This window comes from Xanthomonas sp. NCPPB 901, assembly GCF_056725085.1.
In genome coordinates this window covers 1,376,026-1,433,696 of sequence record NZ_CM161511.1, presented here as the reverse complement: position 1 = coordinate 1,433,696, position 57,671 = coordinate 1,376,026, and the positions used below count along the sequence as shown (strand labels likewise).

The 57,671-nt window shown below is 71.0% G+C and carries 44 protein-coding genes (2 of these 44 only partly in view); 25 read left to right on the top strand and 19 right to left on the bottom strand.

Translation table 11 applies throughout. From position 1 onward, the window contains the following. From AC1PME_RS05885 to AC1PME_RS05855, 7 genes are all read left to right on the top strand, one after another. Positions 1-719, top strand: partial view of a TonB-dependent receptor family protein gene (locus AC1PME_RS05885; protein WP_481097598.1) — the end only. It extends 1,411 nt beyond the left edge of the window; 719 of the gene's 2,130 nt are visible here — the last part of the coding sequence; its start codon lies beyond the left edge, outside the window; its stop codon occupies positions 717-719. Positions 720-969: 250 nt separating this feature from the next. Next, positions 970-2,196 carry a siderophore biosynthesis protein PvsA gene (locus AC1PME_RS05880; RefSeq protein ID WP_481097597.1) on the top strand — a complete coding sequence of 409 codons (1,227 nt, stop codon included), beginning with the start codon at positions 970-972 and terminating at the stop codon, positions 2,194-2,196. After that, complete coding sequence (locus AC1PME_RS05875) at positions 2,193-3,989, top strand: IucA/IucC family protein (RefSeq protein WP_481097596.1); 1,797 nt, start codon at positions 2,193-2,195, stop codon at positions 3,987-3,989. Before AC1PME_RS05880 ends, AC1PME_RS05875 begins: the two co-directional genes overlap by 4 nt. Continuing rightward, entirely contained in the window at positions 3,986-5,158 is a 1,173-nt protein-coding gene (locus AC1PME_RS05870) for an MFS transporter (RefSeq protein WP_481097595.1), read from the top strand. Before AC1PME_RS05875 ends, AC1PME_RS05870 begins: the two co-directional genes overlap by 4 nt. After that, the gene (locus AC1PME_RS05865; RefSeq protein ID WP_481097594.1) at positions 5,136-6,893 is read left to right on the top strand and encodes an IucA/IucC family protein; all 1,758 of its coding nucleotides are present in this window, start codon (positions 5,136-5,138) and stop codon (positions 6,891-6,893) included. Before AC1PME_RS05870 ends, AC1PME_RS05865 begins: the two co-directional genes overlap by 23 nt. Beyond that, positions 6,890-8,143: a type III PLP-dependent enzyme gene (locus tag AC1PME_RS05860; RefSeq protein WP_481097593.1), complete on the top strand. Its 1,254-nt coding sequence runs from the start codon at positions 6,890-6,892 to the stop codon at positions 8,141-8,143. Before AC1PME_RS05865 ends, AC1PME_RS05860 begins: the two co-directional genes overlap by 4 nt. Before the next feature lie 54 nt (positions 8,144-8,197). Beyond that, positions 8,198-8,512: a PsiF family protein gene (locus AC1PME_RS05855; RefSeq protein ID WP_307549176.1), complete on the top strand. Its 315-nt coding sequence runs from the start codon at positions 8,198-8,200 to the stop codon at positions 8,510-8,512. Positions 8,513-8,742: 230 nt separating this feature from the next. On the opposite strand, the gene AC1PME_RS05850 is transcribed toward AC1PME_RS05855, so the two are convergent. Together AC1PME_RS05850 and AC1PME_RS05845 are read right to left on the bottom strand one after the other, a co-directional pair. Further along, positions 8,743-9,828: a sterol desaturase family protein gene (locus AC1PME_RS05850; RefSeq protein WP_307549174.1), complete on the bottom strand. Its 1,086-nt coding sequence runs from the start codon at positions 9,826-9,828 to the stop codon at positions 8,743-8,745. Positions 9,829-9,930: 102 nt separating this feature from the next. After that, on the bottom strand, positions 9,931-11,181 hold the full coding sequence (locus tag AC1PME_RS05845; protein ID WP_481097592.1) for an MFS transporter: 1,251 nt from the start codon (positions 11,179-11,181) through the stop codon (positions 9,931-9,933). A gap of 29 nt (positions 11,182-11,210) precedes the next feature. On the opposite strand from AC1PME_RS05845, the gene AC1PME_RS05840 reads away from it, so the two are divergent. Next, positions 11,211-12,041, top strand: a complete 831-nt coding sequence (locus AC1PME_RS05840) for an AraC family transcriptional regulator (RefSeq protein WP_481097591.1) — start codon at positions 11,211-11,213, stop codon at positions 12,039-12,041. A 65-nt stretch (positions 12,042-12,106) separates the two neighbouring features. Continuing rightward, entirely contained in the window at positions 12,107-12,355 is a 249-nt protein-coding gene (locus AC1PME_RS05835; protein WP_481098077.1) for an SDR family oxidoreductase, read from the top strand. Position 12,356: 1 nt separating this feature from the next. Here AC1PME_RS05835 and AC1PME_RS05830 read toward each other — a convergent pair whose 3' ends face one another. Beyond that, entirely contained in the window at positions 12,357-14,393 is a 2,037-nt protein-coding gene (locus AC1PME_RS05830) for an FUSC family protein (protein WP_481097590.1), read from the bottom strand. A 95-nt stretch (positions 14,394-14,488) separates the two neighbouring features. Here AC1PME_RS05830 and AC1PME_RS05825 point away from each other — a divergent pair, with 95 nt between their 5' ends. Then, on the top strand, positions 14,489-15,391 hold the full coding sequence (locus tag AC1PME_RS05825; protein ID WP_481097589.1) for a LysR family transcriptional regulator: 903 nt from the start codon (positions 14,489-14,491) through the stop codon (positions 15,389-15,391). Between the two features lie 207 nt (positions 15,392-15,598). Here AC1PME_RS05825 and AC1PME_RS05820 read toward each other — a convergent pair whose 3' ends face one another. The 3 genes from AC1PME_RS05820 to clpB all read right to left on the bottom strand — a co-directional run bounded on the left by AC1PME_RS05820 (position 15,599) and on the right by clpB (position 20,257). Continuing rightward, on the bottom strand, positions 15,599-16,885 hold the full coding sequence (locus AC1PME_RS05820) for an O-acetylhomoserine aminocarboxypropyltransferase/cysteine synthase family protein (protein WP_481097588.1): 1,287 nt from the start codon (positions 16,883-16,885) through the stop codon (positions 15,599-15,601). A 127-nt stretch (positions 16,886-17,012) separates the two neighbouring features. Beyond that, complete coding sequence (locus AC1PME_RS05815; RefSeq protein WP_481097587.1) at positions 17,013-17,672, bottom strand: HAD-IA family hydrolase; 660 nt, start codon at positions 17,670-17,672, stop codon at positions 17,013-17,015. Further along, the gene (gene clpB / locus AC1PME_RS05810) at positions 17,672-20,257 is read right to left on the bottom strand and encodes an ATP-dependent chaperone ClpB (protein WP_481097586.1); all 2,586 of its coding nucleotides are present in this window, start codon (positions 20,255-20,257) and stop codon (positions 17,672-17,674) included. Before clpB ends, AC1PME_RS05815 begins: the two co-directional genes overlap by 1 nt. A 220-nt stretch (positions 20,258-20,477) precedes the next feature. Here clpB and AC1PME_RS05805 point away from each other — a divergent pair, with 220 nt between their 5' ends. Further along, positions 20,478-21,182 (top strand): glutathione S-transferase, encoded by a 705-nt coding sequence (locus AC1PME_RS05805; RefSeq protein ID WP_481097585.1) that lies wholly within the window; start codon positions 20,478-20,480, stop codon positions 21,180-21,182. 295 nt (positions 21,183-21,477) lie between these two features. On the opposite strand, the gene AC1PME_RS05800 is transcribed toward AC1PME_RS05805, so the two are convergent. The 4 genes from AC1PME_RS05800 to AC1PME_RS05785 form a co-directional block, all read right to left on the bottom strand. Further along, positions 21,478-22,311 (bottom strand): DUF3014 domain-containing protein, encoded by an 834-nt coding sequence (locus AC1PME_RS05800; RefSeq protein WP_481097584.1) that lies wholly within the window; start codon positions 22,309-22,311, stop codon positions 21,478-21,480. Positions 22,312-22,631: 320 nt separating this feature from the next. Further along, the gene (locus tag AC1PME_RS05795; RefSeq protein ID WP_481097583.1) at positions 22,632-24,230 is read right to left on the bottom strand and encodes a hypothetical protein; all 1,599 of its coding nucleotides are present in this window, start codon (positions 24,228-24,230) and stop codon (positions 22,632-22,634) included. A 113-nt stretch (positions 24,231-24,343) separates the two neighbouring features. Further along, positions 24,344-24,796: a GNAT family N-acetyltransferase gene (locus AC1PME_RS05790; protein WP_481097582.1), complete on the bottom strand. Its 453-nt coding sequence runs from the start codon at positions 24,794-24,796 to the stop codon at positions 24,344-24,346. Between the two features lie 93 nt (positions 24,797-24,889). Beyond that, positions 24,890-25,369 carry a DUF3574 domain-containing protein gene (locus tag AC1PME_RS05785; protein ID WP_481097581.1) on the bottom strand — a complete coding sequence of 160 codons (480 nt, stop codon included), beginning with the start codon at positions 25,367-25,369 and terminating at the stop codon, positions 24,890-24,892. Between the two features lie 245 nt (positions 25,370-25,614). On the opposite strand from AC1PME_RS05785, the gene AC1PME_RS05780 reads away from it, so the two are divergent. The 6 genes from AC1PME_RS05780 to AC1PME_RS05755 all read left to right on the top strand — a co-directional run bounded on the left by AC1PME_RS05780 (position 25,615) and on the right by AC1PME_RS05755 (position 37,129). Next, positions 25,615-28,053 (top strand): TonB-dependent receptor plug domain-containing protein, encoded by a 2,439-nt coding sequence (locus tag AC1PME_RS05780; protein WP_307549149.1) that lies wholly within the window; start codon positions 25,615-25,617, stop codon positions 28,051-28,053. A gap of 163 nt (positions 28,054-28,216) precedes the next feature. Continuing rightward, positions 28,217-28,969, top strand: a complete 753-nt coding sequence (otsB, locus tag AC1PME_RS05775) for a trehalose-phosphatase (protein ID WP_307549147.1) — start codon at positions 28,217-28,219, stop codon at positions 28,967-28,969. Positions 28,970-29,045: 76 nt separating this feature from the next. Beyond that, entirely contained in the window at positions 29,046-30,827 is a 1,782-nt protein-coding gene (locus tag AC1PME_RS05770; RefSeq protein WP_254460705.1) for a glycoside hydrolase family 15 protein, read from the top strand. After that, on the top strand, positions 30,824-32,194 hold the full coding sequence (gene otsA / locus AC1PME_RS05765) for an alpha,alpha-trehalose-phosphate synthase (UDP-forming) (RefSeq protein ID WP_307549145.1): 1,371 nt from the start codon (positions 30,824-30,826) through the stop codon (positions 32,192-32,194). Before AC1PME_RS05770 ends, otsA begins: the two co-directional genes overlap by 4 nt. Positions 32,195-32,493: 299 nt before the next feature. Next, complete coding sequence (locus AC1PME_RS05760) at positions 32,494-34,965, top strand: membrane-bound PQQ-dependent dehydrogenase, glucose/quinate/shikimate family (RefSeq protein WP_481097580.1); 2,472 nt, start codon at positions 32,494-32,496, stop codon at positions 34,963-34,965. A 307-nt stretch (positions 34,966-35,272) separates the two neighbouring features. Then, the gene (locus tag AC1PME_RS05755; RefSeq protein ID WP_481097579.1) at positions 35,273-37,129 is read left to right on the top strand and encodes a methyl-accepting chemotaxis protein; all 1,857 of its coding nucleotides are present in this window, start codon (positions 35,273-35,275) and stop codon (positions 37,127-37,129) included. 19 nt (positions 37,130-37,148) lie between these two features. On the opposite strand, the gene AC1PME_RS05750 is transcribed toward AC1PME_RS05755, so the two are convergent. From AC1PME_RS05750 to rluD, 4 genes are all read right to left on the bottom strand, one after another. Next, positions 37,149-37,592, bottom strand: a complete 444-nt coding sequence (locus tag AC1PME_RS05750) for a thiol-disulfide oxidoreductase DCC family protein (protein WP_254460702.1) — start codon at positions 37,590-37,592, stop codon at positions 37,149-37,151. After that, positions 37,579-38,121 carry a DUF4166 domain-containing protein gene (locus tag AC1PME_RS05745; protein WP_254460701.1) on the bottom strand — a complete coding sequence of 181 codons (543 nt, stop codon included), beginning with the start codon at positions 38,119-38,121 and terminating at the stop codon, positions 37,579-37,581. Before AC1PME_RS05745 ends, AC1PME_RS05750 begins: the two co-directional genes overlap by 14 nt. Next, the gene (pgeF, locus tag AC1PME_RS05740; RefSeq protein WP_481097578.1) at positions 38,106-38,879 is read right to left on the bottom strand and encodes a peptidoglycan editing factor PgeF; all 774 of its coding nucleotides are present in this window, start codon (positions 38,877-38,879) and stop codon (positions 38,106-38,108) included. The genes AC1PME_RS05745 and pgeF overlap by 16 nt, the downstream gene beginning before the upstream one ends. Before the next feature lie 82 nt (positions 38,880-38,961). Next, positions 38,962-39,969: a 23S rRNA pseudouridine(1911/1915/1917) synthase RluD gene (gene rluD / locus AC1PME_RS05735; protein WP_254460699.1), complete on the bottom strand. Its 1,008-nt coding sequence runs from the start codon at positions 39,967-39,969 to the stop codon at positions 38,962-38,964. A gap of 115 nt (positions 39,970-40,084) precedes the next feature. On the opposite strand from rluD, the gene AC1PME_RS05730 reads away from it, so the two are divergent. The 4 genes from AC1PME_RS05730 to AC1PME_RS05715 all read left to right on the top strand — a co-directional run bounded on the left by AC1PME_RS05730 (position 40,085) and on the right by AC1PME_RS05715 (position 44,451). Continuing rightward, positions 40,085-40,960, top strand: coding sequence for an outer membrane protein assembly factor BamD (locus AC1PME_RS05730; protein ID WP_481097577.1), 876 nt, complete (start codon positions 40,085-40,087; stop codon positions 40,958-40,960). 260 nt (positions 40,961-41,220) lie between these two features. Next, positions 41,221-42,162, top strand: a complete 942-nt coding sequence (locus AC1PME_RS05725; RefSeq protein ID WP_481097576.1) for a hypothetical protein — start codon at positions 41,221-41,223, stop codon at positions 42,160-42,162. A gap of 52 nt (positions 42,163-42,214) precedes the next feature. Beyond that, complete coding sequence (locus AC1PME_RS05720) at positions 42,215-42,952, top strand: ATP-binding cassette domain-containing protein (RefSeq protein WP_307552874.1); 738 nt, start codon at positions 42,215-42,217, stop codon at positions 42,950-42,952. Between the two features lie 32 nt (positions 42,953-42,984). Then, on the top strand, positions 42,985-44,451 hold the full coding sequence (locus AC1PME_RS05715) for an ABC transporter permease/substrate-binding protein (protein WP_481098076.1): 1,467 nt from the start codon (positions 42,985-42,987) through the stop codon (positions 44,449-44,451). Between the two features lie 407 nt (positions 44,452-44,858). Here the strand turns inward: AC1PME_RS05715 and AC1PME_RS05710 are convergent, their stop codons facing one another. Continuing rightward, positions 44,859-46,067 (bottom strand): aminotransferase class V-fold PLP-dependent enzyme, encoded by a 1,209-nt coding sequence (locus AC1PME_RS05710; protein ID WP_481097575.1) that lies wholly within the window; start codon positions 46,065-46,067, stop codon positions 44,859-44,861. A gap of 70 nt (positions 46,068-46,137) precedes the next feature. Here AC1PME_RS05710 and egtB point away from each other — a divergent pair, with 70 nt between their 5' ends. Together egtB and egtD are read left to right on the top strand one after the other, a co-directional pair. Further along, positions 46,138-47,427 (top strand): ergothioneine biosynthesis protein EgtB, encoded by a 1,290-nt coding sequence (gene egtB / locus AC1PME_RS05705; RefSeq protein WP_481097574.1) that lies wholly within the window; start codon positions 46,138-46,140, stop codon positions 47,425-47,427. Then, complete coding sequence (egtD, locus tag AC1PME_RS05700) at positions 47,424-48,443, top strand: L-histidine N(alpha)-methyltransferase (RefSeq protein WP_254460694.1); 1,020 nt, start codon at positions 47,424-47,426, stop codon at positions 48,441-48,443. The genes egtB and egtD overlap by 4 nt, the downstream gene beginning before the upstream one ends. A gap of 197 nt (positions 48,444-48,640) precedes the next feature. On the opposite strand, the gene AC1PME_RS05695 is transcribed toward egtD, so the two are convergent. Both AC1PME_RS05695 and AC1PME_RS05690 read right to left on the bottom strand, forming a co-directional pair. After that, positions 48,641-50,278, bottom strand: coding sequence for an NAD+ synthase (locus AC1PME_RS05695; RefSeq protein ID WP_254460693.1), 1,638 nt, complete (start codon positions 50,276-50,278; stop codon positions 48,641-48,643). 693 nt (positions 50,279-50,971) lie between these two features. Then, positions 50,972-53,023 (bottom strand): pyrroloquinoline quinone-dependent dehydrogenase, encoded by a 2,052-nt coding sequence (locus AC1PME_RS05690; RefSeq protein ID WP_481097573.1) that lies wholly within the window; start codon positions 53,021-53,023, stop codon positions 50,972-50,974. A gap of 296 nt (positions 53,024-53,319) precedes the next feature. Between AC1PME_RS05690 and AC1PME_RS05685 the strand changes: the two genes are divergently transcribed. Then, positions 53,320-54,597 carry a DUF2254 domain-containing protein gene (locus AC1PME_RS05685; RefSeq protein ID WP_481097572.1) on the top strand — a complete coding sequence of 426 codons (1,278 nt, stop codon included), beginning with the start codon at positions 53,320-53,322 and terminating at the stop codon, positions 54,595-54,597. 200 nt (positions 54,598-54,797) lie between these two features. Here AC1PME_RS05685 and sucD read toward each other — a convergent pair whose 3' ends face one another. Then, on the bottom strand, positions 54,798-55,673 hold the full coding sequence (gene sucD / locus AC1PME_RS05680; protein WP_010342226.1) for a succinate--CoA ligase subunit alpha: 876 nt from the start codon (positions 55,671-55,673) through the stop codon (positions 54,798-54,800). A gap of 22 nt (positions 55,674-55,695) precedes the next feature. Then, positions 55,696-56,865, bottom strand: a complete 1,170-nt coding sequence (sucC, locus tag AC1PME_RS05675) for an ADP-forming succinate--CoA ligase subunit beta (protein ID WP_010342227.1) — start codon at positions 56,863-56,865, stop codon at positions 55,696-55,698. Between the two features lie 381 nt (positions 56,866-57,246). Here sucC and AC1PME_RS05670 point away from each other — a divergent pair, with 381 nt between their 5' ends. Beyond that, on the top strand, positions 57,247-57,671 hold the start of the coding sequence (locus tag AC1PME_RS05670) for a sensor histidine kinase (RefSeq protein ID WP_307549120.1). It continues 1,189 nt past the right edge of the window; only the first 425 of its 1,614 coding nucleotides appear in the window; the start codon lies at positions 57,247-57,249; its stop codon lies off the right edge, out of view.

Sequence of the window (57,671 nt, the reverse complement as noted above, 5' to 3'; positions counted from 1 at the left end):
TCCAGGCCAGTCCGCAGTGGTACCTGTACGCCGACGGGCAGCGCTCGCTGCGCGCGCCGCAGGTCACCCAGATCATCTTCGGCGACAACCTCGACGCCGAACTGGCCTGGAACTACGAGGCCGGCGCGCGCTACCAGCCCAACGAACGCACCCGCGTGCAATTCGGCGGCTACCTGATCGACTTCGACCAGCAGATCCAGCTCGACAACACCACCCGCACCTACCGCAACCTCGGCAAGACCCGCCACCAGGGCGGCGAAGTGGAACTGCAGTGGAGCCCGGCGCAACTGCGCGCGCTGACCCTCAACGCCGGCTACGCCTACCTGGACGCGCGGCAGAAATCGGGCGTGTACGACGGCCTGCGCGTGCCCTACACCTCGCGCAACCAGCTCACCCTCGGCGCCGCGTACCGGCCCGAATCCGGTCACACCACCGTCGCCGTTTCCAGCTATTACTTCAGCCGTGCCTTCAGCGATGCGGCCAACACCGTGCAGGAAAACGCGATCGCCTCGGTCGGCGAACTGCCCTCCTACTGGGTGTGGAACGCGCAGCTGAGCCAGGTGCTCAGCGAAGGCGCCGGCGGCAAGCTCAGCGCGTCGCTGGCGGTCAACAACCTGTTCGATCGCAAGTACTGGTACCGCGGCATCGACACCAGCCCCTGGGGCCGGCAGCCGGCGCCGGGCCGCAGCGTCACCGTCGGCCTCGAGTACACCTTCTGATCCACGCCGGCGTCGGACGACGCCGCCGGCAGCCGCACCACCGCGCGCCAGCACGGCGCGCCGCCGCCCGCGGGAGACGCGGGCACATGCCACGGACGCAGCCGCGTCCTTTCCCCCACCCAGCGCGCGCCCGATGCGCCGCGCCAGGCAACCACACGACCTGCCGCAGCCGCGGCGCATGCCTCCCGTGTCCGCGCCCGCGCGGCCGCGCCGGCGGCGTGCGTGCGCCTGCGCCCGACGAGACCCGCACATGATCCCGCACGACGCTCCCCTGCTGATCCTCAGCCACGTCTGCCACCCGGCGGTAACCGATGGCTTCCTCCCCGCCGCACAGCGTTTGGGCGTGCCGGTGCTGCTGCTGACCGACCATCGCCACGCCCACCTCGACCACTTCCGCCGGCATCCGCCGGCCGCGCCGGTGCAGGTGCTGGAGTGCGACGTGTTCAATCCGCTGGGCGTGCTCGACCTGCTCGGCAGCCTGCCGCAGCCGCCGCGCGCGGTGTTCAGCAACAGCGACCACCTGCAGACCAGCGCCGCCGTGGTCGCCGCCGCGCTCGGCGTGCCGGGCAAGGACTGGCAGGTCTGCTACGCGGCCAAGAACAAGGCGGCGATGCGCCAGCGCCTGCGCGCGCTCGGCCTGCCGGCGCCGTGGTTCTGCAGCCTGACGCCGGGCGCGCTGCCGCCGGCGCAGGCGCCCTGGCCGCTGATCGCCAAGCCGCGCGAAGGCGTGGCCAGCCTGGACGTGCGCCACTGCGCCGACGCGGCGGCGCTGCAGGCCTACCTGGACGACTTCTGGCAACGTCACCCGCAGCGCAGCGTGTTGCTGGAGAGCGTGCTGGAGGGACCGCTGTTCACCCTGGAAACGCTCGGCGATGGGCGCACCCTGCTGCCGATCGGCGGCTTCGACGTGCAACTGTCGGCACCACCGCACTTCGTCGAGTGCGAGGCGCGCTGGCGCGGCGCCACCGACACGCCGGTACTGCAGCAGGCGCTGGCGCAACTGCAGGCGTTCGGCATCGGCTTCGGCGTGTGCCACAGCGAATTCATCCTCACCGCCGACGGGCCGGTGCTGGTGGAGATCAACTACCGCAGCATCGGCGACGGCCGCGAATTCCTGCTCCATCGCCTGTTCGGCGGGCACTGGTTCGACAGCGTGCTCGGCCTGCACCTGGACCGGCCGCTGCCGGCGCTGCAGGCGCGCCGCGCGCAGGCGCTGGTGCGCTACTACGTGGCCGAGCACGACGGCACGCTGGCGGTGGCCAGCGCCGACCACGGCAGCAGAGACGCCGGCTGGGAAGCGCGCTACCGGCGCCTGCGGCAACCTGGCGACGCCATCCGCCTGAGCCATTCCAACAAGGATTACCTGGGCGTGCTGGACGTGCTCGCCGACACCGAGTCGGACCTGCAGCAGGCGCTGGCCAGCGCCGAGGCATCGCTGCGCTGGCGCATCGACACCGCCACCGGAGCGGCCGCATGAACCGGGACGCCGACCGCCGCTACATCGACCTGCGCGTGATCGACGCCTGCCTGCGCGAGGACCTGCACGGCATCGTCAGCCGCGGCGCTGCCACCACCCCACCGCCGGCGGTGCTCGCCGCCTGGGCGCAGGCGCCGCTGCCGGCGGACGCCACCTGGTGGCGCATCGGGCATCTGCCCGATGGCGAACTGTGGCTGCCGCTGCGCCGCGCCGGTTATCTGCAGACCGTCAGTGCCTGCAGCGACGGCTGGGTCCTGCACACTTCGCAGCGCAGTGCGTTCGAATCCGGCGCGGCGCAGTGGCTGGCGCGGCTGAGCGCCGGGCTCGACGCGCAGACCCAGGCCCTGCACCGCGCCTATGTCGAGGAAGCCGAGTGCGCGGTGCGCCAGCGCGCGCTGGCGCGGCAGGCCTACGCGCAGCAACGGCCGCTGCTGGCCGGCGCGCTGGATGCCGCCGACGCATACGAACGCGCCTATCGCTGCGAACAGCTGGCCAGCCACCGCGACCATCCGTTCTATCCCAGCGCACGCGCCAAGCTCGGCCTCGACGACGCCGACCTGCCGCGCTACGCGCCGGAGTTCGGCCCCAGCTTCGCGCTGCGCTGGCTGGCGCTGCCGGCCGCGCAGGTCACCCAGACCACGCCGCCGCCGGCGTTCTGGCCGCGCCCGAGCATGCTCGGCCTGGACCCGGCGCTGGACGCCGACCATGTCGCCTGGCCACTGCACCCGCTGGTCTTCGCGCGCCTGGGCGAGGACGGCTTCGCCCTGCCGGACGGCGCGATCGCCGCGCCGCAGCCATGGCTGCAGGTGCGCCCGTCGCTGTCGCTGCGCACGGTGATCCCGCTGGCGTTTCCCGATCATCACCTGAAGCTGCCGGTGCCGATGCGCACCCTCGGCGCGCTCAACCTGCGCCTGATCAAGCCGTCCACGCTGTACGACGGGCACTGGTTCGAACGCGTGCTGCGCGACCTCGCCGCGCACGATCCGGCGCTGGGCGAACGCTACCTGCACGTGGACGAGGCGCATGCCGGCCATGTCGGCGAGACCCGGCATCTGTCCTACCTGCTGCGCCGCTATCCGGCGCTGCCGGAGGCGACCCTGGTGCCGGTGGCCGGCCTGTGCGCGGCGTTGCCGGATGGACGGCCACTGGCGGTGCATCTGGCCGAGCGTTTCCATGGTGGCGACCTCAGCGCCTGGTGGGACGGCTACCTGGCGCTGATGTGCCAGGTGCACCTGCGGCTGTGGCTGCGCTACGGCATCGCGCTAGAGGCCAACCAGCAGAACAGCGTGCTGATCTATGCCGCCGGCCGCGCGCCGCGGCTGCTGCTCAAGGACAACGACGCGGCGCGGGTGCTGCTGTCGCGGCTGCACGCGCAACGGCCGGCGCTGGCCGCGCTGGGCGCGCCGCGCGATGCGCGCATCCCGGTGCAGGACGACGCCGCGCTGGCGCGGATGTTCTGCACCATCATCCTGCAGTTGGACCTGCAGGCGGTGCTGGAAGGGCTGGCGGAATGGCAGCCGGGGCTGCGCGCGCCGCTGTACGCGCTGCTGCGCGCGCGCCTGCACGGCACCCTGCGCGCGCTGCGCGAGGACGGCATCGACACCGCGCCGGCTTCGGTGCTGCTGGACGCACCGAAGCTGCCGGTGAAGTACCTGCTCAGCGCCGGCAGCCTGCTCGGCAAGCAGATCACCGGCGCGGCGGACATCAACAAGTTCTACGGCGACAGCGCGCCCAACCTGCTGCGCGAGGACGCGCTGGCGGCGCGTGCGCTCGCGGCCGGGACGGCGCGATGAAGCGCCTGCTCGGCCCGGTGCTGGCCGCGCACTACCTGGCCGCCTTCACCGCACTGGGCATGCCGCTGTTCCTGCCGCAGGTGCTGCAGCAGCTGGCGCCGGGCGCGGCGATCGGCTGGAGCGGCGTGCTGTACGTGCTGCCGACGCTGTGCACCGCGCTCACCGCCGGCGCCTGGGGGCGGCTGGCGGACCGCTACGGACGCAAGCGCTCGCTGCTGCGCGCGCAGCTCGGCCTGGCGCTGGGCTTCGCCATGGCCGGCTTCGCCCCGAACCTGGGCTGGCTGGTCGCCGGTCTGATCGTGCAGGGCGCCTGCGGCGGCTCGCTGGCCGCGACCAACGCGTATCTCAGCAGCCAGGCACAGAGCGGCTCGCTGGCACGGGCGCTGGACTGGACCCAGTTCTCGGCGCGGCTGGCGATGGTCACCGCCCCGGCGCTGCTCGGCCTGGCCACCGCGCTGGGGCCGGCACAGTCGCTGTACCGCTATCTGGCGCTGCTGCCGCTGCTCGCCTTCGCGCTCAGCTGGCGGTTGCCGGCCGATCCGCCGCGCGCGCCGGCGACACCCGCGTCCACGCCCGCCGTGCCGCACGTGGACGCGGCGCAGCGCCGCCAGCGCTGGGCGCTGTGGACCGCGCAGTTCCTGTTCTGCTTCGCGATGGTGGTGACGTTTCCGTACTTCCTGCCGTATGCGCAAGCGCACGGCATCGGCAGCAGCGCGGTCGCCGGCCTGCTGTACAGCCTGCCGCACCTGGTCTACCTGGTGCTGATGCCGTGCTGGCGCGGCCGCGACCACCGCGCGTCGCCGCTGCCCGTGGGCCTGGCGCTGTTCGCACTGGCCTGCCTGCTGCAGATGGCGCCGGCCACGCCCGGCTGGCTGATCGCGGCGCGGCTGCTGTTCGGCCTGGGCATGTGGATGGCGCTGCGCGGCCTCAACCGCAGCCTCGCCGAGATCGCCGGCGGCCGCGGCGCGGGCCAGTTGTTCGGCCGATTCGATGCCGCCGGCAAGTACGCCGGCGTCGCCGGCGGCGCCCTCGCCGGCGCCCTGGTGCAAGGCCATGGTCTGGCCGTGCCGTTCCTCGCCGCCGCCGCGGCCGCCCTGCTGGCGCTGCTGCCGGCCCTGATGCTCACGTCCGTTCGGAGAACCATCCATGTCCCCGTTGCCGATGCATGACCCGTGGTACGACAGCCTGGCGCAAGCGCAGGCGATCACTTGCTGGCTCAACTGCTACCTGCGCGAAGTCGCGCTCGGTCGCGGCTTGGCCGAATTCGACTACCGTGGCCGGGACCGGCCCGGCGTGGCCGCCGCCGGCGAACGCTGGCTGCGCCTGCGCCTGCCCTCCGGTGCGAGGCTGTGCGTACGCCTGGCGCATGCCGACCGCCTGGGCCGCTGCCGCTTCGCCTCGGCGCCCTACCTCAAGGCCGACGGCCATCCCTGGCACTGCCTGGATGCAGAGGCACTGGTGCGCCTGCTGCTGCAGGAGCTGAGCGAGGGCGAACAGGCGCCCAACCTGGAACTGCTGGCGCAGAGCGCCAACAGCATCGCCATCACCGCGCAGTTGCTGCGCCAGGCCGAGACTGCGCCGCCCACCGGCGAGGCGCTGATCGATGCCGAGCAGTCGATGCTGTGGGGACATGCCTTCCATCCCACGCCCAAGAGCCGCGAGGGCGTGCCGCTGGAACAGGTGCTGGCGTGCTCGCCGGAAGCGCGCAGCGCCTTCCCGCTGTTCTGGTTCCGCATCGATCCGCGCCTGTACCGCGCGCAGGGCCAGGACGTGCGCGCGACCCTGGCGCAGGCCGGCGGCGGCGCCGGCCTGTACCCGTGCCATCCGTGGGAAGCCGAACGCGTGCTGGCGCACCCGCTCCTGCGCCAGGCGCAGGCGCGTGGCTGGATCGAACCGCTGGGCGAGCGCGGTCTGGCGCTGCGTCCGACCTCGTCGGTGCGCACGCTGTACCACGCCGACCTCGACTATTTCCTCAAGCTGTCGGTGCATGTGCGCCTGACCAACTGCGTGCGCAAGAACGCCTGGTACGAACTGGAAAGCGCGGTGGCGCTGACCCGCCTGCTGGCACCGGACTGGCAGGCGCTGGCGCAGCGCGTGCCCGGCTTCCACGTGCTGCTGGAGCCGGCCGCCACCGACCTGGACTTCTCCGCGCTGGACGCCGACGCCCAGGCCTGCCGTGCACTCGGCGAGAGCTTCGGCGTGCTGTACCGGCAGGCGATCCCGGCAGCGCAGCGGGCGCGCTATCGCCCGCAGGTGGCCGGCGCCCTGTTCACCAACGACGCCCATGGCCGGCCGGCCTGTGCCGCCGCGTTGCGGACGCTGGCGCAGCGCAGCGGCAGCAGCCTGGAGGCGGCCACCGCGACCTGGTTCCGCGCCTATGCGCAGTTGCTGCTGGACGGCGTGTGGAGCGCCTGGTTCGCCTACGGCATCGTGCTGGAGCCGCACCTGCAGAACACCGTGATCGGCTGCGAGGACGGGCAGCCGACGCAGGTATGGATCCGCGACCTGGAAGGCACCAAGCTGCTGCCGTCGCGCTGGCCGGCCGCGCGCCTGCCCGGCATGTCCGAAACCGCGCGGCAGTCGCTGTACTACAGCGCCGAACGCGGCTGGAACCGCATCGCCTACTGCGCGCTGGTCAACAACCTGGCCGAGGCGATCTTCCACCTCGCCGACGGCCACGACCGCCGCGAACGGCAGCTGTGGCAGATCGTCGGCGACATCGCCCGCAGCTGGCAGCACCGCCACGGCGCGCAGCCGGCGCTGCAGGCCCTGCTCGAGGACTCACCGCTGCCGGCCAAGAACAACCTGCGCCTGCGCCTGCTGCAGCGCGCCGACCGCCATGCCGACTACAGCTTCCTGCCCAACCCGATCGGCGCCGCGACGCTGCGGCAGGTCGCGGCATGAGCCTGCGCATCGATCCGGCGCCGCTGCCGGCGGCACTGGCGCGGCTGCGCGCGCAGGCCGACGGCCCGGTCTGCGCCTACGTCTACGACCTGGCGGCGCTGCAGGCGCACGCGGCGATGCTGCGCGCGCACCTGCCGGCCGGTTGCGAACTGTTCTATGCGGCCAAGGCCAATGCCGAGCCGGCGCTGCTGCGCACCCTGGCGCCATGGGTGGACGGCTTCGAAGCGGCGTCCGGCGGCGAGCTGCAGTGGCTGCACGCGCAGCAGCCGGGCCGCCGGCTGCTGTTCGGCGGCCCCGGCAAGCTCGATGCCGAGCTGCAGCTGGCCGCGAGCCTGCCCGACTGCAGCGTGCACGTGGAAAGCCTGGGCGAGCTGCAACGGCTTGCCCGCATCGCCGCGGCACGCGCACGGCCGCTGTCGGTGTTCCTGCGCCTGAACATCGTGGTGCCGGGCATGCAGGACACGCGCCTGGTGATGGGCGGGCGGCCCTCGCCGTTCGGCCTGGACGTGGAAGACCTGGACGCGGCCATGCAGGTGCTGCGCGGCGCGAGCGGTCTGCGCCTGGATGGCTTCCACTTCCACCTGCTGTCGCACCAGCGCGATGCGCAACTGCAGCTGCGGCTGATCGCGCACTACCTGCAGACCGTGCAGGGCTGGCGCCAGGCCTATGCGCTGGGCCCGCTGACGGTGAACGCCGGCGGCGGCTTCGGCGTGGACTACGCCGATCCGGCGGCCTCGTTCGACTGGGCCGCATTCTGCGCGGGCCTGCCGGCGCTGCTGCGCACGCACGGCGAGGGCCTGCGGCTGCGCCTGGAACCGGGCCGCTACGTCAGCGCCGCCTGCGGCTGGTACCTGATGGAGGTGCTGGACATCAAGCGCAGCCATGGCGCGCAGTTCGCCATCGGCCGCGGTGGCACCCATCATTTCCGCACGCCCGCCGCGCAGGGCCACGACCATCCGTTCCTGGTGCTGCGCGGCACGCAGCCGCCGGTGCTGCGCAACGCGCGGGTGACCCTGGTCGGCCAGCTGTGCACGCCCAAGGACGTGCTGGCCCGCGACCAGCCGGTGGCCGCGCTGGCGCCCGGCGACTGCCTGGCGTTCCCGCTGGCTGGCGCCTACGCCTGGAACATCTCGCACCAGCAGTTCCTGATGCATCCGCCGCCGCAGATGCTGTTCCTCGACGGCCCGGCGCAGGCCGCCGACATCATGCCGCAGCGCCGCATTGCCGACCCGGCCGCCGCCGCGTCATGATCCGGTCACCCGTGCCGGCGCACCCTGCCGGCACACCCAACCGGAGCTGCCACCATGACCCGTTGCGCCCGCCTCGCCGCCACCTGTTTGCTGCTGAGCTTCACCGCCGCCCCGCTGCTGGCCACCGCCGCGACCAAACCGCAGACCGCGCAACAGACCTTGATGGCCAAGTGTTCGGCGCAGAACAAGGGCAAGAAGGGCGATGAGTACAAGAGTGCGCAAAAGGCCTGCCTCAGCGGCGGCACCGCACCGGTGGCAGGCAACGCCTCGCAGCAACGGATGAAGGACTGCAACGCGCAGGCGACCACGCAGAAGCTGCAGGGCGACGCCCGCAAGACCTTCATGAGCGGCTGCCTCAAGAAGCAGTAAGCGCCATAGGCCCCTCTCCCTCCGGGAGAGGGGGTGGGGTGAGGGTGTGCGCACCGATCCGTTTCCGGAAATCCAGTGCACCACCCGTCCGCTCATCCGCCCCTACGGGGCCCCTTTCTCCCGCAGGGAGAAGGGAAAAGCGGAGCCCTTCTCTCCCCGGGAGAGGGGTTGGGGTGAGGGCACGACAGCCAGCGAAGCCGGCAGGACCGTATCGCCCAACGCCACCGCGCCTACGACTCCCGACTGCCGACTCCCGAATCCCCGCCACTCACCGGCATCCCCCCATGATCCACCGGGATCGGCGCATAGTCCTCGCCGAATGCCACCTCGCCCGGGGTCCAGCCGGAGCGGCGCCGCACCGCGCCCCAGAAGCGCTTGAGTCCTTCCCACTGCAACGCGACCAGGCCCAGGTCGTTGTCGCGGTCCACCATCGGATCGCCCACCCCGGTCGGCCGCACCGGTTCGCCGTACAACGCGGTGCCGAACAGCACGTCCCAGAACGCGAACACCTGGCCGAAGTTGCAGTTGTGCAGGCCGGGCCGCTCCGGGTCCACGCGCATGTGGTGCAGGCGGTGGAACGGCGGATCGACCAGGAGCTTGTTGAGCACCGGGCCGAAGCCGAAGCGCACGTTGGCGTGCGAGAGGTTCTGCACCAGTTCGCCGAGCAGCATCAGCCAGGCGAACTCGTCGGCCTCGATGCCGAAGGCGATACCCACCGCGGCCAGCACGAACGACTGCAGCATGCCGTCCAGGTAGTTGCTGCGGTCGTTGGCCCAGCAGCTGAGCTGGCGCTGGCTGTGGTGCATGCTGTGCATCGCCCACCACCACGGCATCCAGTGCTGCACCCGGTGCATCCAGTAGTAGGTGAAGTCGTAGGCCAGGTAGTACAGCGCGAACAGCGCCAGCGGATGCCGGTCCAGCCACGGCCAGACATGGCGCAGCCCCGTCTCCGGCGCCGCCGCGGCATTGGGGTCGGCGCCGCCCAGCGCGTTCACCACCGGGGTCAGGATCAGGAACGAGAACAGCGGAAACACCCCGATCAGCATCAGCCAGGTGTAGTGGAAGTCGATGCGCGCCAGCCGCCGGTGCTCCCAGCGTTCGGCCGGCCACAGGCTCTCCAGCGGCCGGAACAGCACGCCGATGATGGACAGCTGCAGCGCCGCCACCAGCAGCGAGGCGGCGATGTCGTGCGGGTCGTCGCTGAGCCCGGTCAGGTGCAGCGCGGCCAGCAGCGGCGCCACCGCGTGGCTGGCGACCAGGTCGACCAGCGTGGACCAGGCGTGGGCAATGGACGAGACCAGGGCGATGACGGGCATGCGAAGACGGCGATGGGGGCGCGACGGCCGACGCGACAGCATGCCGCCGCCGGCTTTCGCCAAGCTGTCCGCGTCGGCCGAGGCCGGCCGCGCGCGGTCGCGCTAGTGCGCCGCGGCGGCGCCCGGCCGCCGGCTCGGCAACAGCGCCGCGACGACGCCCAGCAGCGGCAGGAACGACATCAGTTGGTACACGAAGACGATGCCGTGGCGGTCGGCGAGCAGGCCCAGCACCGCCGCGCCCAGCCCGCCCATGCCGAAGGCGAAACCGAAGAACAGCCCGGAAATCGTGCCGATGCGCCCGGGCATCATTTCCTGCGCGTACACCAGGATCGCCGAGAACGCCGAGGACAGCACCAGGCCGATCAGCACGGTCAGCACGGTGGCCGCGGTCAGGCCCACGTGCGGCAACGCCAGCGCGAACGGCGCCACGCCCAGGATCGACACCCAGATCACCGGCTTGCGGCCGATGCGGTCGCCGACCGGGCCACCGATCAACGTGCCGACCGCCGCGGCGGCCAGGAAGGCGAACAGATGCAACTGCGCGCTCTGCACCGACACGCCGAAACGCTGGATCAGGTACAGCGTGTAGTAACTGCTGAGTCCGGCGATGTAGAAGTACTTGGAGAAGATCAGCACCAGCAGCACCACGACGATGCGCAGCGCGGTGGCGCGCGGCAACGGCGCCACCGCCACCGGCGCCCGCGGTGCCACGCGCTGCGCCTGCAGGTGCAGCGCGTACCAGCGGCCGACGTAGGACAGCAGGGCGATGCCGAGCAACGCCGCCGCGCCGAACCAGGCCACGCTGTGGCGGCCGTTGGGCACGATCACCGCCGCGGCGATCAGCGGCCCCAGCGCGCTGCCGGTGTTGCCACCGACCTGGAACACCGATTGCGCCAGCCCATGACGGCCGCCCGAGGCCAGCCGCGCGATGCGCGAGGATTCCGGATGGAACACCGCCGAACCGACCCCGACCAGCGCCGCGGCCAGCAGCACCATCCAGAAGTTCGGCGCATAGGCCAGCAGCAACAGCCCGCACAGGCTGGAGGCCATGCCCAGCGACAGCGAGTACGGCGCCGGGCGGCGATCGGTGCGTAGCCCGATCAGCGGCTGGAACAGCGAGGCGGTGATCTGGCCGGTCAGGGTGATCATCCCGACCTGGGCGAAACTCAGGTGGAACTCGCCCTTGAGCACCGGATACAGCGCCAGGATCAGCGACTGCACCATGTCGTTGATCAGGTGCGAGGACGTGATCGCCGCGAGCACCCCGGCGACGAGCGTGCGTGGTGCGGCGGGGCTGGCGACCGGGGCGGAAGCGGGCGTGGTGGCGGATGCGGCGGGGCGCAGAGTGGACATGGCGGAACGGGCAACGCGGGAATGGGCGCATGGTAGGCTTCCGGCATCCGACCTTCCTGCGCGACGTGACCATCCCCTATCGCGAAAAGGGCACATCGCTGCCGCCAGCGTCCCGCAACGTCGACGACGCGCTGGCCGACGTGGTGTGCAAGGCCACCGACTACCCCGGCGACAGCGCCATCGCCCCGCATCGCCACGCCCGCCACCAACTGGTCTACGCGGTGTCCGGGCTGATGGTGGTGCGCTCGGGCCAGGGCCACTGGGTGGTGCCGAGCACGCGCGCGCTGTGGATGCCGGCGGGCACCGAACACAGCGTGCGCTGGATCGGCATCCTGCGCATGCGCAGCCTGTACATCCGCCCCGACGCGATCGCCGGCATGCCCGACACGCCGGCGGTGGTGGCGGTGGAACCGCTGCTGGAAGCGCTGATCCGCAGCGCCGCCGAGATCCCCTGGGACCATGCCGCCGACTCGCGCGACGGGCGGCTGATGCGGCTGATCCTGGACGAACTGCACGCGCTGCCGGCGCTGCCGCTGTACCTGCCGCAGCCGCACGATCCGCGCCTGCTGCGGATCGCCGCCGCGCTCGATACCGACCCGGCCGACCCCACCACCCTGCACGCCTGGGCCGCGCAACTGGGCGTGGACGTCAAGACCATCCAGCGCCTGTGCCAGCGCGAACTGCAGATGCGCTTCGGCCAGTGGCGGCAGCAACTGCGCCTGCTGCGCGGGCTGGAGCGGCTGGCCGCCGGCGACCGCATCATCGACGTGGCGGTGGACCTGGGCTACGACAGCCCCAGTGCGTTCACCGCCATGTTCAAGCGCCAGTTCGGGCAGCCGCCGAGCCAGTTCTTCCGCTAGCGGCGCCCGTGCTGCGGCGGAGGCAGCGCATCGACCGCGCAGCCACCACGCCCGGGTTGGACCTGGTGCTGTCCGGCACGGACCAGCAGGAGGCGATCGTCGCGGGCATGACCGCGCAGGTGCCGCTGGGCCGCATCGGGCGCGCGGAAGAAGTCGCGGCGACGGCGCTGTTCCTGGCCGCGGACGAGAGCGGCTGCATGACCGGCAGCGAGGTGATCGTGGACGGCGGGTTCGCGCAGGTCCGAACGCCCGCGCGGCCGCAGCAACCGACCTGCTCGGTGCAGCCCGGCTGGTCGATCGAATCGTGGGCCTAGCTCAGGACTGCAGCGGCGCCGAGGGCGTCAGTGGCGCCTGCAGTCGCACGCGTTCTTCAGAGCCGGCCTGGAGGTACTCGCGCGCGCAAAGCGCCATGTCCCACAGCACCATCGCCGTGCGCCAGTGCACCTGGGCCTGCGCGTCCTGGCGATCGCCGGCCACGCCGGCATGATGGCGCGCCGCGCGCATGGCCTGCTGGGCCACGCCGGGCAGGTCGCCGCGCGCAAGCCGGCGCAGCACCGCACGCACCCGGGGTCCCGGCGTGGCATCGGTCCGCGCCAGCGCAAGCGCGTCGCCACCTACGCCCAGCGCGCCGAGCAACGCAGCCAGATCGCGCTGCAGCGCCGCCTCCGGCAGCGCGGCGGCCAGGCCCAGGCGCGCGCGCATGCGGTCGGCCATCAGACCGAACCATGCCCGTCGTTGCATGCGCCGCGGATGCAGCGCGATCACCGCGAGATCGGCATCGACCGAACGCCGCAGCCGGCGCAGGTAACGCTCGGCGCCACTGGGCAGCAGCACGGTGAACATCAGCACGCCGATGCCGATTCCCAGCAAGAGCGTCAGCGCGCCATTGAACAGTTGCACCACGCCGGTATTGCTGCCGTTGAGCGGCCCCAGCAGATCGATGAAGAAGATCGAGCCGCTGGCGCCCAGCGCGGCCGTCGACGGCCGTCGCATCGCCAGCCCAGCCAGGATCAGGAACGGCGCCAGCACCACCGCCAGCCCGGCGAAATCCTCCACCCACGGCAGCAGCCAGACGATGCACACGAAGGCGGCCAGCGCCGCCAACCCGGCGCCCTTGAGGAAGCCGAGACTGCCGGACACCGGATCGGGCCGGGTCGCGTACAGCGCGCACACCACGCCGACGATGGTCACCATGCCCGAACCGGCGCTCCAGCCGCTGTAGACCCAGAACAGCGACGCCGCCCCCATCGCCAGGAAGGCGCGCGCTCCGTTGTACACCGCCTCGTACAGGTCCCGATGACGGCGCGTGGCAAAGCGGCGGCGCGACGGCTGGCCCTGTTCGAATGCCGCCTGTTCCTGCTGGCTTGCCTGCAAGTCGCGCACGAGGGTGCGCGCGTGTTCCAGCGCGAAGGCACGGTCGAAGGCGTCGCGCCGATACAGGCACAGCCGGCGCAGGCGGCGATGGCGCCGATCGAGCCGCCCCAGCGCGGCGGCCAGTGCTTCGTCATCAGGCGGCCGGCCCTCGGCGCGCTGGACCAACAGGTCGTGCACGCCGCGTAGCGCACGCGAAGGCGCGCGTCCGTCCAGGCCGACCCGGCACGATTGCGCCGCCACCAGCTGCGCCAGCATCAGGTAACTGATGTGACGCAGGCGGCCGCCCAGCCGCGCGATCTCGCGCGAGCGCGCGGCGGCATAGTCGACCGCGTCGTTGAGCGCCAACGCGCTGGCGAAGAAGCCATGGATCTGCGTGCCCGTCGCCTCGCCGCGCAGCAGGCGCGCGGCCAGCGCACTGCCCTGGCGCAGATAGGCCTCCAGTCGTAGCTCCAGTGCCGGGCGCGGCGACGCCGGCGAGAAGATCGACGCCATGACGCCTTCGACCGCAATGCCCAGCAGGATCTCGGTCGCACGCGCCACGGCGATATCGAACACCTGCTGCGGATGGGCGGTGGAAGACATGCCCACGATCACCGCCGTGTAGCCGGCCAGCACCACGCCATAGCTGCGGAAGGCCGAGACGACGCTGGCCAGGCCGGTGCAGGCGCCCAGCCACAGCGCCAGCGCGATCATGAACAACGGCGGCGCCTGGCCGAACAGGCCCATCAGCACCACGGCCATGCTGGCCCCCACCAGCGTGCCCACGATGCGGTTGCGCGCCTTGACCACGCTCATGCCGCGGTCGGCCTGGGCCACGATGAAGACCGTCATCGCCGCCCACTTGGGGTCTTCCATCGAACAGAGCAGCGCGATGGCAAGCGCCAGCAGCGCGGCGGCCGTGGTCCGAAGCGCGAACCAGACATCGGGAGAAGGACGTAGTCGGACCATCGACACCGGGTCGAAGCAGGGCAGGCGCATGGCCGTCATCGTACGAGCAGACGGTTTTCAGCATAATGCGCCCGCAGATGAATAGACTCTTTCCAGAAACGGGAGAAAACGGACGCACTGGCGGCGTGGACTTCGACAACGTGCGCTTGTTCCTGCGCGTGGTCGAACACGGCAGCCTGACCGCCGCCGCGCGCCAGGCGCGCGTGCCGTTGACCAGCGTCAGCCGTCGCATCAAGGCGCTGGAACAGGCATTGGGCGTGCAGCTCCTCCACCGCACGACCCGGCGGCTGACGGTGTCCGAGGCCGGGCGCGCTTTCTATGCCCGCTGCGTGGAGGCCGAGCAGATCCTGCAGGATGCCGTGCAGGCCGCGCGCGACCTTCGCGCTCAGGCGTGCGGCACCCTGCGCGTGCTTGCCCCCTATGCGTTGGGCCTGCTGGTGCTGGAGCCGCAGCTGGCGCGATTCCGCCAGCGCCATCCAGGCGTGCAACTGGCGCTGACCTACGACGATCAGCCGCTGGACCTGCTCAGCCATGGCCTGGACGTTGCGGTCCATGTCGGGCCGCCGCCCCACGCCAGCTACGTCGCGCGGCCGTTGGGCGCCTCACGCGCCATCCTGGTGAGCAGCCCCGATTACCTGGCCCGTGCCGGCACGCCTGTCCACCCCAAAGACCTCCTCGGCCACGCCGTGCTCGCGGTCGGCGCGGATGCCCCGCTCGTGGTCTGGGCGTTGCGGCACAGCACCGGCGAATCGGTCGAGATGACCCTGCGTCCGGTGCTGATTTCAAACGAATCGACCACGGTGATCCGCCAGGTCGCCCAAGGGGCCGGCATTGCCCTGCTCTCCCAGCCATTGGTCCAGTCGCGGCTGGACCAGGGCCAGTTGGTGCACCTGCTGCCAGGCTGGCAGCGCTGGCCGGATCTGGAGATCAGCGCGCTCTATCCGCGTCGCGCCACCCAGGAACGCAAGGTCCGCGCCTTCGTCGACTTCCTGCTGGAGATCTTCGCCGATTGGCGCGTGTCCGACTGAAAGGCACCTCCCATCACCTGCGTCAGGCACCATCAGCCGGCGGCGCGTTGCCCGGTCGGAACGGCTTCAGCCGCGACGGGCGTTTCCGGGAACGCGCCGTCGCGGCTGAAGCCGCTCCTACAGGACACTTCCTCAGGTTATTGGAGGTGCCCTGCAGCCTCAGAAGCAGTGCTGCAGAAGCCTCCATCGCGGTGATGCTGCCTCGCGTCAGGCCTGCGCCAGCGCCTGCTGCAGGTCGGCGAGCAGGTCGTCGATGTGCTCGATGCCCACCGACAGCCGCACCGTGTCCTCGCTGACGCCGCTGCGCTGCAGTTCCTCGGGCGAGAGCTGGCGGTGCGTGGTGGACGCCGGGTGGGTGGCCAGCGACTTGGCGTCGCCGATGTTGACCAGGCGGGTGAACAGCTGCAGCGCGTCGAGGAAGCGCGCGCCGGCGGCGCGGCCGCCGCGCAGGCCGAAGGTCAGCACGCCGGAGCCGTGTCCGCGCAGGTACTTCTGCGCCAGCGTGTGCTCGGGATGGTCCGGCAGGCCGGCGTAGTTGACCCACTCCACCTTGGCTTCGCCCTGCAGATGCCGCGCCAGCGCCAGCGCGTTCTGGTTGATCCGGTCCATGCGCAGCGGCAGCGTCTCGATGCCCTGCAGGATCTGGAAGGCGTTGAACGGCGACAGCGCCGCACCGGTGTTGCGCAGCGGCACCACCCGCGCGCGGCCGATGTAGGCGGCCTCGCCCAGCGCCTCGGTGTAGACCACGCCGTGGTAGCTCACGTCCGGCTCGTTGAGGCGGCGGAAGCGCTGCGCGTGCGCCGCCCACGGGAAGCGCCCGGAATCGACGATCGCCCCGCCCAGGCTGGTGCCGTGGCCGCCCAGGTACTTGGTCAGCGAATGCACCACGATGTCGGCGCCGTACTCGAACGGCCGCAGCAGGTACGGCGTGGGCACGGTGTTGTCGACGATCAGCGGCACGCCGTGGGCGTGGGCGATGGCGGCGACCGCCTCAAGATCGGTGACGTTGCCGCGCGGATTGCCGATCGACTCGACGAAGACCGCCTTGGTGCGTTCGTCGATCAGCCCGGCGAACGCGCCGGGATCGCGGTAGTCGGCGAAGCGGGTCTGGATCCCGGACAGCGGCAACGTATGCGCGAACAGGTTGTAGGTGCCGCCGTACAGTGCGCTGGAGGAGACGATGTTGTCGCCGGCCTCGGCGATGGTCTGGATGGCGTAGGTCACCGCCGCCTGCCCGGAGGCCACCGCCAGCGCGCCGATGCCGCCTTCCAGCGCGGCGATGCGCTGCTCCAGCACGTCGGTGGTGGGGTTCATGATGCGGCTGTAGATGTTGCCCTGCACCTTCAGGTCGAACAGGTCGGCGCCGTGCTGGGTGTCGTCGAACGCGTAGGCCACGGTCTGGTAGATCGGCACCGCCACCGCGCGGGTGGTCGGATCGGGGCGATAGCCGCCGTGCACGGCGATGGTTTCCAGCTTCCAGTTCGGGTCGGACATGGGCGGCTCTCGGCAACGGGAGCGCAGACGATAGCGCTGCGCGCAACCGCGCATGCGAACCTGCGGTTATCAGGCCATGCCCTGGGGTTGTCAGCGCCGCGGCCGATGCGGCGGCCGCATCCGGGCCTCAGCCCTCGCCGAGCGCACCCTGAGCGAGCAACCAGTCGCGCAATGCCTCGGCGTCCACGTAGCGCTCGGCGCGCAGCCCCAAGGCGCGCGCGGCCTCGACATGGGCGGCACTGTCATCGACGAACAGCACCTCGTCCGCGGCCATCCCGAGCTGTGCCAACGCGTGCAGGAAGATCGCCGGTTCCGGCTTGATCGCGCCGACCTCGCTCGAATTCACCACTGCATCGAACGCGTCGGCGATACCGAGCGCCTGCAGATCGCGCGACAGACGCGACGTGGCGTTGCTCAGCAACACCACGGGCAGGCGCTGGCGCACGTCCCGCAGCAGCGCCAGCACGGGCTGGTTGAGGCGCGCCGCCGTCGGCGCGGACCATGCGGCGACCAGCGCAGTGGCGTCCGCCTCGGGCGCCAGCGCGGCGATGCGCGCGGCCACCTCGGCCAGCCACTGCGCGTCGCTGCTCGCCCCGCGGATCGCCGGCTCCAGCAGCGCCGGCGCGAACGCCAGCGCGCGCAGGCTGCCCGGCGGCACGCCGTGTGCGCGCTCCAGCGCCGCGTCGTCGTCGGGCCACAGCCGCAGCACGCCATCCATGTCCACCAGCAGGGCGCGTGCCGCAGACGCCGCGGGACGCGCCTGCGGCGCCTGCGCGGTGCGACGCATCAGGCCTTTTCGAACACCAGGCGGCCGCCTTCGGCGTCGACCTTGATGGTGTCGCCGCTGAGGAAGTGCCCGGACAGGATCTGCTGCGCCAGCGGGTTCTCCAGTTGCGCCTGGATCGCGCGCTTGAGCGGACGCGCACCGTACACCGGGTCGAAGCCGACGTTGCCCAGCAGCTCCAGCGCGCGGTCGCTCAGCTCGATCTTCAGCCCGCGCTCGGCCAGGCGCTTCTCCAGGCCGTGCAGCTGGATGCGCGCGATCGCCTTGATCTGCGCCTTGTCCAGCGGATGGAACACCACGATGTCGTCCAGGCGGTTGATGAACTCCGGGCGGAAATGCGCCTGCACCACGCCCATCACCGCCGCCTTCATCTGCGTGTAGGCCTCGGCGCTGCCGTCGCCGCTCAGCTCCTGGATCTGGTGCGAGCCCAGATTGGAGGTCATCACGATGACGGTGTTGCGGAAGTCCACGGTGCGGCCCTGGCCGTCGGTGAGGCGGCCGTCGTCGAGCACCTGCAGCAGGATGTTGAACACGTCGCTGTGCGCCTTCTCGACCTCGTCGAGCAGGATCAGCGAGTACGGCCGGCGCCGCACCGCCTCGGTGAGGTAGCCGCCTTCCTCGTAGCCGACGTAGCCCGGCGGCGCGCCGATCAGCCGCGAGACCGAATGCTTCTCCATGAACTCGCTCATGTCGATGCGGATCATCGCGTCGCTGCTGTCGAACAGGAACTCGGCCAGCGCCTTGCACAGCTCGGTCTTGCCGACGCCGGTGGGGCCCAGGAACAGGAACGAGCCGCTGGGCCGGTCCGGATCGGACAGGCCGGCGCGCGAGCGGCGCACCGCGTCGGACACCACCTTGATCGCCTCTTCCTGGCCGACCACGCGCTGGTGCAGTTCTTCTTCCATGCGCAGCAGCTTGTCGCGCTCGCCCTCGAGCATCTTGCTGACCGGGATGCCGGTCCAGCGCGACACCACCTCGGCGATCTCCTCGGCGGTCACGCGGTCCTGCACCAGCTTGAAGTCGTGCTGTTCGGCTTCGTTGGCCGCGGCAAGCTGCTTCTCCAGATTCGGCAACAGGCCATACTGGATCTCGCTCATCTTGGCGTAGTCCTGACGCCGCTGCGCCGCCTCCAGCTCGACCCGCGCCTGCTCGATCTGCTCCTTGATCTTGGTCGCGCCCTGCAGCGCCGCCTTCTCCGACTTCCACACCTCCTCCAGGTCGGAGAACTCGCGCTCGAGCTTGTCGATGTCGCTTTCCAGGTCGGCCAGGCGCTGCCGCGAGGCCTCGTCCTTCTCCTTCTTCAGCATCTCGCGCTGGATCTTGAGCTGGATCAGGCGCCGCTCCAGGCGGTCCAGTTCCTCCGGCTTGGAGTCGATCTCCATGCGGATGCGGCTGGCGGCCTCGTCCATCAGGTCGATGGCCTTGTCCGGCAGCTGGCGGTCGGTGATGTAGCGGTGGGACAGCGTGGCCGCGGCGACGATCGCCGGGTCGGTGATCTCCACGCCGTGGTGCACCGCATAGCGCTCCTTGAGCCCGCGCAGGATGGCGATGGTGTCCTCCACCGACGGCTCGCCCACGAACACCTTCTGGAAGCGCCGCTCCAGCGCGGCGTCCTTCTCGATGTACTTGCGGTACTCGTCCAGGGTGGTGGCGCCGATGCAGTGCAGTTCGCCGCGCGCCAGCGCCGGCTTGAGCATGTTGCCCGCGTCCATGGCGCCGTCGGCCTTGCCGGCGCCGACCATGGTGTGCAGTTCGTCGATGAACAGGATGATCTGGCCTTCGTTCTTGGCCAGGTCGTTGAGTACGCCCTTGAGCCGCTCCTCGAACTCGCCGCGGAACTTGGCGCCGGCGATCAGCGCGCCCATGTCCAGCGACAGCACGCGCTTGCCGCGCAGGCCTTCCGGCACCTCGCCGTTGACGATGCGCTGGGCCAGGCCTTCGACGATGGCGGTCTTGCCGACGCCGGGCTCGCCGATCAGCACCGGGTTGTTCTTGGTACGCCGCTGCAGCACCTGCACGGTGCGGCGGATCTCCTCGTCGCGGCCGATCACCGGATCGAGCTTGCCGCTCTCGGCGCGTGCGGTGAGGTCGATGGTGTACTTCTCCAGCGCCTGGCGCTGTTCCTCGGCGTTCTCCGATTGCACGGTCTCGCCGCCGCGCAACTTGTCGATGGCCGCCTCGAGCTTCTTCTTGTCGGCGCCGGCGGCGCGCAGCGCCAGGCCCAACGGGCCGGCGTCGTCGACGGCGGCCAGCACGAACCACTCGCTGGCGATGAACTGGTCGTTGTGCTGCTGCGCCAGCTTGTCGGTCTGGTTGAGCAGGCGGCTGAGGTCGTTGCCCATCGACAGGTTGCCGGGCTGGCCGCTGACCTTGGGCAGCTTCTCCAGCGCCTCGCTCAACCGCTCGCGCAGCACCGGCACATTGACGCCGGCCTGCGCCAGCAACGGCCGGGTGCTGCCGCCGGCCTGGTCGAGCAGCGCGACGAACACGTGCACCGGCTCGATGATGGTGTGGTCGCGGCCCACGGCCAACGACTGCGCGTCGGCCAGCGCCTGCTGGAACCGCGAGGTGAGCTTGTCCATCCGCATCGGGAAGTCCTCTGAGGGATTAAGGGCCGGCTGCGCCGGCATCCCAACGAAATGCGGCTGGCCGCCCCTGTTTCAAGGCCGCCGAGCACATCCGTATACGGTTCGCAAGGCCGCCGCGACGCGGTGTGTCGCACGCCGCAAGCTGACCGCCGACGGTCACACACCGCTACCGGAACCCCGGCTACTCTCGGCGGATAGTTCCCAACGCGCAGGAGCCGCCATGCACTATGAGCTGTACTACTGGACCGGCATCCAGGGCCGCGGCGAGTTCGTGCGGCTGGCGCTGGAGGACGCCGGCGCCGGCTATCGCGACGTCGCCCGCGAGCAGGGCGACGCGGCGATGCAGCCCTTCCTCGATGGCGCCCATGCCGGCGCGCGGCCATTCGCACCGCCATTCCTCAAGGCCGGCCGGCTGGTGATCGCCCAGGTTGCCAACATCCTGCATTACCTCGGCCCGCCGCTGGGCCTGGTGCCGGACAGCGAGGCGCGGCGGCTGCAGGCGCTGCAACTGCAACTGACCATCGCCGACATGGTCGCCGAGGTGCATGACAGCCACCACCCGATCGCCAGCGGGTTGTACTACGAAGACCAGAAGGCCGAAGCGCAGCGGCGCGCCGAGGACCTGCGCAAGCACAGGCTGCCGAAGTTCCTGGGCTATTTCGAACAGGTGTTGGACCAGGGCGGCGGGCGCCACGCGCTGCGCGAGCATTCCTACGTGGACCTGTCGCTGTTCCAGCTGATGAGCGGGCTGGACTACGCCTTCCCGCAGGCGATGAAAAAACTGTCGCCGAAACTGCCGCGGCTGCGCGCCCTGCAGCAGCGTGTGTGCGAGCGCCCGGCCATCGCTGCCTACCTGGGCTCGCCGCGGCGCCTGCCGTTCAACGAGAACGGCATCTTCCGGCATTACCCCGAGCTGGATGGGTGAGCGGGGCTGGACGTCCGGCGTCGGCCTGCCGCGTCCGTTGGAAGACAGCCGCGCGGCAGTGGCGATAGCCCACTTGGCAAAGACAGGGATGGTGTAGCGCGTCGGGACTGAAGTCCCTCCCACAAGGGCGCATCATCGGGCGTGGATGCGCACGCTTTCCCGTAGGAGCGGTTTCAGCCGCGACAGGCATCATCGGGAACGCCTGTCGCGGCTGAAGCCGCTCCTACGAAAACACCGGCAGACCCGGCAGACGCGGCCGCACCGTGCGGCGCGCGCTGACGGCCTGCCGCATCGCTCAGGTCCGCGTCAGCGCCTCGCGCACGGCGCGCAACTGCGCCTTCACCGCCGCGGCCTGGGTCGGGCCCATGCGCAGCAGCGCCTTCTGTCCGATCGACAGCGATTCCAGCGCCGGGTCGACGAAACGGTACTTGCCGCGCGCCGGATCGATCTCCACCGCCAGCGGCGCGGTCGGCGTCGGGGTCTGCAGCAGGTGGTCGATCACCTGCACCAGGCGGTCGTTGAAGTAGCCCTGCGGATAGCCCAGTTCCACGTAGGCCTGCTGGAACAGCGGATAGAAGCGCCGATAGGCCGCCACCGCGGTGCCCGGATCGGCGCGGGTGAACGCCTCCACGTAGGGCGCATAGCGCTGTGCGTTGGCGTCGGCGATGACGCTGGCGCCGCTGGCATCGGTGCTCACCTGCAACTCGCCCGGCACCTGCTTGAGCGCCAGCGCACGCGAGGTGACGCGGTGCTGGGTCAGGTTGTCGACCATGGTCACCAGACGCTGGATCAGGTGGTCGCGCACCAGCAGCGCCAGCGGCGCATCGCCGCCGGCCAGCGCGCTCAGCGCCGCCCAGGCCGCATCGTCGCTGGCAGCCAGCGCCGGAATCGCCGCATCGGCGGCTTCCGCGGGATTAATCGGGTGCTGGATCGGCGGTGGCGCCGTGGCCGCGGCGGGCGCGTCAGGCGCCGCAGGCGGGGTCGCGGCAGGCGCAGGTGCGACCGCGGCAGGCGCCGGTGCCGCAGCGGGCCACAGCGCGGCGATGTTGTCGCGGAACAACCAGGCCGCGGCGGCGGCCACCAGCACGGCGACCAGGATCCACGGCCAGAACGAGTGACGCGGCTGCATGGGATGCACATCTCCATCGGACAATGGAGGTGTGACCGCCAAGGCACCCGCCGGTTCCAGCGCGGGATGGCCGGCGTTCAGTCTCGGCGCACATCACCGGCGCACATCACCCAGGGCACCGTCAACGCCAGCACGCCTCGGTGCGCCAGGGTGTCGCGGGCCGCGGGCCTAAACGTCGCGCCGCGAGCAGCGCCGCGTCGAGGCGATGTCCAGCGGACGGTGGCGGTGCGCGCCAGCAGCGCGGCGACCACGGCCGCCGTGCGATCCAGCTGTGGCCGCACTGCCAGCGCACGCAGGGCGGCAAGCGCGCCGCAGCGCGCTCACTCCACCAGCACCGCCCGCGGCTTCTGCAGCGACAGCAGGCCGAGCAGCGCGGCCAGCACCAGGTAGCCGCCGACGAACTGCCAGGCGATCAGCTTGGGCACGCCGCTCAGCGTCCACGGCAGGTAGAGGCCGCCGCGCGGATCGACCGAGTGGATCAGCCCGAACAGGGTCAGCCCGGCCGCCACCAGCAGGCACACGGCGGCGCGGCGCAGGCGGCCGTCGACCATCGCCGCCACCGTGGCGATCCACAGCATCGCGGTGATGATGAAGCCGTTGCCCAGGGTCAGGATCACCGCCAGCTCCGGCAGGCCGTGGCCGTCGAGGGTGGTGGTGAGTTTGGCCAGCTGGTCCGGGGCGATCCAGCCCGGCGCCTTGATCGCCAGCAGGTAGGCCACCGACGGCAGGAAGCCCAGCACCATCGCCCCGGCGTGGCGCTTGGGCGTGGCCTGGAACGCCTGGGTGGTGATGTCGATGGCGACGTAGACGATGATCGGCGCCAGCACCGCCATCGGCAGCCACTGCACCAGGCCGGCGACCAGGCCGAGCATGCCGCCCAGGCCGATGAACAGGCCGGTGAGCAAGGTGTAGCCGCTGCGCGCGCCCATGTGCTTGTAGGCCGGCTGGCCGATGTACGGCGTGGTCTGGGCGACGCCGCCGCAGACGCCGGCGATCAGGGTCGCGCCGGCCTCGACCAGCAGGATGTCGCGGGTGCGGTAGTCGTCGCCGGCGGCGCGCGCGCTTTCGCTGACGTTGATGCCGCCGACCACCATCAGCAGGCCGAACGGCAACAGCAGCGGCAGCAGCGGCACGGTGTCGGCCAGGCCGGCGACGAAACCCAGGCTCGGCCACGGCAGCACCAGCTGCGGCGCGATCCACTGCGGCGTCTGGTGGCCGGGAATGCCGAAGCCGGCCGCATTGGCCCAGTAGTACAGGCCGGTGCCCAGCGCCAGCGCCAGCGGCACCCCGGGCAGGCGCCACGGCAGCCGGCCCTTGGCGATCAGCACGTACAGCAGCAGGCCCAGCACCACCAGCCCGACCAGCGGCGTGCGCAGCGTCTCCAGCAGCGGCAGGAAGCCCATCAGCACGATGGCGATGCCGGCGATGGAGCCCAGCAGCGCGGCGCGCGGCAAGGCGCGGGTGACCGCGTCGCCGAAGAACGACAGCACGGTCTTCAGCGCGCCCATCACCACCAGCGCGGCCATGCCCAGGTGCCAGGTGGCCAGCGCCGCGGCCTGCGGGTCCAGGCCCTGCTGCTTGTAGCGCACGAACGCCGGGCCGAGCACCAGCAGGGCCATGCCGATGCTGGTCGGCGCGTCCAGGCCCAGCGGCATCGCGGTGACGTCGCTGCGCCCGCTGCGCGCGGCCAGCCGCCGCGCCATCCAGGTGTACAGCAGGTTGCCGACCAGCACGCCGAACGCGGTGCCCGGAATCATCCGGGTGTAGATCACCTCGGCGGGGAACTGGAAGAGGCCGACCAGGGCCAGGGTGATGAAGCCGAGGATCGACAGGTTATCGACCACCAGGCCGAAGAAGCCGTTGAGGTCGCCGGCGACGAACCAGCGCGGGCGCGGCGAAACGGGAGCGGGACTGGACATGCGGGCAGTGGCGGCGTGGGGGGTCGAGGGATGGTAAGCGCAAGTGGCGCCGGCGGACCGGCGCACGCGCAAGATGCCGTTTTCCGGCCGCGGCGCATGGCGCGCCGCGGCGGCTACAGCGGCAGGTGCAGAAACTGGTTGAACGCGCTCGGCACGTAGTCGCCGAACGCCGGTCCGTTGCGGAAGCCGTGCCGGCGGTACAGCGCCAGCGCCGCCTCGAACGCCGCGCCGCTGCCGGTCTCCAGGCTCAGCCGCTGCAGGCCCTCGGCGCGGGCGACCGCGATCAGGTGTTCGAGCAGCGCCGCGGCCGCGCCCTGGCGCAGGAACGCCGGATGCGTGCGCATCGACTTCAGTTCGCCGCCGCCATCGTCCAGCGTCCGCAACGCGCCGACCGCGACCAGCGCCTCGTCGCGCCACACGCTCCACAACTGGATCCGCGGATGCCGCAGACCGGACAGGTCCAGCGCGTACACGCTCCCCGGCGGCGACTGCGCATGCATCTGCTGCAGGTGGTACTCCAACAATCCCCGCACCGCGGGGTCGTCCAGCTCCCCCGGTCGGATCACCAACGGCGCGGCACTCACCGCAGCCCCCGCGCTTGCGAATCCCGGCTTTCCACAGCCGAACGGCTGGTCATCCCCATTGCCGAATCCCCGCCGTCAGAACGACACGTCCACCGCCTGCCGCGCCCACAGCACCGACTGGTGGCCGGTGGCCTGCTTCCACGCCAGGCGGATCGCCTCGATGTCGGCGCGGCGCGGCGGGGTGTCCTCGTGCAGGATCACCAGCACCTTGGTGTTGAGCCGGTTCGGCTCCTTGGCGCCGCGGAACAGCCACTGCCCGTAGGCATCGAACACGGTCAGGCCATCGGGAAAGCGCGGCGTGACCTCCTTGTCCAGGAACGCGCGCCAGCGCGCCTCGCTGATCGGCTCGGCCTGCGGGCGGTCGGCCGGGCCGCTCTCCTCGCCCACACCGAAATACAGCTCGCTGCGCACCCAGCCGCTGGCCTGCGCCGGACGCGCGGCATCGCCCTGCAGCGTGGCGCTGACCTTGCTCGGCGCGGACGACGCAGACGGCGCGACGCTGGCGCAGGCGCTCAGGGCCAGGAGGACGGCGATCAACGGGGCACGCAGCAGCATCGGCAGGGTCTCGGTCGGAAGGGGAAGGGAACACGCGATCGTAGGTCAGGCGCGGACCGGCACCGGATAACCGCCGGGCATGAGTTCATGCCCCACAGCACCGAACACGCGGCTCGCACATCGCCTTAACGTCAGGCTAATATATCGCTTCATCCGGATGGATGCAGCAACCTTTACCGACCCCAGTCGCGGCCATGGCCGGCGCGGCCGGTCTTGATGGTCTTCGTTTCAGGAGAGAACCCCCCATGTCGTCCCCGTTCGTCAGGCCGTTGAGCCTGGCCATCGCCCTGGCCCTGGCGGCCCCCGCCTTCGCCCAGGACGCCGCCCCGGCCGCCGCGACCAATCTGGACACGGTGATCGTGACCGGTACCCGCGCCAGCGGCCGCACCGTGCTCGAATCCACCGCGCCGGTGGACGTGCTCAGCGCCGAGGACATCCGCAAGGCCGGCGTGGTCAACGGCGAACTCGGCAGCGCGCTGCAGGCGCTGCTGCCCTCGTTCAACTTCCCGCGCCAGTCCAACTCCGGCGGTGCCGACCACGTGCGCGCCGCGCAGTTGCGCGGACTCTCGCCGGACCAGGTGCTGGTGCTGGTCAACGGCAAGCGCCGCCACACCTCGGCGCTGGTCAACACCGACAGCAAGATCGGCAAGGGCACCACCCCGGTGGACTTCAACGCCATTCCGATCAGCGCCATCAAGCGCATCGAGGTGCTGCGCGATGGTGCCGGCGCGCAGTACGGCTCCGACGCGGTGGCCGGGGTGATCAACGTGATCCTTGACGACGATCCGGACAGCGGCGCGCTGGAAGCCAGCTACGGCGCCAACCACACCGACGTCAAGCCGATCCACCGCACCCTCACCGACGGCCAGACCGGCTATGCCAGCGGCAAGGTCGGCACGCGCCTGGGCGAGGACGGCGGCTTCTTCAAGGTCGGCCTGGAACTGAAGAACCACGAGGCCACCAACCGCGCCGGCTTCGACCAGATCCCCTCGTTCGAGGAACAGACCCCGGCCAACCTGGCCCTGGCCGGCAAGCGCAACTACGCGCTCGGCGACGGCGCCAGCAAGGACCTCAACGCCTGGCTCAACGGCAAGCTGCCGTTCGGCCAGGGCAGCGAGGTCTATGCCTTCGGCACCTACAACCAGCGCGACACGCAGGGCGACAACTACTTCCGCTACCCCGACGGCAGCGCCAACTGGACCCAGGTGTATCCACAGGGCTACCGCCCGGTGTCGCTGGGCGAGAACCGCGACCTGCAGGCGGTGCTCGGCGCGCGCGGGCAGTGGGGCGAATGGGCCTACGACGCCAGCCTCGACTACGGCCGCAACGACTTCACCTACCGGCTCAAGCACTCGCTCAACGCCTCGTTGGGCCCGGGCAGTCCCACCCGCTTCAAGACCGGCGACTACGCCTTCGAACAGGGCGTGGCCAACCTCGACCTGAGCCGCGGCTTCGACGCCGCCGGCGCCACCCACACCCTGGGCACCGGCGTGGAGCTGCGCCGCGAGCACTACCGCACCCGTCCGGGCGACCCGGCCAGCTACGCCGCCGGTCCCTACACCGACCGCCCCACCGGCGCCCAGGCCGGCGGCGGCCTGACCCCGCAGGATGCGGCCGACCTGTCGCGCAACGTCGCCAGCCTCTACGCCAGCCTGTCCAGCCAGTTCGGCGACAAGTTCTCCACCGACCTGGCCGCGCGCTACGAGCACTACCAGGACTTCGGCGGCGAACTGACCGGCAAGCTGGCCGCGCGCTACGAGTTCGTCCCGGCGTTCGCTCTGCGCGGCGCCATCTCCAACAACTTCCGCGCGCCGTCGTTGAGCCAGATCGGCTACGAAGCCAGCTCCACCGGCTACAACGCCAATGGCCAGCTGCTGCAGGGCCGCCTGCTCTCGGTCGACAACCCGATCGCGCAGGCGCTGGGCGCCCGTTCGCTGCAGCCGGAGAAGTCGCGCAACTACAGCCTGGGCTTCACCAGCCGCGTCGGCAGCCACTTCGACCTGTCGCTGGACCTGTTCCAGATCGACATCGACAAGCGCATCGCGCTGTCGGAAAGCATCGACGGCGACGCCCTGACCGACTTCGTCGCGCAACGCTTCGGCATCACTGGCCTGCAGAGCGCCAGCTTCTTCGTCAACGCCGCCGACACCCGCACCCGCGGCGCCGAACTGGTCAGCAACTGGCGGCAGGCGCTGGGCGACGGCCAGTTGCAGCTGACCGGCACCTGGAGCTACGCCAAGACCGAACTGGAGAACGTGGTGGCCACGCCGGCGCAGTTGCTGGCGCTGAATCCGGACTACGTGCTGTTCGGCGTGGAGGAGCGCAACACCCTGACCGACGCGGCACCGCGCACCCGCGCGCAGCTGGCGGCGAACTGGAGCGACGCGCGCTGGTCGCTGCAGACCCGGGTGACCCGCTACGGCAGCGCCACCCGCGTGTTCGACTTCGGCGACGGCTTCGCCCCGCAGCAGACCTACAGCGCCAAGTGGCAACTAGACGCCGAGGTCGAATACCACCTCACCCCGCAGTGGAGCGTGGCCGTGGGCGGGCAGAACCTCACCGACGCCTACGCCGACCGCTCCAAGCCGGACATCGCCTACTTCGGCAACCTGCCCTACGACGTGCTGTCGCCGATCGGCAGCAATGGCGCTTACTACTATGGGCGGGTGCGGTACACCTTCTGACGAAGGTGCCGGGATTGGGGAGTCGGGAATCGGGAATGGGTAAAAGCAACAGCAGCGCGCGCAGGCCCCGCTTTTGCTCCTCCCATTCCCGTTTCCCCATTCCCGTTTCCCGGCCCCCCACCAATCCACCTGGCGCTAACGCTGTCTCGTTCATCATGAACAAATGGCAGACGCGCTCCCCCTCCGACCGCCGCCGCCGCGCCTGGACGATGCCTGCGCATTGTTCCTGGACGTGGACGGCACCCTCATCGCCTTTGCCGAACGCCCCGACCAGGTGCAGTTGCTGCCCGAGGTGCGTGAGGCGGTCGGCCGCCTGCACCAGCGCCTCGGTGGCGCGGTGGCGCTGGTCAGCGGACGTCCGCTGGCGCAGCTGGATCGCTTGTTCGCGCCGCTGCGGCTGCCCGCCGCCGGCCTGCACGGCCACGAGCTGCGCAGCGACGCCGACGCGCAAGCGGCGATGCCCGCCGACACCTCGGCGTGGCTGCATGCGCTGCATGCGCGCGCCGCGCACCTGCACCAGGCGCATCCGGGCGTCCTGGTCGAGGACAAGGGCGCCAGCCTGGCCCTGCACTGGCGCGCGGCGCCGGGCGCGGGCGAGGCGGTGCTGGCGTTCGCCCATGCCCAGATCGGCGACCTGCCCGGCTACCGGCTGCAGCCCGGCGACCACGTGGTCGAGTTCGTGCCCGAAGGCAGCGACAAGGGCGTGGCGCTGACCACGCTGCTGCAGCAGCCGCCGTTCCGCGGCCGCCGCCCGGTGTTCGTCGGCGACGATCTCACCGACGAATTCGGCTTCGCCGCGGCCAACCAGGCCGGTGGCTGGAGCGTGCTGGTCGGCACCCGCGCCGACAGCGCCGCCACCTATGCGCTGCCCGATCCACGCGGCGTACACGCCTGGCTGCGCGATAACGCCGGATGAGGACACCGCCGCGCCCCTCCGCGCCCACCCCATGACCGCCGCCCCCACTGCTCCCGCACAAGGACCCGCCCGCTCCATGAGTTCCCCCAATCTCGACCTCGGCGTCATCGGCAACGGCAGCTTCGGCGCCCTGATCGACAAACGGGCCAGCGTGGTGTGGAGCTGCCTGCCGGCCTTCGACGGCGACCCGGCGTTCTGCGCGCTGCTGTCGCCACGCGCGCACCCCGGCGGCGATTTCAGCATCGAGCTGGAAGACTTCGTCGACAGCGACCAGCACTACCTGGCCAATACCGCGATCCTGCGCACGGTGCTGCGCGACGCCCACGGCGGCGCGGTGGAGGTCATCGACTTCGCGCCGCGCTGGCGCAACCACGGGCGCTTCTACCGCCCGGTCAGCATCATCCGCCAGGTGCGGCCGCTGGCCGGCAACCCGCGCATCCGCGTGCGCGCGCGGCCGCTGGCCGACTGGGGCGCGCGCCAGCCGGAGCGTACCTGGGGCAGCAACCACGTGCGCTGGCTGCTGCCGGACTTCACCCTGCGCCTGACCACCGACGTGCCGGTGCGCTTCATCCGCGACGAGCTGCCGTTCGTGCTCAACCACCCGGTCAACCTGATGCTGGGCGTGGACGAATCGCTGACCCGCTCGCTGACCGGCTACATCCAGGAAGCGCAGGAACGCACCGAGGAATACTGGCGCGAGTGGGTGCGCTACCTGTCGGTGCCGCTGGACTGGCAGGACGCGGTGATCCGCAGCGCGATCACCCTGAAGCTGTGCCAGTACGAGGACAGCGGCGCGATCATCGCGGCGATGACCACCTCCATCCCGGAAGCGCCGGACACCCCGCGCAACTGGGACTACCGCTACTGCTGGCTGCGCGACGCCGCCTTCGTGGTGCGCGCGCTGAACCGGCTCGGCGCCACCCGCACCATGGAGCAGTTCCTCGGCTACATCTTCAACATCGCCACCACCGACGGCAGCCTGCAGCCGCTGTACGGCATCGGCTTCGAGGCGGCGCTGGAGGAACACGAGGTCGAGTCGCTGGCCGGCTACCGCGGCATGGGCCCGGTGCGGCGCGGCAACCTGGCCTGGATCCAGAAGCAGCACGACGTGTACGGCAGCGTGGTGCTGGCCTCCACCCAACTGTTCTTCGACCTGCGCCTGAAGGACCCAGGCGACGCCCACACCTTCCTGCGCCTGGAGCCGCTGGGCGAGCGCGCCTTCGCGCTGCACGACGTGCCCGACGCCGGCCTGTGGGAATTCCGCGGCCGCGCCGAGGTGCACACCTACACCAGCGCGATGTGCTGGGCCGCCTGCGACCGCCTGGCCAAGATCGCCGCGCGGCTGGGCCTGGAAGAACGCGTGGCGCACTGGCGCGACCGTGCCGACCGGATCCGCGAGCGCGTGCTCGCCGACGCCTGGAGCGCGGAGCTGGGACACTTCACCGACACCTTCAACGGCCACCGGCTGGACGCCTCGTTGCTGCTGCTGGCCGACATCGGCTTCATCGCCCCGGACGATCCGCGCTTCGTCGCCACGGTCGAGGCGATCGGCCGCGACCTCAAGCATGGCGATGCGCTGTACCGCTACGTGGCGCCGGACGATTTCGGCGAACCGGAAACCAGCTTCACCATCTGCACGTTCTGGTACATCGACGCCTTGGCCGCGATCGGCCGCAAGGAGGAGGCGCGCGAGCTGTTCGAGCGCATCCTGGCCCGACGCAATCACCTGGGCCTGCTGTCGGAGGACCTGGCCTTCGACAACGGCGAAGCCTGGGGCAATTTCCCGCAGACCTACTCGCATGTCGGCCTGATCATCGCCGCCATGCGCTTGTCGCGTAGTTGGCAGGAGGCGTCATGAGCAGATTGGTGGTGGTCTCCAACCGTGTGGCGCTGCCCGGCGAGAACCGCGCCGGCGGCCTGGCGGTGGGCTTGCTGGCGGCGCTGAAGGAGCGCGGCGGCGTGTGGTTCGGCTGGAGCGGCAAGACCGTGCGCGGCGACAGCGGCGCCATGCACGAACAGACCCAGGGCGACATCCGCTTCGTCACCATGGACCTCAATCGCGCCGACCTGGACGCATACTACAACGGCTTCGCCAACCGCACGCTGTGGCCGCTGCTGCACTTCCGCCTGGACCTGGTCGACTACGACCGCGCCACCCGCGAGGGCTATCGCCGGGTCAACGCCATGTTCGCCGACAAGCTCGCGCCGCTGCTGCGCGAGGACGACACGGTGTGGATCCACGACTATCACCTGATCCCGCTGGCCTCGCTGCTGCGCGAGCGCGGCATCGGCTGCCGCATCGGCTTCTTCCTGCACGTGCCGTTCCCCTCGGCCGACCTGATCCAGGCGCTGCCGGACCACGCGCGGCTGTTCTCCGGCTTCTACGCCTACGACCTGATCGGCTTCCAGACCCGCCGCGACGTCGACCGCTTCCAGGCCTACGTGCGCCTGTTCGGCGGCGGCAAGGTGATCAAGGACGGCCTGCTGGAAGCGCCGGGCGGGCGCCGTTTCCGCGCGGCCATGTTCCCGATCGGCATCGACACCGAACTGATCGCGCAGCAGGCGCGCGCGGCGATGTCCAAGCCGGCGGTGCGCGACCTGCGCAGCAGCCTGCGCGATCGCCAGCTGGCGATCGGCGTGGACCGGCTGGACTACTCCAAGGGCCTGCCGGAACGCTTCCTCGGCTTCGAGCGCTACCTGGAGCGGCATGCGGACCAGCGCGGCAGCCTGACCTACCTGCAGATCGCGCCGGTCTCGCGCGGCGACGTCACCGAATACAAGCAGTTGCGCAACCAGCTCGAACAGATCGCCGGTCACATCAATGGCGGCCACGCCGAGCCGGACTGGACCCCGCTGCGCTACGTCAACCGCAACTTCACCCATGCCACCCTGACCGGCTTCTACCGCGCCGCGCAGGTCGGCCTGGTGACGCCGCTGCGCGACGGCATGAACCTGGTGGCCAAGGAATACGTGGCCGCGCAGGATCCGGAGAATCCCGGCGTGCTGGTGCTGTCGCTGCTGGCCGGCGCCGCCGACGAACTGAAGGAGGCGCTGCTGGTCAATCCGCACGACCTGGACGGTGTCGCCGACGCCATCGCCACCGGCGCGTCGCTGCCCAAGCCCAAGCGCATCGAACGCTGGCAGGCGATGATGGACCACCTGCGCAAGCACGACATCAACGCCTGGCGCCAGCGCTATCTGCAGGCGCTGGAAAGCCTCCGGTAAGCGCGGCCCTGCACGACCGACGCGGCGCGCAGCCCGCGCGCCGCGCGCCAACGCCCTGCGGCGGCGCCAAGGCGCCGCATGACGCAGTGTTCCGCATGCCATCACCGCCCGACCACCGGCGCCGCCTAAAATAGGCGGGCGCTGCGCCTTTCCGTGCGTTTCGAAACGGCGCAGACGCGCTCGCTGTCTTGCGATGCGCGCCGTCCTCGCGACCCCGCCATCGCCCCTCCCCCCCACGATCCGCCTGTAACGCCGCCAGTCGCGCCACGCGCCAGGGATCCTCGTCGGATGTTTTGCTCATGACCGTTTCTTCCCCACCGAATGCCCCCGGCCGCTGGTTGTTCGCCGGCTATGCCCTCCTCATCGCCGCGATCGGCGTCGCGCTCGCCGTCATGGGCGGGCAACTCGTCGCCGTCGGCGGCTCCTGGTACTACCTGCTCGCCGGAGTGGCGCTGGCCGCGTCCGGCCTGCTGCTCGCGCTGGGCCGCCGCGCCGGCCTGTGGCTGTTCGGCGTCACCCTGGCCGCGACCATCGCCTGGGCCCTGGCCGAGGTCGGCCTGGACGGCTGGGCGCTGATCCCGCGCCTGGCGATGGTCTCGGTGCTCGGCCTGCTGCTGTTGCCGTTCTGGAAGGTCGCGCGCTGGCGCCTGGCGCCGGTCTCCTGGATCGGCTACCTGCTGGTCGCCGGCGTGTTGCCGGTGCTCGGTGCGGCGCTGGTGTTCGTGCCGCTGCTGTTCCCGCGCACCGTCGAGCTGGCCGACCCCGGCCTGGCCGCGCAACGCCCGCAGGCCGCCTTCAGCCGCGCGACGGTGGACAGCCCCGACGGCAACGTCGCCGCCAACCACGATGCCGGCAACTGGACCGCCTATGCCGGGTCCAACCTGTCCAACCACTACAGCCCCGGCGCGCAGATCACCCCGGACAACGTCAAGGACCTGAAGATCGCCTGGGAATTCCACACCGGCGACCTCAAGCCGGCCGGCTCCAAGCTCGGCTACGCGTTCCAGAACACCCCGCTGAAGGTCGGCGACCTGGTCTACATCTGCACGCCCACGCAGAAGGTGATCGCGGTGGAGGCCACCACCGGCAAGGAACGCTGGCGCTTCGATCCGCACACCGATCCCAAGGCGATGGCCGGCGTCGCCGCCACCACCTGCCGCGGCGTGTCCTACTTCGAGGCCACCACGCCGGTCGCCGAATGCGCCAAGCGCATTTTCTGGCCGATGGTGGACGGCCGCCTGGGCGCGCTCGACGCGCTCACCGGCAAGCTCTGCGACAGCTTCGGCACGCATGGCTATGTCGACCTGAACAAGGACACCGGCAACACCAAGCCGGGCTTCGTCGGCCCGACCTCGCCGCCGGTGGTGATGCGCGGCGTGGTGATCCAGCCCACCGGGCAGGTTCGCGACGGCCAGGAGCGCGACGCGCCGTCCGGCGTGGTGCGCGCCTTCGACGCGGTCAGCGGACAACTGCGCTGGGCCTGGGACCTGGGCAACCCGGCGGTCCATGCGGCCCCGCCGGCCGGGCAGACCTACACCCGCTCGACCCCGAACGTGTGGTCGCTGATGGCCGCCGACGATCAGCTGGGCCTGGTCTACCTGCCCACCGGCAACGCCTCCGGCGATTTCTTCGGCAAGCAGCGCACGCCGCAGGAAGAGGAATACACCGCCTCGCTGGTCGCGCTGGATGCGGCCACCGGCAAGGAACGCTGGCATTTCCGCACGGTCAACCACGACCTGTGGGACTACGACATCGGCCCGCAGCCGAACCTGGTGGATTTCCCGGTCCCCGGCGGCGGCACCCGCCCGGCGGTGATCCAGGCCACCAAGTCCGGCCAGGTGTTCGTGCTCGACCGCGAAACCGGCGCGCCGATCATGCCGGTGCGGCAGATGCCGGTGCCGCAGGGCACCGACCACGGCGACTGGACCGCCAAGACCCAACCGGTGTCCCCGGGCATGCCCAACACCGTCGGCGCGCCGAGCAAGGACTACGAGACCCTGGTCGAATCCGACGCCTGGGGCATCACCCCGTTCGACCAGTTGGTCTGCCGCATCCAGTTCAAGCGGCTGCGCTACGAGGGCATGTTCACCCCGCCCAGCCTGGGCGGCTCGCTGGCCTTCACCGGCAACCACGGCGGCATCAACTGGGGCGGCGTGTCGGTGGACCTGCAGCGCGGCATCATGGTGATGAACAGCAATCGCCTGCCCTACACCGAACACGTGTACCCGCGACAGGAAATGCAGGCGCTGGGCGTGGTCTCGGTGTTCAACGGCAAGAGCAAGACGCCCGGCTACATGGCCCAGGAGGGCCTGCCCTACGGCGCGCGCAAGGAACCGTGGATGTCGCCGCTGAACACCCCGTGCGTGGCGCCGCCGTGGGGCTACATCTCCGGCGTGGACCTGCGCACCCAGCAGGTGATCTGGCGGCGTCCGCTGGGCACCGGCTACGACCAGGGCCCGATGGGCATTCCGTCGAGGATGAAGTTCGAGCTGGGCACGCCGAACAACAGCGGCTCGCTGGCCACCGCCGGCGGCGTGACCTTCATCGGCGCGGCGCTGGACAACTTCCTGCGCGGCTACGACACCCAGACCGGCAAGCTGCTGTGGGAAGTGCGCGTGCCGGCCGGCCCGCAAGCCGCGCCGCTGAGCTACACCGTCGGCGGCAAGCAGTACATCGTCGCCGCCATCGGCGGCCATGACCGCATGGACACCAAGGCCGGCGACAGCGTGATCGCCTGGACCCTGCCCGACACCGCGGCGCCGGCCAAGTAAGCCGCCCGCACCACGCCCACCCGTCACCGGCCGCCTGCGGCCGGTGACGGCGATGGGCCGCCCGGGCATGGAGGTCCAGGTCCGCGCAAGCAGCCAGCGCGCGTGCCCTTCGCGGCGCGCCCCACTGCAGTGCACCAGGCCATCGCGCCTTGCGCAGCCGCCTGCAGGCGTCCAGGTCATGTGAAGTTTCCGACGAACGGCAGGCGCCGGCGATCAAGCACGCCTCGCAATGCGCCGATACTGGGGTACCCCGCGAGATCGCGTCGCCCCTGCGGCGTTGCCCGTTGTTTCCCAGCCGGTGCACACCATGCCCTCGCCATCCGCCGCTCGCCGCCCGTCCCTCCCCTCCCGGCTGCGCCCGCATCCGGCGCTGTTCGCCCTGGCCCAGGTGCTGGTGCTGTTGGCGCTGGCCGGCTATGCCGTGCACGTCGGCCGCACGCTCGGGCCGACCGGATCGGCGCTGCCGCGAGTGCTGCCGGCACTGCTGGCCGCCGCCGCCATTGCCGCGGCGCTGACCTGGGCCGGCAGACGCGGCGCGCCGCGCTCCCTGGACCGGGCCACCCAGGCGCTGCAGGCGCTCGGCGAAGGCCGCTTCGAGCACCGCGTGGAGCTGGCCGGCGACGCGACCGAGGTCGCCCTGCTGCGCGCGGTGCAGAACGCGCAACAGGCGCTGGCCGCACGCCAGGCGCAGACCGAGGCGGAACTAGGTCACGGCCGCTTCGTGATCCAGGCGCTGGACGATCTCGACACGATGGTGCGCATCGCCGACGACGATGGCCGCGTGCATTTCGCCAACCGCAAGCTGCTGCAGATGCTGCGCACCATCGAGCCGGACGTGCAGCGCTTCCGCCCGGAATTCCGCGCCGAACAGTTCGTCGGCGGCAGCATCGGCGACATCTACCCGGACAGCCAGGCAGCGATCGACCGCATGCGCGCGCTGACCGGCTCCAAGCGCGTGCGCGCGCCGTTCTTCGGCCGCCAGATCGACTTCGTGTACAGCCCGATCAACGGCGCCGACGGCCGCCGCCTGGGCACCATCGCGCAATGGGAGGAGGTGACCGCGCAGGTCGCCGCCGAACAGGCGCTGGCGACGGTGATCGAGGCCGCCGCGCACGGCGATTTCAGCCAGCGCATCGACACCGCGGCGATGGACGGCGTACTCCAGTCGCTGGCCGACGGCGTCAACCGCATCGCCGACGCGGTGGAGAGCAACCTGGCGGAACTGGCCGGGGCGCTGGCGGCGCTGGCCGAAGGCGACCTCACCCACCGCGTCGACGGCCAGGCGCAGGGCGTGTTCGCGCGCCTGCGCGAGGACACCAACCGCACCGTCGCCAAGCTCACCGAGATCATCGTCGGCATCCAGGATGCGGCCGAGACCATCCGCCGCGCCGCCGGGGAGATCGCCGCGGGCAACACCGACCTGTCCGACCGCACCGAACAGCAGGCGGCGAGCCTGGAGGAGACCGCCAGCTCGATGGAGGAACTGACCTCGGCGGTGAAGCAGAACGCCGACAACGCACAGCAGGCCAACGGCCTGGTGCAGAACACCGGCGAGATCGCCGGTTCCGGCGGCCAGGTGATGGACGAGGTGGTGGCGACGATGCGCGCGATCAGCGTCTCCTCGCAGCGCATCGGCGAGATCATCGGGGTCATCGACGGCATCGCCTTCCAGACCAACATCCTGGCGCTCAACGCCGCGGTGGAGGCGGCGCGCGCCGGCGAACAGGGCCGGGGCTTCGCCGTGGTCGCCGCCGAGGTGCGCTCGCTGGCGCAGCGCTCGGCCGATGCGGCCAAGGAGATCAAGGGCCTGATCGAGGCGTCCACCCGCACCGTCGGCGAAGGCGCCGCGCTGGTCAACCGCGCCGGCGCCACCATGCACGAGATCGTCGGCTCGGTGCAGCGGGTGACCGGCCTGATCGGCGAGATCAGCGCCGCCAGCGGCGAGCAGTCCAGCGGCATCGAACAGGTCAACCGCACCGTGGCGCAGCTGGACGAAGTGACCCAGCGCAATGCCGCTCTGGTCGAGGAAGCCACCGCCGCCGCGCGCAGCATGGAGGAACAGGCCGGCGGCCTGGCCACCGCCGTCGGCGTGTTCCGGCTCGACAGCGGCCGCGCTGGCGGTGCCGACAGCAAGGTGGTGCCGTTCGCGCGCGGCGCCGGCTGAGCCGGTCCGCGCGGCGCGCTCACTGCAGAAAACGCGCGCGCTGCTGCGGCTCCGGCAGGAAACACTGCGCGGTGGTGCCGAACCAGCGATGGCGATTGCGCGCCAACACACGGTAGCCGGCGTCGCGCCAGCGCCGCGGCAGCAGGCGCAGCACCGCGAGGCCGCGCCATCCCCCGCCGAGCCCGGCGATCACCGCGATCGCCGCGTCCGAGTCGGTCAAGGCGCCATGCCGGGTCAGCAGCAGGAACGACAGCGGATCGGCCGGATCCAGCCCGTGCTCGCGCAACAGCGCGCTGCCGCGCGGCGACTGCATCGCCGCGAAGCGGTAGCGGCCGCGGCGGTCATGGCGCAGCAGGAACCGCACCCAGCGGCTGCACAACGCGCAGACCCCGTCGAACACGACGATGGCCGTGTCCTCCGGCGCCGCCGGCGCCACGGCCGGCGTTGGCTCAGGCCGGCGCAAGCCAGCCCTCGTAGCGGATGAACGGACCGATCCACGGCAGCGTCACCGCGATCAGGAACGCGTAGCGGCCGTCGCGCTGGTCTTCGCGGCAGTGCACGCCGGCCAGCCAGCGCTTCGGCAGCGGCAGCACGCCGAAGGCCCAGGCCCGCGCCGCACGCCATTCGATGCCGGCGCCATCGACCCGCAGCGCGAATTCGAACACCACCGCCCCCAGGCGCTCGCGCAGCCGGCCACGGTGCTGCCACAGCCGCGAGGGCATGGCGTGCGCACCGAAGCGGCGCTCCCAGCGCTCGCCGCGGGCATCGGCGCGGAACACCACCTCCACCGGCGTCGCCGGCCCGGTGCGCGGCAGCCGCACCAGCCACGCGCACAGCGGCAGCAGCCGATGGCGGCCGCGCTGCACCGCGGCCTGGCCGACATAGCGCGACTGCGGCGACGGGGTGTGCAGCGCGCGCAGCACCGGCGGCAACTGCGCGAATGCCGGCCCCAACACCTGCGCGAACAGCGGCGCGGTCAGGGCGCGATCCACGCCAGGGTCGCCATGCGGCCGGTGCGGCGGTCGCGCCGGTAGGAGTAGAAGCGCTGCGCATCGGCGATGGTGCACAGGCCACCGCCGAAGACCTGCGCCGGGTCCATGCCGGCCGCGGCCAGGCGCTGCCGCGCCAGCGCGTACAGGTCCACCAACCAGTGTCCGGGACGGGTGGCGACGAAGGCGCTGGCCGCCGCCGGAGCGTGGCGCAGGAAGGCCTCGCGTACCTCGACGCCGATCTCGTAGCGCTGCGGCCCGGCGGCCGGCCCCAGCCAGGCCTGCAGTTGCGCCGGCGGCGTGCGCAACGCGGCCACGGTGGCCTCCAGCACGCCACCGGCCAGGCCCTGCCAGCCGGCGTGCGCGGCGCCGACCTCGCTGCCGTCGCGCGCGGCGAACACCACCGGCAGGCAGTCGGCGGTCAGGATCGCCAGCACCACGCCCGGTTCGGCGGTGACCGCGGCATCGGCGGTCGGCTCGGCGGCGATGCCGGTGCCGTGCGGCGGCCCGTCGAAGCGCAGCACCTGCACGCCATGCACCTGCCGCAGCCAGTGCGGCGGCGTCGGCAGCGCCAGCCGCGCCGCCAGTTCGTCGCGGTTGCGCTGCACCGTAGCCGGGTCGTCGCCGTCGGCGGCGCTGCGGTTGCCCAGGTTGAACCGGTCGAACGGCGGCTGCGAGGCGCCGGCGCCCTCGCGCAGTGTGGTCAGGGCGTGGATCCGCGGCGGGGCCGGCCAGTCGGCCGGCAAGGCGAAGTCGCTCATCGGCGGCACGCTCCGCCCGCCGGCGCGCGCGCCGAATCCGGCACTCCCGCCGGGGCGCCGGATGCACGCACCGCGGCCCGGCTCACCGCCGTGCCCGCTCGGCGGCGGCCTGCGCATCGGCGCGCAGGCTGGCCAGCAACTGCTGCAGGTCGGCCGGCACCGCCGCGGTGGCGCGCACCGGCTCGCCGCTGAGCGGATGCTTGAACTCCAGGGTCTCGGCGTGCAGCGCCTGGCGCTTGAAGCCGCGCAGTTCGCCGATCAGTTCCTCGCTGGCGCCCTTGGGCAGCTTCAGCGGACCGCCGTACAGCGGGTCGCCGACGATCGGGTGCTTCAGGTGCGCCATGTGCACGCGGATCTGGTGGGTGCGCCCGGTCTCCAGGCGGCACTCCAGCGCGGTGTGGGCGCGGAAGCGCTCGCGCAGCCGGTAGTGGGTGACCGCGTCGCGGCCGTCCTCGCGCACCGCCATGCGCAGGCGGTCGCGCGGGTGGCGGTCGATCGGTGCGTTGGCGGTGCCGCCGGAGACCAGCGCCCCGACCACCACCGCCAGGTATTGCCGGTGCACGTCGCGCGCGGACAGCTGCGCGACCAGCGAGGTATGCGCCTGCAGGGTCCGCGCCACCACCATGGCGCCGCTGGTGTCCTTGTCCAGGCGGTGCACGATGCCGGCGCGCGGCAGCGCCGACAGCCCCGGGTCGCGGTACAGCAAGGCATTGACCAGGGTGCCGCTGGGATTGCCGGCGCCCGGGTGCACGACCAGCCCGGCCGGCTTGTTCAGCACGATGACCTGGTCGTCCTCGTACAGCACCTCCAGCGGGATGTCCTCGGGCAGGGCGTGGGTCTGGGTGTCCAGCACCGCGTGCAGGCTGGCGATCTCGCCGCCGCGCAGCGGGTCGCGCGGCCGCGCCGGCGCGCCGTCGAGCAAGGCGTCGCCGGACTTGATCCATTCGGCCAGGCGCGAACGCGAGTATTCGGGGAACAGTTCGGCCAGCACCGCGTCGAAACGGCGGCCGGCGGCGTGGTCGGGGACGCGCGCCTGGCGCGGGCCGTCGCTGACGGCGTCCTCGGGGAGGTCCGGGGGGGTATTGGGCATGGCAGGGGCACGGCTTGGGTCGGAAAAGGGGGTCGCGGCGGCCGTAGTCAGTCGCAGGACAGGCCACTAGGCTATCATCGCCCCTTCGTATTCCTGCCCTGCCGCGCCCGAACCCATGATCCGACGCTCCGTCCCGCTGTCCGCGCACGTCCGTTTCATCGCCCTGCTGCTGGTCACGCTGGTCGTGGCGACGGGTTGCCACCGTCAGAAGAAGAACCCCGAGGAAGGCATGCCGGTGGAGCAGCTCTACCAGAAGGCGCATGCGCAGATGGAGAGCGGCAACTGGGCCGGCGCCGAGAGCAGCTTCAAGCGGCTGATCGCGCAGTACCCGTACGGCAATTACACCGAGCAGGCGATGATCGAGAGCGCCTACGCCCAGTACAAGGCCGGCAAGCACGACGACGCGGTGTCGACCATCGACCGCTTCATCCGCACCTACCCGACCCAGCGCAACATCGCCTACATGTACTACCTGCGCGGGCTGTCCAACTCCAACCGCGACACGGTGTTCCTGCGCCGGGTGTGGTCGCTGGACCCCAGCCGCCGCGACCTGTCCACTCCGCAGCAGGCCTACGCCGACTTCAACACCGTCGCCGAGCGCTACCCGAACAGCCGCTACGCCGCCGACGCGCGCGAGCGCATGATCGCCCTGCGCAACGTGTTCGCCCAGCACGAGCTGGACAACGCGCTGTACTACCTGCGCCGCGATGCCTGGGTGTCGGCCGCCTCGCGCGCCACCTACCTGCTGGAGACCTACCCGCAGAGCGCGTACCAGTACGACGCGGTGGCGGTGCTGGCCGACGCCTACACCCACCTGGGCAACAAAACCCTGGCCGCCGATGCGCGCCGCGTGCTGGAGCTCAACGACCCGCAGCATCCGTGGCTGACCGGCAACTGGCCGAAGTACCCGTGGATGATCCGCAAGCTCAACCCGTTCGCCGGCGAGAAGTCCGCCGCCACCGGGCAGTCCAATTCGCAGATACAGCGCTGATCCACCGCGCCGACACGATGTACACCGACAGGGGCCGCAAGGCCCCTGTCGCGTTCCGGGGGACACCGCCGTGTCGCTGCCCTCCCCTGCAAGAGCCGGCCGCTCCGCGCCGGCACACGGCGGCGCAACGGCACCGGGCCTGCCTGGTGCCGCGGACTGCGACGCGCGCCCCAGTCCGCGCGATTGTCGGCCAGACCGCTGCGCAGGCTTGCTAGGCTGCCGAACGCCTCCTCCGTGCCGATCCGCTGGGAACCATGCCCATGCCCATCCTGCGCCCGCTGCTGTGGTTGTTCGCCGCCGTCTTCGCCGCCGCCCTCCCGGCCGCCGCGGCACCGGCCATCGTGTACGGGGTCAATGGTCACGACGGCCGCCAGGCCTACCCGCTCAGCCAGAGCGAGGCGGTGTTCCGCCTGCTCGACCAGCGCAACCTGCGCAGCTACCGGTTCGACGTGGACCCGCGCGACTTCACCGTGCTCGACCGGTTGGTGCAGCTCTCGCGCAAGTACGACATCGCGCTGCGGCCGATGGTGTATCCGATGTCGCAGGAGATCGGCTACGCGCTGGCGCGGCGCTATGCCGGCGACATCAAGATCTGGGAGATCGGCAACGAGCAGGACCTGGATCGCGCCGCCGCCCCGGCGCGGATCGCGGCGATGACCACCATGTACCGCGGCATGAAGCAGGCCTCCGACGAGTTGGGCGCCAGCCTGCAGTTCACCATCAACATCACCGCCTGCAACAGCGACGACCATTCGGCCAACGCGCGCTGTCCCGGCGACCGCAACGGCTCGCTGTGGTTCCTGGAGCAGGCCAAGGCCGCCGGCTTCGACTTCGACCGGATCAGCTTCCACTACTACGCCTTCCACGGGGAACGCGGCTACTGGATGGACCTGTATCTCGGACAACTGCGCGCCGCCGCGCAGAAGTACGGCACCAAGGTGTACGTCAACGAGCTCAACTGCGCCGAGGTGTACACCGGCAACACCGATGGCGGCCATCCCGGCGACGGCGCCTGCTACGACAGCGTGGCGGAGCTGCTGCAGACGTTGCGCAGCGACTACGCCGACGTGGTCGCCGAGATCAATCTCTACGAACTGCTCGACCAGCCGGACCAGCAGGGCGCGGAGGCGCATTTCGGCCTGATGTACGACCTGACCCGGCCGAAACCGACCTTGGGCCTGCTGACCGACGCGGCCCGCTGAGCGGACCATGTCTTCGCGCGGCGTGGTCGCCGCCTGCGGCTATGCTGCGGCGATGTTCGAACTGCATGGTGTCACCCGCCGCTATGGCGACACGCTGGCACTGGACCGGGTCGATCTGCGCATCGCCCCGGGCCGCACCACTGCCCTGATCGGCCCCAGCGGCGCCGGCAAGTCCAGCGTGCTGCGCCTGCTGCTGGGGCTGGAATGGCCGGACGCCGGCGAAGTGCGCTTCCAGGGCGAGCCGCTGCGCCGCGCCACCCTGCTGGCGCAGCGCCGGCGCATCGGCTACGTAATCCAGGAGGGTGGGCTGTTCCCGCACCTGAGCGCGCGCGACAACGCCGCCTTGCTGGCGCGCACGCTGGGCTGGGCGCGGCCGCGCATCGCCGCGCGCCTGCACGAACTGGCGGCCTTGTGCCGGCTGCCGGAGGCGCTGCTGGCGCGTTACCCGGCCGAGCTGTCCGGCGGCCAGCGCCAGCGCGTGGGCCTGATCCGGGCGCTGTTGCTGGACCCGCCGGTGCTGCTGCTGGACGAGCCGCTGGGCGCGCTCGACCCGATCGTGCGCCACGAGTTGCAGACGCAGATGCGCGAGCTGTTCGCACTGCTCGGCAAGACCGTGGTGCTGGTGACCCACGATGTCGCCGAGGCCGCCTACCTCGGCGATACCCTGGTGCTGATGCGCGGCGGCCGCGTGCTGCAGGAAGGCAGCGCGCGCAGCCTGCTGGAGGCGCCGGCCGACCCTTTCGTGAGCCAGTTCCTGCATGCGCAGCGCACCCTGGAGGAGGCGCGGTGACGGCGCCGGGCGCGCGCTGGCGCGCGATCGCGATGGCCGCGCTGGGCGGACTGGCCACGCTGCTGGGCCTGCCGGCCGCCGCCGAAGACGCCAAGGCGGTGGTCGGCTCGAAGAACTTCACCGAAGCGGTGGTGCTGGGCGAGATCGCCGCCGGCGCCGGGCGCCAGGCCGGGGTCGAGGTCGAGCACCGGCGCCAGCTCGGCGGCACCCGCATCCTGTGGCGCGCGCTGGAGCAAGGGTCGATCGACGCCTATGCCGAGTACACCGGCACCCTGGCCGCCGAGCTGCTGCAGAAGCCGGGTGCCGACGACGCAGCCCTGCAGCGTGCGCTGGCGCAACGCGGCCTGGCGATGAGCGCGCCGCTGGGCTTCGACAACACCTATGCGTTGGGCATGCGCCGGCAACGCGCGCAGGCGCTGGGCATCGTGCGCCTGTCCGACCTGGCCGCGCATCCGACGCTGAAGTTCGGGCTGAGCAACGAGTTCGTCTCGCGCGCCGACGGCTGGCCCGGCGTGCGCGCCGCCTACGGCCTGCCGCAGACCCCCACCGGCCTGGACCACGACCTCGCCTACCGCGCGCTGGACAGCGGCGCGATCGACCTCACCGACCTGTACAGCACCGACGCCGAAATCCCGGCGCACGACCTGTTGGTGCTGCAGGACGACAAGCACTACTTCCCGCGCTACGCCGCGGTGTTCCTGTACCGCGCCGACCTGGCGCAGCGCGCGCCACGTTTCGTGCAGGCGCTGCAGGGACTGGGCGGGCGCATCGACGCGGCGACCATGCAACGGCTCAACGCCGAAGCCAAGCTCGACAAGCGCGCCGAGAGCGCGATCGCCGCGGACTGGCTGGGCATCGCCGCGCCGGCCCAGGACGGGCGCCTGCAGCGGCTGCTGCAGCGTACCCGCGAGCACCTGGCGCTGGTCGGGCTGTCGTTGGGCCTGGCCCTGCTGGTGGCGCTGCCGCTGGGCATCCTGGCCGCGCACCGGCCCCGGCTGGGCCAGGCGGTGCTGGCACTGACCGGCGTGCTGCAGACGCTGCCGTCGCTGGCGGTGTTCGTGTTCATGATCCCGCTGTTCGGCATCGGCGCCAAACCGGCGATCGCCGCGCTGTTCCTGTACAGCCTGCTGCCGATCGTGCGCAACACGCATGCCGGGCTCACCGGCATCGCCCGCGAGCTGCGCGAGACCGCCGCCGCGCTCGGCCTGCCGCCGGGCACCCGGCTATGGCGGATCGAACTGCCGCTGGCGCTGCGCACCATCCTCGCCGGCATCAAGACCGCGGCGGTGATCAACGTCGGCACCGCGACCCTGGGCGCGCTGATCGGCGCCGGCGGCTATGGCCAGCCGATTCTCACCGGCATCCGCCTGGACGATCTCGGCCTGATCCTGGAAGGCGCGGTGCCGGCCGCGCTGCTGGCACTGCTGGTGCAGGGCCTGTTCGAACTGTTGGAGCGGGTGCTGACCCCGCGCGGGTTGCGCCTGGCCGCGCGGCGGTGAAGCCGCCGCCACACGTCTGGCGGCGCGCGTTCGGCCAACCATCCGGCAACGGCAGGCAGCCTCGCGGACGGAGCGTTTGGTCGCGACAGCATGCGGCTGTGTCCGCTTGTCGGGGCTGAAGCCCCTTCCACACTCCGCGTGGAGCACCTCTACCGATCCGCTCTCGCCACACCGCACCGGACACAGATTCCGCTGTAGAAGCGGCTTCAGCCGCGACAGGCGTCCCCGGTGCCGCCCGTCGCGGCTGAAGCCGCTCCTACGGGACGCTTCCCGCACTGCCTGCGTCACGGCGCACGACATCACACACGCCGACGGCTGCCGCGAACGACGCCAACGCCACCACGCCGTCAGCGAGATTTCCGTCGCGCAGGAAACCCCGAACGCAAACGCCGCACGCGTCGCCCTCTTCAGGCACGCGCCACAGCCAGCATCTCCTGCGCCAGGCCGCGCATCGCCTCCGGCGTCAATTGCAGGTACGGCGCAATGCGCAAGGCGCCGTGCCGATGCGTGCAGACGACCTGCGCGTGCTGCAGCCACCGCAGCAACGCCGGCATCGTCGACGCCGGTGGATGCAACGCGTAAACGTGCGGCGCGTGCCCGGGCGCGATCCAGTCGCCCGCCCCCAGCGTCCGCAGTTCCGCGTCGAACGCGGCGCCGAGTTCGCCAAGCCGCTGCGCGATGCGTGCCGGCTGCCACTGCTGCAACTGCTGCAGCGCCGCGTCGGCCATTGCCAGACGCAGCGGATCGGCGACGCCGCCGGCATCGAAGCGGCGCGCGCCGCTGCGGTAGGGCGGCGGCGCTTCGGCCGGAAACTGCCAGTCGCCGCCCGGGTCGCGCGCCTGCCAGTGCTGCTCGAACGGCACGCCGTGCGCGCGCCAGTGCGGCGACGCCCACAACCACGCCAGCCCCATCGGCCCGAGCAGCCACTTGTGCCCGACCGAGACCACGAAGTCCGGCCGCCAGGCGTCCAGCCGCACCGGCAGCACGCCCAGGCTCTGGCTCAGGTCCAGCACCAGCATCGCGCCGGCCGCATGCACCCGCGGCGCGATGCGGTCCAGATCCAGCAGGCGGCCATCGCGCCAGTAGGCATTGGGCAGGGTCGCCACGCGCACGCGCGGTTGCGCGTCGAGCGTGGCCAGCACCGCGTCGGTCCAGTCCTGGCCCGGCGCCGGCCGCACCACCGCAAGGTGTGCGCCGCTCTCGGCACAACGTTGCTGCCAGGCCAGCAGGTTGGACGGGAACTGGCCGTCGAGCAGCAGCACCGCATCGCCCGGCGCCAACGGCACCTGCCGCGCCGCGATGGCCAGGCCGTAGGCGGCCGACGGCACCATCGCCACGCCTTCGCTGTCGCCGCCGAACAAGGTGTCCGCCGCCAGCGCACGCAAGCCCTCGATCTGCGCGCGCCAGGCATCGAAGGACAGCGTCCACGGCGTGATCGACGCGGCCAGCGCCGCCTGCCCGGCGGCCAGTACCCGATGCAGGCGCGGCCCCTTGCTGGCGGTGTCCAGGTAGCGCACCCCGGCCGGCAACGCGAACGCATCCGCCGCGGCGTCGAGGTCGACCAGCTCCCCGGCGGAAGCCGTGTTGGCGTCGGGGTGTAAGGCGGTCGTAGACATGTGCCTAGGGTAACGCCGCGGACCGCGACGCGTGACGGTCCGTTCACGCCGGACCGCTAAGACTGGGTCGATGCAAGCGATCTCTCCGGCGTCACCGCCCTCGCCCATCGCGTCCGCTGCGACGCTGGCGGACCGCCTGCGCCGCGTGCGCGCCCGCAGCCGTCATCTCGCCGCGCCATTGAGCGAAGAAGACGCGATGGTGCAGAGCATGGACGACGCCAGTCCGGCCAAATGGCACCTGGCGCACACCACCTGGTTCTTCGAGCGTTTCGTGCTCGGCGCCGATCCGGCGTACCGCGCACGCGATCCGCAATGGGACTACCTGTTCAACAGCTACTACCAGAGCATCGGCCCGGCGCACGCGCGCCCGCACCGCGGCCTGCTGTCGCGGCCATCGCTGGCGCAGGTGCTGGACTACCGCACGGAGATCGAAACGCGCGTGCTGGCGCAGGTGCAGGCCGGCACCCTGGCGCCGCAGACGCTGCAGATCCTGGAGCTGGGCCTGCAGCACGAGCAGCAGCACCAGGAACTGCTGCTGACCGACATCAAGCACGCGTTCTGGCGCAATCCGCTGGGCCCGGCGTATCGCACCGACCTGGCGACGCAGCGCGCGCCGGCGTCCGCGCTGCGCTGGCTGCAGCGCGACGAGCAGATCAGCGAGATCGGTGCCGCACCGTGGCCGGCGCATGCCGGCTTCGCCTACGACAACGAATCGCCGCGGCATCGCGTGCTGGTGCCGGCGCATGCGCTGGCCAGCCGCCCGGTGAGCAATGCCGAGTACGCCGAGTTCATCGCCGACGGCGGCTACCGCTCGGTCGGCCTGTGGCTCAGCGACGGCTGGGCGCGACGCTGCGCCGAGGACTGGCAACGCCCGCTGTACTGGCATGCCGATGGCGTGCGCGAATTCACCCTCGGCGGCTGGCGCGAACGCGATCCGCATGCGCCGGTGTGCCATCTCAGCCTGTTCGAGGCCGATGCCTACGCGCGCTGGGCAGGCGCGCGCCTGCCGACCGAAGCGGAGTGGGAACAGGCGGCCACCGGCGTCGCCATCGCCGGCAACTTCGTCGAGACCGATGCGCTGCACCCGCAGCCGGCGGCGCCGGCCGATGCCGGCCTGCAACAGCTGTTCGGCGACGTCTGGGAATGGACCGGCAGCGCCTACCTGCCCTACCCCGGCTTCCGTCCGTGGTCGGGCACGCTGGGCGAATACAACGGCAAGTTCATGAACGCGCAATGGGTGTTGCGCGGCGGCAGTTGCGCCACGCCGCACGATCACCTGCGCGCCAGCTACCGCAATTTCTTCCCCTCCGATGCGCGGTGGCAGTTCGCCGGCGTGCGCCTGGCCAAGGATCCCGCATGAATGCCGCAACCGCCCGTGCCCTGACCGAAGCCGCCCTCACCGACCTGCATCCGCAGGCCGACGACATCGCCGCCGACGCGATCGCCGGGCTGTCGCGCAGCCCCAAGCAATTGCCGTCCAAGTATTTCTACGACGCCGAAGGCTCGCGCCTGTTCGAGGCGATCACCCGCCAGCCCGAGTACTACCTGACCCGCACCGAGCTGGACCTGCTGGAAGCACGCATGCCGTCGATCGCGCAGGCGGTGGGCACGGGCGCGCACGTGGTCGAGCTGGGCAGCGGCAGCGGGCGCAAGACCCAGTTGCTGCTGGATGGGCTGCGCATGCCGGTGGCCTACACGCCCATCGAGATTTCCCGCGACATGCTGATGTCCAGCACCACGCGGCTGGCCGAGCGCTTCCCGCACATCCAGATGCTGCCGGTGTGCGCCGACTTCACCGCGCCGGTGGCGTTGCCGGCGCCGCAGCGCGGCGCACGCCGCACCCTGGTGTTCTTCCCCGGCTCGACCCTGGGCAACTTCACCCGCGAGGACGGCATCGCCCTGCTGCGCTCGATGCGCCAGACCATGGGCGCGGACGGCTGCGCGCTGATCGGCATCGACCTGGTCAAGGACACGGCGCTGCTGGAGGCGGCCTACAACGACGCCGCCGGGGTCACCGCCGCGTTCACCCTGAACCTGCTGCGCCGGCTCAACCGCGAGATCGGCAGCGACTTCGACCTGGCGCAGTTCCGCCATCGGGCCGTCTATTCCGAGGCGCGCCAGCGCATCGAGACCTTCCTGGTCAGCCAGTGCGCGCAGCAGGTGCACGTGGCCGGGCAGCGCTTCGATTTCGCCGACGGCGAAGCGATGCAGGTCGAGTACAGCCACAAGTACACCGACCAGAACTTCGCGGCGATGGCCGCCGAGGCCGGCTTGCGGGTCAGCCATGGCTGGAACGCGCAGGACGATGCGTTCGGACTGCGGTTGCTGCAGAGCGGGGACACAGTGCCCGGGGCCAGGGACCCGGAAAAGTCGTAATCCTGCAAGGTGCGGGACGCCATGATGGTGTCCGCAGCAAAATCGCTATCAAGCGATTTTTTGTGGGAGGGGCTTCAGCCCCGACAGGCTTTCCCGGGAAAGCCCGTCGGGACTGAAGTCCCTCCCACAGTGCAATCGCAACCGCCTTGCACTCGCGGAAAAATCGCGGGTCCCGGGTCCCGGCTTTCCCGAGTCCATCAACCCTGGTAGCCGTTGCTGATCGGATAGCGCCGCTCGCGCCCGAAGGCGCGGCGCGACACCTTCGGCCCCGGCGCGGCCTGGTGGCGCTTCCACTCGCTGATGCGCACCAGCCGCACCACCCGGTCGACCACCTCGGCGGCGTAGCCGGCGGCGACGATCTCGTCGCGCGACTCCTCCTGGTCGACGTAGCGGTACAGGATGCCGTCGAGCACATCGTAGGGCGGCAGCGAATCCTGGTCGGTCTGGTTGGCGCGCAGTTCCGCCGAGGGCGGCCGCGCGATCACCGCCGGCGGGATCACCGGCGCGCCACCGACGGTGTTGCGCCATTTCGCCAGGCCGAACACCTCGGTTTTGTACAGGTCCTTCAGCGGCGCGTAGCCGCCGCACATGTCGCCGTAGATGGTGGCGTAGCCCACCGCGTACTCGCTCTTGTTGCCGGTGGTCAGCAACAGGCCGCCGAACTTGTTGGCCAGCGCCATCAGGATCACGCCGCGGCTGCGCGACTGCAGGTTCTCCTCGGTGACGTCGGGCTCGGTGCCGGCAAACAGCGGACCGAGCGCACGCAGCAGTCCTTCGAACGCCGGCTCGATCGCCACCGTCTCCAGCGTCACCCCCAGCGTGCGGCACTGCTCGGCGGCCAGGTCGTTGGACAGGTCGGCGGTGTAGCGCGACGGCAAGCGCACCGCGGTGACGTTGTCCGCGCCCAGCGCATCCACCGCCATCGCCAGCACCAGCGCCGAATCGATGCCGCCGGACAGGCCCAGCCACACCTTGGAAAAGCGGTTCTTGGCGCAGTAGTCCTGCAACCCGCGCACCACCGCGCGCCAGGCCAGCGCATCCATGCTCTCGTCGCCGTCGTCGATCCAGCGCAGCGGCGCGAAACGGCGCGCGGCGGTGTCGTAGTCCACCACCAGCCACTGGTCGGTGAAGGCCGCCGCGGCCGGATGCACGGTGCCGTCGCCGTCGGCCACCACCGAGGCGCCGTCGAACACCAGCGCATCCTGGCCGCCGACCACGTTGAGATAGGCCAGCGCGGCGCCGCTCTCGCGGCTGCGCTCGGCCAGCAAGGCATCGCGCTGCGCATGCTTGCCGCGCTCGTAGGGCGAGGCGTTGGGCACCAGCACCAGTTCCGCGCCGGCGCGCACGGTCGCCGCCAGCGGCTCCGGGAACCACAGGTCCTCGCAGATCACCAGGCCCACCGGCGTGCCCTTGACCTCGAACACGCAGTGTTCCCCGTCCGGGTCCACGTCGAAATAGCGGCGCTCGTCGAACACCGCGTAGTTGGGCAGTTCGCGCTTGCGGTAGGTGCGCTCGATGCGGCCGCCGCGCAGCACGCTGGCGGCGTTGTAGACCACGCTGCCGGCGCTCTGCGGCCAGCCGACCACCGCGACGATGCCGCGCACCTGCGCGGCGATGCGCTGCACCGCGCGCTCGCAGTCGGCCAGGAAGCCCGGCCGCAGCAGCAGGTCCTCCGGCGGATAGCCGCTGACCGCCAGCTCCGGGAACAGCACCACGTCGGCGCCGTACTCGTCGCGCGCCTCCTCGAGCAAGGCGATGATCCGGTCGGTGTTCTGGGCCACGGCACCGACCGGGAAATCGAACTGGGCCATGGCGAGGCGGAGGGAAGAAGGCATGGACAACCTTGCAGAAGCGGGAGGGGAACGCAGTGCGCAGTGTAGCGCCGCACCGCGGCAGGCGATCCGGTCCGCCCACCCACCTCATGATGTGCCGGTCAGCGGATGGATGCACCGTGGGAGGGACTTCCGTCCCGACTGGCGCCGAAGCCAACCACTGACAGACTCCGCGTCGCGACCGAAGTCGCTCCCACAAGGAGCGGCATCCCAAGTGCTGGCTAGGTGCGCTGTCGGCGGGGCTTCAGGGCACTCGACCAACTTGCGTTTGCCGCGGTTCAGCGGGACATGCCGTTACCGCGCGTAACAGCGGCGTCAGCCGCGACGAGCATTCCCGATAACGCCATCGCAGCTGATCCACAAAAGAGACCTTGGCCCACTCCTGCGAAAGCGTGTGCGTGCGTTTGGCAGCGATCGCCGCAGGCCGCCGTTCAGCGCTGACCTTGGCGTGCCTTCGATTTCCGACTGCGCTGGCCGGACTGCACCGCGAAACACGGGTGCGGTGCCGCCGACACCAGCAGCAGCGGCTCCCGACCATGCCTCGCGTACTGCAGAGCATCCCACGCCGCGGCTGCAGCCGCTCCCACAGGAGGACGACACAGCAACGGAAGACCACATGCTGACCAAGCGCTGCAGGAGGGACTTCAATCCCGACTGCATCAATCCCGAAGCGCCGGCCAACCACCACCATGTGCTTCAGTCGCCGCCAGCACCAGCCCGCACGCGGCGCCGCCGGCACCAACGGCGCACCAGCAGCACCACTCCCGTGCCAAGCCCCAGCGCGGCGGCGCCCAGCAGCGCCATGCGCACGCCGACGCCATGCTGGAACACGACCTCCTGGCCATCGCCCTCCAGCGTGTAGGCGACCAAGTAGTCGCCCATCGTGCCCAGGCCCTCGCGGCCGCCGGCGGCGATCACCACGTACTGGCGCCCGTTCACCGCGTACACCGAGGGCGTCGCCTGCCCGCCAGCCGGCAGCTTGGCCTCCCACAGGGTCTTGCCGGTGGCGCTGTCGAGCGCGCGCAGCCGCGCATCGGCCGCGGCGGCGACGAAGGTGAGCCCGCTGGCGGTGCTCACCGCGCCACCGAGCAGCGGCGTGCCCACCTCCAGCGGCAGCCACGGCAGGCGGTCTTCCAGCGTGCCCAACGGCCGCTCCCAGGCGACCTTGCGGGTGCGCAGGTCCACCGCCACCAGCCGTCCCCACGGCGGACGCACGCAGGGAATGCCGTCCGCCGCGGCCAGCACGCCGCGGCGCATGCCGAACGGCGTGCCCTTCATGTCGTTGAACTCCTGGCCTGGGTAACGCGTGCTGTCCTTCCAGTCGAACTGCGCACGCGGGATCAGGGTGATCTGCATCGGCAGGTCGGACACCGGCATGATCGCCAGTTGCCGCTGCGGATCCACCGCAATGCCGCCCCAGTTGACGCCGCCGGCCCAGCCCGGCGAGACGACGCTGCCGCGCACGCTGGGCGGGGTGAAAATGCCTTCCGAGCGCATCCCGGCGATCAGCGCCGCGCACTGGCGGCGCGCGGCCGGGGTCACGCCCCAGGCACCGGCAGGGGTGATCGGCGCATGCCGGGCTAGGCGCAGCGCCGGTTCAGGCATCGGCTGGGTCGGCGACGCGCGTTCGCCCGGCACGTCCGAGGCCGGCACCGGCACTTCGCTGATCGGGAACAGCGGCGTGCCGTCGCGGCGATCGAAGGCGAACAGGAAGCCGGTCTTGGTCGCCTGCAGCACCGCCGCGCGCGGCCCCTGTGCGGTCTCCACGGTAGTCAACACCGGCTGCGAGGCCAGGTCGTAGTCCCACAGGTCGTGGTGCACCAGTTGCTGCGCCCACACCCGGCGCCCGCTGTGCAGGTCCAGCGCCACCAGCGAATTGGTATCGCGGTTGTCGCCGAGGCGCTCGCCGCCGTAGTAATCGGGGCTGGCCGAGCCGGTCGGCACGTAGACCAGGCCCAGGGCCGGATCCACCGCCAGCGGCGCCCAGGCATTGCCGCCGCCGACCGTCGCCGCTTGCTCCGGCTGCCAGCCGGCGGCGGTGGCCTTGGCCGGATCGCGCGGCACCGGATCCCAGCGCCACAGCTCGCGGCCGCTGCGCGCGTCGTAGCCGCGCACCACGCCCTGCTCCAGGGTGTGCGCGCGGTTGTCGCCGATCGAACTGCCGACCACCAGCACGTCGCCGGCCACCACCGGCGGCGAGGTCACGGCATAGTTGGCCCAACTGTCGCGCGGGTCGTCCTGCAGGTTGATGCCGGCCTTGAGATCGACGCTGCCGCCCTGGCCGAATCCGGCGCACGGGCGCCCGTCGGCCGCATCCAGCGCGATCAGCCGCGCATCCAGGGTGCCGAACACGATGCGCTCGCGGCACGCCCCGGCCGCGGCCTGCGCGTCGCGCCAGACACTCACCCCGCGCGAGGCCGGGTCGCTGTAGCGCTTGCCGCGCGCGACCTTGGCATCGAACGACCACAGTTCGCGGCCGCTGGCCGCATCCAGGGCGAAGGCGATGCCGGTGCCGGTGGTGAGGTACATGCGCCCACCCAGCACCAGCGGATTGGCCTCGAAACGGCGCCGCTGCGGATCGGGCAGGCCCGCGCCGAGTTCGCCGGTGCGGAACGACCAGGCGATGCGCAGGCGTCCGACATTCTCCGACGTGATCTGGGTCAGCGGCGAATACTGCCCGCCGCCGGGCGCGCCGGCGTAACTGGCCCAATCGCCCGGTGCCGCCGCGCAGAGCCCTCCAATGCCCATCGCCACGCCCGCCCCGCATACCGCTGCCCGCCATCGCCTGATCACGCATCCGCTCCTGTCGCTGCCGAAAGTGGCGTGCAGTCTCGGTCTTACCGCGGCGCGCCGCTGCGCCGCAGGGACGGAACCGGTCATGTCAGTGACCAAGTGCGGGACCATGGGGACGAGCGGCGTCGCCGCCGGCAGCGGGGGCGCGCCAGCGAGGACGCCCGACCACGGCCCCGACCACGGCGTTGATTGGATCTGCGCGGGCAACGCGATAGTGTCCAGCCAGCCCGGCCGACCAGGAGCGCGACGCGATGCTGACACGATGGAGGCTTGCCCTCGGCAAGCTCAGCAAACGGATGTGGTTTCGTTCCACGCTCTACGGCGCACTCGGCGTCATCACGGCCCTGGCCGGCGCCTTCCTGAAGTTCCTGATTCCGCACACCCTGGCCACGCGGATCGGGGCGGATTCGGTCGGCAATATCCTCGCCATCCTGGCCGCCTCGATGCTGACGGTGACCACGTTCTCCCTGTCCACCATGGTCTCGGCCTACGCCTCGGCCTCGAACAGCGCCACCCCGCGCGCCGCGCGCCTGCTGATCGAGGATACCCGCGCCCAAGGCGCGCTGGCGACCTTCATCGGCGCGTTCCTGTTTTCGATCGTCGGATTGATCGCCCTGAGTACTGGCCTCTACGGGGAAGGCGGTCGGCTGGTGCTGTTCGGCGCCACCATCGCGGTGATCGTCCTGATCACCGTGACCTTGCTGCGCTCCATCGAACAGTTCTCGCGCTTCGGCCGGCTCGGCGAAACCATCGACCTGGTGGAATTGGCCACCCGCGATGCGATGCGTCGCCGCGCCCAAGACCCGCTGTTGGGAGCGGCGCCAGGCGCGCACCCGCCTCCCGATGAGGCCCAGCGCCTGTACAGCGAACAGGTCGGTTACGTGGAGCATCTGGATGTGGCCCGATTGGACGCGATCGCCGCCGAACACGCATTGACCATCCAGGTGCTTTGCCAGCCCGGCACCTTCGCCACGCCGCAGCGCCCCATCCTGGCCGTGGCGGGCCGGACGGATGCGGCCCTGCTCGACCGGCTACGCGCGGCGGTCAGCGTGAGCGAGGCACGCAGCGTCGAGCACGATCCGCGCTATGGCCTGGTCATCCTGGCGGAAATCGCCCAGCGCTCGATGTCGGCGGCGATCAACGATCCCGGCACCTGCATCGACGTGATCGGGACCTGTGTGCGACTGCTGTGCGGCTGGGCGCACAAGCGCGCGCACACGCCGGCACCGGAGATCCGCTACCCGCACGTCCGGGTGGCGCCGCTGTCGGAACGGGACATGGTCGAGGACGCGTTCGCCCCCATCGCCCGCGACGCCGCCGGCGCACTGGAGGTCAACATTCAGCTGCAGAAGGCATTCGCGGCAGTCGCGCGGGCGGACTCGCCCGAGATGCGCGAGGCGGCGCTGATGCTGGCGCAGCAGTCGCTGCAGCGGGGGCTGCAAACGCTACGCTTCGGCCCGGACCAGGAGGCCCTGCGCGCGGCGGCGCTTTCGGAAAACGGAATTGCCTCCGCATCCGCCCCCGCCTGAGCGAAGCGCCGGTCGGCGCAGCCCCCTTCGCCTCGATGGCAGCCGCTGCGCTGGCGTTGACGGGGCCGCGCGGCATGCTGCCGCGTTGGTCCATCGAAGCGCATACATCATCCCGGTACAAAAAAAGCCCCGCTCGCGCGGGGCTCTCTTGCCAGACCGCGCAGCGTGGCGCCAAGGCGCCACACTGCCGTTGGCGTTACTTACTTCACCAGCGAGGCGATCGCCGCACCCAGGTCGCCCGGCGAGCGGACGGTCTTGACGCCAGCGGCTTCCATCGCCGCGAATTTGCCCTCGGCCGTGCCCTTGCCGCCCGAGGCGATCGCACCGGCGTGGCCCATGCGCTTGCCGGCCGGCGCCGAAGCACCGGCGATGAAGCCGACCACCGGCTTCTTGACATGCTTGGCGATGTACTCGGCACCGGCTTCCTCGGCGTCGCCGCCGATTTCGCCGACCATGATGATGCCTTCGGTCTGCGGATCCTCGTTGAACAGCTTGAGGCAGTCGACGAAGTTCAGGCCGTTGATCGGGTCGCCGCCGATGCCGATGCAGGTGGACTGGCCCAGGCCGACTTCGGTGGTCTGCTTGACCGCTTCATAGGTCAGCGTGCCCGAACGCGAGACGATGCCGATCTTGCCCGGCTTGTGGATGTGGCCCGGCATGATGCCGATCTTGCACTCGCCCGGGGTGATCACGCCGGGGCAGTTCGGCCCGATCAGCACGGTGTCCGGATGCGAACGGGTCAGCACGTTCTTGACGCGCAGCATGTCCAGCACCGGGATGCCTTCGGTAATGCAGACGATGACCTTGATGCCGGCCGCAGCCGCTTCCAGGATCGCGTCGGCCGCGAACGGCGGCGGCACGTAGATCACCGAGGCATCGGCGCCCGTGCTCTGCACGGCATCGGCCACGGTGTTGAACACCGGCAGGTCGATGTGGGTGGTGCCGCCCTTGCCCGGCGTGACACCGCCGACGACCTGGGTGCCGTACTCGATCATCTGGGTGGCGTGGAAGGTGCCCTGCTGGCCGGTGAAGCCCTGCACGATCACCTTGGTGTTCTTGTTAATCAAAACAGACATTGGAGTTCCTTGGTGTCGTGGATCAGGCGGCGTTCTTGACAGCTTCAACGACCTTCTTGGCGCCGTCGTTGATGTTGTCGGCCGGGATGATGGCCATGCCGCTGTCGCGCAACAACTGCTTGCCTTCTTCCACGTTGGTGCCTTCCAGGCGCACCACGACCGGAACCTTGACGCCCACTTCCTTGACCGCCGCGATGATGCCCTCGGCGATCATGTCGCAGCGGACGATGCCACCGAAGATGTTGACGAAGATGCCTTCGACCTTGTCCGAGGACAGGATCAGCTTGAACGCCTCGATCACGCGCTGCTTGTTGGCACCGCCGCCAACGTCGAGGAAGTTCGCCGGCTCGCCGCCGTTGAGCTTGATCACGTCCATGGTCGCCATGGCCAGACCGGCGCCATTGACCATGCAACCGATGTTGCCGTCCATGGTGACGTAGTTGATGTCCAGCTCCGAAGCGGTCACTTCGGTCTCGTCTTCCTGGGACTTGTCGCGCATGGCGACCAGTTCCTTGTGGCGGAAGTTGGCGTTGTCGTCGCTGTTGAACTTGCCGTCCAGCGCGTAGAGGTTGCCGTCGTCCAGGATCGCCAGCGGATTGATCTCCACCAGCGCCAGGTCCTTCTCGTTGAAGATGCGGTACAGGTTGACCATGATGCTGGCGAACTGGCCGGCCTGCTTGGCGGTCAGGCCCATCTTGAAGCCGATGTCGCGGCCGTGGTAACCCTGCACGCCCTCGACGAAGTCGACGTTGAGCGTGTGGATCTTGTCCGGGGTCTCGGCGGCGACCTGTTCGATCTCCATGCCGCCCTCGGAGGAGGCGATGTAGCTGATGGTGCGGGTGCCGCGGTCGACCAGCACCGACAGGTACAGCTCCTTGACGATCTCACCGGCGGTGGTCACCAGCACCAGGTTGATCGGCAGCTCGACGCCGGCGGTCTGGTAGGTCGCCATCTTCGTACCGAGCAGCTTCTCAGCGACGGCCTTCACATCGTCGGTGGTCTTGCAGAACTTGACGCCGCCTGCCTTGCCGCGGCCACCTGCGTGGATCTGCGCCTTGACCATCCAAGGGCCAGCGCCCAGCGACTTGGCGGCTTCAACCGCTTCTTCCGGAGTCGCCGCGACCTTGCCGGCCGGGACCGGGATGCCGTACTCGGCAAGCAGTTGTTTTGCCTGATATTCGTGGAAATTCATGCGTCACCGTGGGAAAAGGAACGGCCGTCCCGCAGCGATCCGGGCCCTGAGTGGCGGCCGGGAGCGGCACGGACGGGACGCCTATTGTCGCTGACGCGGGGCGGCGGCGCAAAAGCGCCGACGGTCCGGCCCGGCTGCGGCCTGCGGGGAGGTCCGCGGTGGCGCCACCGGGTGGAGCCGGCAGCGGACCGCACGCGCTCTGCCGCGCTCGCTCTTGCTTCCCGTTGCCCTGTCCGGGCGCCGGACCGCCAGCGGCGACAATCGCGGTTTCCCCGTCGTGGGCGACGACGGCCCAGGCAGGTCGCCGCCGACCCCGCGGCCATCCACCTACACGGCACCGCCCCTATACTCGCGCCGTCCGCTGCCCGCCCGGAGTCCGGCTTGCCCACCAGCGCCTCGCTCATCGACCGCATCGAGTCCATTCCGCGCCGCGAGCTGTACTTCTTCGCGCTGTACCGGGTGCTGGTGGCCGGACTGATCGCCGCCCTGGTGTTCAGCCCGCTCGGCGTGCTGGTCGGCGAGCCGCGCTACCCGCAACTGGCCAACACCCTGTCCACCGCCTACCTGGCGGTGGCGCTGGCGCTGCTGGTGTGGGGGCGCAACGAGGCGCATCTGGCGCCGATCGTCGGTTTCAGCGCCGTCGCCGACATCGTCGCCGCCACCCTGGCCGCGCACGCCCTGCCCGCCGCCAGCGCCGGCATCGCGATGATGCTGCTGTTCAACGTCGCCGCCGCGGCGATGCTGCTGCGCCTGCGCAGCGGCCTCGCCATCGCCCTGATCGCCTCGGCGGCGACGCTGGCCGAATA

What these genes read in the sequence shown, in the direction of transcription:
- AC1PME_RS05875 (WP_481097596.1), top strand. Translation starts at nt 2,193, where the DNA reads ATGAACCGGGACGCCGACCGCCGCTACATCGACCTGCGCGTGATCGAC.
- otsA (WP_307549145.1), top strand. Translation starts at nt 30,824, where the DNA reads ATGAGCAGATTGGTGGTGGTCTCCAACCGTGTGGCGCTGCCCGGCGAG.
- AC1PME_RS05880 (WP_481097597.1), top strand. Translation starts at nt 970, where the DNA reads ATGATCCCGCACGACGCTCCCCTGCTGATCCTCAGCCACGTCTGCCAC.
- AC1PME_RS05840 (WP_481097591.1), top strand. Translation starts at nt 11,211, where the DNA reads ATGGTAGGCTTCCGGCATCCGACCTTCCTGCGCGACGTGACCATCCCC.
- AC1PME_RS05720 (WP_307552874.1), top strand. Translation starts at nt 42,215, where the DNA reads ATGTTCGAACTGCATGGTGTCACCCGCCGCTATGGCGACACGCTGGCA.
- AC1PME_RS05690 (WP_481097573.1), bottom strand. Translation starts at nt 53,023, where the DNA reads ATGGGCATTGGAGGGCTCTGCGCGGCGGCACCGGGCGATTGGGCCAGT.
- egtD (WP_254460694.1), top strand. Translation starts at nt 47,424, where the DNA reads ATGAATGCCGCAACCGCCCGTGCCCTGACCGAAGCCGCCCTCACCGAC.
- AC1PME_RS05785 (WP_481097581.1), bottom strand. Translation starts at nt 25,369, where the DNA reads ATGCTGCTGCGTGCCCCGTTGATCGCCGTCCTCCTGGCCCTGAGCGCC.
- AC1PME_RS05795 (WP_481097583.1), bottom strand. Translation starts at nt 24,230, where the DNA reads ATGTCCAGTCCCGCTCCCGTTTCGCCGCGCCCGCGCTGGTTCGTCGCC.
- AC1PME_RS05730 (WP_481097577.1), top strand. Translation starts at nt 40,085, where the DNA reads ATGATCCGACGCTCCGTCCCGCTGTCCGCGCACGTCCGTTTCATCGCC.
- AC1PME_RS05755 (WP_481097579.1), top strand. Translation starts at nt 35,273, where the DNA reads ATGCCCTCGCCATCCGCCGCTCGCCGCCCGTCCCTCCCCTCCCGGCTG.
- clpB (WP_481097586.1), bottom strand. Translation starts at nt 20,257, where the DNA reads ATGCGGATGGACAAGCTCACCTCGCGGTTCCAGCAGGCGCTGGCCGAC.
- sucC (WP_010342227.1), bottom strand. Translation starts at nt 56,865, where the DNA reads ATGAATTTCCACGAATATCAGGCAAAACAACTGCTTGCCGAGTACGGC.
- AC1PME_RS05850 (WP_307549174.1), bottom strand. Translation starts at nt 9,828, where the DNA reads ATGCCCGTCATCGCCCTGGTCTCGTCCATTGCCCACGCCTGGTCCACG.
- otsB (WP_307549147.1), top strand. Translation starts at nt 28,217, where the DNA reads ATGGCAGACGCGCTCCCCCTCCGACCGCCGCCGCCGCGCCTGGACGAT.
- AC1PME_RS05710 (WP_481097575.1), bottom strand. Translation starts at nt 46,067, where the DNA reads ATGTCTACGACCGCCTTACACCCCGACGCCAACACGGCTTCCGCCGGG.
- AC1PME_RS05865 (WP_481097594.1), top strand. Translation starts at nt 5,136, where the DNA reads ATGTCCCCGTTGCCGATGCATGACCCGTGGTACGACAGCCTGGCGCAA.
- egtB (WP_481097574.1), top strand. Translation starts at nt 46,138, where the DNA reads ATGCAAGCGATCTCTCCGGCGTCACCGCCCTCGCCCATCGCGTCCGCT.
- AC1PME_RS05815 (WP_481097587.1), bottom strand. Translation starts at nt 17,672, where the DNA reads ATGCGTCGCACCGCGCAGGCGCCGCAGGCGCGTCCCGCGGCGTCTGCG.
- AC1PME_RS05780 (WP_307549149.1), top strand. Translation starts at nt 25,615, where the DNA reads ATGTCGTCCCCGTTCGTCAGGCCGTTGAGCCTGGCCATCGCCCTGGCC.
- pgeF (WP_481097578.1), bottom strand. Translation starts at nt 38,879, where the DNA reads ATGAGCGACTTCGCCTTGCCGGCCGACTGGCCGGCCCCGCCGCGGATC.
- AC1PME_RS05820 (WP_481097588.1), bottom strand. Translation starts at nt 16,885, where the DNA reads ATGTCCGACCCGAACTGGAAGCTGGAAACCATCGCCGTGCACGGCGGC.
- AC1PME_RS05725 (WP_481097576.1), top strand. Translation starts at nt 41,221, where the DNA reads ATGCCCATCCTGCGCCCGCTGCTGTGGTTGTTCGCCGCCGTCTTCGCC.
- AC1PME_RS05685 (WP_481097572.1), top strand. Translation starts at nt 53,320, where the DNA reads ATGCTGACACGATGGAGGCTTGCCCTCGGCAAGCTCAGCAAACGGATG.
- AC1PME_RS05715 (WP_481098076.1), top strand. Translation starts at nt 42,985, where the DNA reads ATGGCCGCGCTGGGCGGACTGGCCACGCTGCTGGGCCTGCCGGCCGCC.
- AC1PME_RS05760 (WP_481097580.1), top strand. Translation starts at nt 32,494, where the DNA reads ATGACCGTTTCTTCCCCACCGAATGCCCCCGGCCGCTGGTTGTTCGCC.
- AC1PME_RS05870 (WP_481097595.1), top strand. Translation starts at nt 3,986, where the DNA reads ATGAAGCGCCTGCTCGGCCCGGTGCTGGCCGCGCACTACCTGGCCGCC.
- AC1PME_RS05800 (WP_481097584.1), bottom strand. Translation starts at nt 22,311, where the DNA reads ATGCAGCCGCGTCACTCGTTCTGGCCGTGGATCCTGGTCGCCGTGCTG.
- AC1PME_RS05845 (WP_481097592.1), bottom strand. Translation starts at nt 11,181, where the DNA reads ATGTCCACTCTGCGCCCCGCCGCATCCGCCACCACGCCCGCTTCCGCC.
- AC1PME_RS05770 (WP_254460705.1), top strand. Translation starts at nt 29,046, where the DNA reads ATGAGTTCCCCCAATCTCGACCTCGGCGTCATCGGCAACGGCAGCTTC.
- AC1PME_RS05805 (WP_481097585.1), top strand. Translation starts at nt 20,478, where the DNA reads ATGCACTATGAGCTGTACTACTGGACCGGCATCCAGGGCCGCGGCGAG.
- AC1PME_RS05855 (WP_307549176.1), top strand. Translation starts at nt 8,198, where the DNA reads ATGACCCGTTGCGCCCGCCTCGCCGCCACCTGTTTGCTGCTGAGCTTC.
- sucD (WP_010342226.1), bottom strand. Translation starts at nt 55,673, where the DNA reads ATGTCTGTTTTGATTAACAAGAACACCAAGGTGATCGTGCAGGGCTTC.
- AC1PME_RS05695 (WP_254460693.1), bottom strand. Translation starts at nt 50,278, where the DNA reads ATGCCTTCTTCCCTCCGCCTCGCCATGGCCCAGTTCGATTTCCCGGTC.
- rluD (WP_254460699.1), bottom strand. Translation starts at nt 39,969, where the DNA reads ATGCCCAATACCCCCCCGGACCTCCCCGAGGACGCCGTCAGCGACGGC.
- AC1PME_RS05860 (WP_481097593.1), top strand. Translation starts at nt 6,890, where the DNA reads ATGAGCCTGCGCATCGATCCGGCGCCGCTGCCGGCGGCACTGGCGCGG.
- AC1PME_RS05830 (WP_481097590.1), bottom strand. Translation starts at nt 14,393, where the DNA reads ATGCGCCTGCCCTGCTTCGACCCGGTGTCGATGGTCCGACTACGTCCT.